The sequence below is a fragment of the Pantoea eucrina genome, assembly GCF_002095385.1.
Lineage (GTDB): Bacteria > Pseudomonadota > Gammaproteobacteria > Enterobacterales > Enterobacteriaceae > Pantoea > Pantoea eucrina.
The window spans coordinates 1-56,920 of record NZ_MIPP01000004.1 but is presented as its reverse complement, the minus strand read 5'-3'; the positions used below and the strand labels follow the sequence as shown (position 1 = coordinate 56,920).

At 57.7% G+C, this 56,920-nt stretch carries 51 protein-coding genes, 1 pseudogene and 1 riboswitch (1 of these 53 cut by a window edge); of the genes and pseudogenes, 31 read left to right on the top strand and 21 right to left on the bottom strand.

Going from position 1 to position 56,920, the window contains the following annotated elements; genetic code table 11:
- Both dnaG and rpsU read right to left on the bottom strand, forming a co-directional pair.
- Positions 1-859, bottom strand: partial view of a DNA primase gene (gene dnaG / locus HA43_RS03535; RefSeq protein ID WP_094110978.1) — the start only. The gene continues 887 nt to the left of window position 1, outside the view; 859 of the gene's 1,746 nt are visible here — the first part of the coding sequence; it begins with the start codon at positions 857-859; its stop codon lies off the left edge, out of view.
- Between the two features lie 120 nt (positions 860-979).
- Positions 980-1,195, bottom strand: a complete 216-nt coding sequence (gene rpsU, locus HA43_RS03530) for a 30S ribosomal protein S21 (RefSeq protein WP_001144069.1) — start codon at positions 1,193-1,195, stop codon at positions 980-982.
- 280 nt (positions 1,196-1,475) lie between these two features.
- Between rpsU and tsaD the strand changes: the two genes are divergently transcribed.
- Complete coding sequence (gene tsaD / locus HA43_RS03525) at positions 1,476-2,489, top strand: tRNA (adenosine(37)-N6)-threonylcarbamoyltransferase complex transferase subunit TsaD (protein WP_094111032.1); 1,014 nt, start codon at positions 1,476-1,478, stop codon at positions 2,487-2,489.
- 31 nt (positions 2,490-2,520) lie between these two features.
- Here tsaD and plsY read toward each other — a convergent pair whose 3' ends face one another.
- Entirely contained in the window at positions 2,521-3,123 is a 603-nt protein-coding gene (plsY, locus tag HA43_RS03520; RefSeq protein WP_039380238.1) for a glycerol-3-phosphate 1-O-acyltransferase PlsY, read from the bottom strand.
- 107 nt (positions 3,124-3,230) lie between these two features.
- On the opposite strand from plsY, the gene folB reads away from it, so the two are divergent.
- Positions 3,231-3,590: a bifunctional dihydroneopterin aldolase/7,8-dihydroneopterin epimerase gene (folB, locus tag HA43_RS03515; protein WP_039380236.1), complete on the top strand. Its 360-nt coding sequence runs from the start codon at positions 3,231-3,233 to the stop codon at positions 3,588-3,590.
- 190 nt (positions 3,591-3,780) lie between these two features.
- Positions 3,781-4,599, top strand: a complete 819-nt coding sequence (gene bacA / locus HA43_RS03510) for an undecaprenyl-diphosphate phosphatase (RefSeq protein ID WP_039380233.1) — start codon at positions 3,781-3,783, stop codon at positions 4,597-4,599.
- An 18-nt stretch (positions 4,600-4,617) separates the two neighbouring features.
- On the opposite strand, the gene HA43_RS03505 is transcribed toward bacA, so the two are convergent.
- Positions 4,618-5,850 (bottom strand): multifunctional CCA addition/repair protein, encoded by a 1,233-nt coding sequence (locus tag HA43_RS03505; RefSeq protein WP_094110977.1) that lies wholly within the window; start codon positions 5,848-5,850, stop codon positions 4,618-4,620.
- 137 nt (positions 5,851-5,987) lie between these two features.
- Positions 5,988-6,611, bottom strand: a complete 624-nt coding sequence (locus HA43_RS03500) for a TIGR04211 family SH3 domain-containing protein (RefSeq protein ID WP_094110976.1) — start codon at positions 6,609-6,611, stop codon at positions 5,988-5,990.
- A 204-nt stretch (positions 6,612-6,815) separates the two neighbouring features.
- Between HA43_RS03500 and HA43_RS03495 the strand changes: the two genes are divergently transcribed.
- From HA43_RS03495 to hldE, 3 genes are all read left to right on the top strand, one after another.
- A complete protein-coding gene (locus HA43_RS03495) occupies positions 6,816-8,126 on the top strand; it encodes a CYTH domain-containing protein (RefSeq protein WP_039380227.1) in 1,311 nt (436 codons plus the stop codon).
- Between the two features lie 30 nt (positions 8,127-8,156).
- On the top strand, positions 8,157-11,006 hold the full coding sequence (gene glnE / locus HA43_RS03490; RefSeq protein ID WP_094110975.1) for a bifunctional [glutamate--ammonia ligase]-adenylyl-L-tyrosine phosphorylase/[glutamate--ammonia-ligase] adenylyltransferase: 2,850 nt from the start codon (positions 8,157-8,159) through the stop codon (positions 11,004-11,006).
- Between the two features lie 81 nt (positions 11,007-11,087).
- Entirely contained in the window at positions 11,088-12,512 is a 1,425-nt protein-coding gene (gene hldE, locus HA43_RS03485; protein ID WP_039380223.1) for a bifunctional D-glycero-beta-D-manno-heptose-7-phosphate kinase/D-glycero-beta-D-manno-heptose 1-phosphate adenylyltransferase HldE, read from the top strand.
- A gap of 39 nt (positions 12,513-12,551) precedes the next feature.
- Here the strand turns inward: hldE and ubiK are convergent, their stop codons facing one another.
- Positions 12,552-12,839 carry a ubiquinone biosynthesis accessory factor UbiK gene (gene ubiK, locus HA43_RS03480; protein WP_280173558.1) on the bottom strand — a complete coding sequence of 96 codons (288 nt, stop codon included), beginning with the start codon at positions 12,837-12,839 and terminating at the stop codon, positions 12,552-12,554.
- Positions 12,840-13,027: 188 nt separating this feature from the next.
- Positions 13,028-13,177, top strand: a riboswitch (FMN riboswitch).
- Positions 13,178-13,285: 108 nt separating this feature from the next.
- Here ubiK and ribB point away from each other — a divergent pair.
- Positions 13,286-13,942: a 3,4-dihydroxy-2-butanone-4-phosphate synthase gene (ribB, locus tag HA43_RS03475; RefSeq protein WP_039380221.1), complete on the top strand. Its 657-nt coding sequence runs from the start codon at positions 13,286-13,288 to the stop codon at positions 13,940-13,942.
- A 39-nt stretch (positions 13,943-13,981) separates the two neighbouring features.
- Here the strand turns inward: ribB and zupT are convergent, their stop codons facing one another.
- Complete coding sequence (gene zupT, locus HA43_RS03470; RefSeq protein ID WP_039380219.1) at positions 13,982-14,749, bottom strand: zinc transporter ZupT; 768 nt, start codon at positions 14,747-14,749, stop codon at positions 13,982-13,984.
- Between the two features lie 196 nt (positions 14,750-14,945).
- Here zupT and ygiD point away from each other — a divergent pair, with 196 nt between their 5' ends.
- The gene (gene ygiD / locus HA43_RS03465; RefSeq protein WP_169713297.1) at positions 14,946-15,725 is read left to right on the top strand and encodes a 4,5-DOPA-extradiol-dioxygenase; all 780 of its coding nucleotides are present in this window, start codon (positions 14,946-14,948) and stop codon (positions 15,723-15,725) included.
- Positions 15,726-15,777: 52 nt separating this feature from the next.
- Here ygiD and HA43_RS19135 read toward each other — a convergent pair whose 3' ends face one another.
- From HA43_RS19135 to tolC, 3 genes and pseudogenes are all read right to left on the bottom strand, one after another.
- Positions 15,778-16,941 carry a glutathionylspermidine synthase family protein gene (locus tag HA43_RS19135; protein WP_169713299.1) on the bottom strand — a complete coding sequence of 388 codons (1,164 nt, stop codon included), beginning with the start codon at positions 16,939-16,941 and terminating at the stop codon, positions 15,778-15,780.
- A 24-nt stretch (positions 16,942-16,965) separates the two neighbouring features.
- Positions 16,966-17,622: pseudogene (locus HA43_RS19130) on the bottom strand (DUF1190 family protein); the annotation flags it as partial.
- A gap of 139 nt (positions 17,623-17,761) precedes the next feature.
- A complete protein-coding gene (gene tolC / locus HA43_RS03455; protein WP_039380213.1) occupies positions 17,762-19,231 on the bottom strand; it encodes an outer membrane channel protein TolC in 1,470 nt (489 codons plus the stop codon).
- 213 nt (positions 19,232-19,444) lie between these two features.
- Here tolC and nudF point away from each other — a divergent pair, with 213 nt between their 5' ends.
- From nudF to HA43_RS03425, 6 genes are read left to right on the top strand one after another with little or no spacing between them, the layout of a single operon-like run.
- Positions 19,445-20,080, top strand: a complete 636-nt coding sequence (gene nudF / locus HA43_RS03450) for an ADP-ribose diphosphatase (RefSeq protein WP_039380210.1) — start codon at positions 19,445-19,447, stop codon at positions 20,078-20,080.
- Positions 20,077-20,502 carry a DUF1249 family protein gene (locus HA43_RS03445; protein WP_039380208.1) on the top strand — a complete coding sequence of 142 codons (426 nt, stop codon included), beginning with the start codon at positions 20,077-20,079 and terminating at the stop codon, positions 20,500-20,502. Before nudF ends, HA43_RS03445 begins: the two co-directional genes overlap by 4 nt.
- A 42-nt stretch (positions 20,503-20,544) precedes the next feature.
- Positions 20,545-21,372: a 3',5'-cyclic-AMP phosphodiesterase gene (gene cpdA, locus HA43_RS03440; RefSeq protein ID WP_094110972.1), complete on the top strand. Its 828-nt coding sequence runs from the start codon at positions 20,545-20,547 to the stop codon at positions 21,370-21,372.
- A 3-nt stretch (positions 21,373-21,375) separates the two neighbouring features.
- Positions 21,376-21,957, top strand: coding sequence for an esterase YqiA (gene yqiA, locus HA43_RS03435; protein ID WP_039380202.1), 582 nt, complete (start codon positions 21,376-21,378; stop codon positions 21,955-21,957).
- A 45-nt stretch (positions 21,958-22,002) separates the two neighbouring features.
- On the top strand, positions 22,003-23,898 hold the full coding sequence (gene parE / locus HA43_RS03430; RefSeq protein WP_039380200.1) for a DNA topoisomerase IV subunit B: 1,896 nt from the start codon (positions 22,003-22,005) through the stop codon (positions 23,896-23,898).
- A 29-nt stretch (positions 23,899-23,927) separates the two neighbouring features.
- Positions 23,928-24,827, top strand: coding sequence for a LysR substrate-binding domain-containing protein (locus HA43_RS03425; protein WP_039385639.1), 900 nt, complete (start codon positions 23,928-23,930; stop codon positions 24,825-24,827).
- Between the two features lie 53 nt (positions 24,828-24,880).
- On the opposite strand, the gene HA43_RS03420 is transcribed toward HA43_RS03425, so the two are convergent.
- Together HA43_RS03420 and HA43_RS03415 are read right to left on the bottom strand one after the other, a co-directional pair.
- The gene (locus tag HA43_RS03420) at positions 24,881-25,189 is read right to left on the bottom strand and encodes a putative quinol monooxygenase (RefSeq protein WP_039380197.1); all 309 of its coding nucleotides are present in this window, start codon (positions 25,187-25,189) and stop codon (positions 24,881-24,883) included.
- A gap of 31 nt (positions 25,190-25,220) precedes the next feature.
- Positions 25,221-25,802, bottom strand: a complete 582-nt coding sequence (locus HA43_RS03415) for an NAD(P)H-dependent oxidoreductase (RefSeq protein WP_071669235.1) — start codon at positions 25,800-25,802, stop codon at positions 25,221-25,223.
- Between the two features lie 161 nt (positions 25,803-25,963).
- On the opposite strand from HA43_RS03415, the gene HA43_RS03410 reads away from it, so the two are divergent.
- From HA43_RS03410 to ftsP, 4 genes are all read left to right on the top strand, one after another.
- Positions 25,964-26,728, top strand: coding sequence for a transporter substrate-binding domain-containing protein (locus HA43_RS03410; protein ID WP_094110971.1), 765 nt, complete (start codon positions 25,964-25,966; stop codon positions 26,726-26,728).
- A 213-nt stretch (positions 26,729-26,941) separates the two neighbouring features.
- Positions 26,942-29,212, top strand: coding sequence for a DNA topoisomerase IV subunit A (parC, locus tag HA43_RS03405; protein ID WP_039380189.1), 2,271 nt, complete (start codon positions 26,942-26,944; stop codon positions 29,210-29,212).
- A 38-nt stretch (positions 29,213-29,250) separates the two neighbouring features.
- Entirely contained in the window at positions 29,251-29,988 is a 738-nt protein-coding gene (locus HA43_RS03400; protein ID WP_039380186.1) for a 1-acylglycerol-3-phosphate O-acyltransferase, read from the top strand.
- A 105-nt stretch (positions 29,989-30,093) separates the two neighbouring features.
- Positions 30,094-31,521: a cell division protein FtsP gene (gene ftsP, locus HA43_RS03395; protein WP_071669236.1), complete on the top strand. Its 1,428-nt coding sequence runs from the start codon at positions 30,094-30,096 to the stop codon at positions 31,519-31,521.
- Between the two features lie 46 nt (positions 31,522-31,567).
- Here the strand turns inward: ftsP and dkgA are convergent, their stop codons facing one another.
- On the bottom strand, positions 31,568-32,395 hold the full coding sequence (gene dkgA / locus HA43_RS03390) for a 2,5-didehydrogluconate reductase DkgA (RefSeq protein ID WP_039380182.1): 828 nt from the start codon (positions 32,393-32,395) through the stop codon (positions 31,568-31,570).
- A 193-nt stretch (positions 32,396-32,588) separates the two neighbouring features.
- Between dkgA and HA43_RS03385 the strand changes: the two genes are divergently transcribed.
- A complete protein-coding gene (locus HA43_RS03385) occupies positions 32,589-33,506 on the top strand; it encodes an AraC family transcriptional regulator (RefSeq protein ID WP_094110970.1) in 918 nt (305 codons plus the stop codon).
- Between the two features lie 3 nt (positions 33,507-33,509).
- On the opposite strand, the gene HA43_RS03380 is transcribed toward HA43_RS03385, so the two are convergent.
- Positions 33,510-34,172, bottom strand: coding sequence for a DedA family protein (locus tag HA43_RS03380; protein ID WP_039380178.1), 663 nt, complete (start codon positions 34,170-34,172; stop codon positions 33,510-33,512).
- Between the two features lie 97 nt (positions 34,173-34,269).
- Positions 34,270-35,460, bottom strand: coding sequence for a cystathionine beta-lyase (metC, locus tag HA43_RS03375; RefSeq protein ID WP_094110969.1), 1,191 nt, complete (start codon positions 35,458-35,460; stop codon positions 34,270-34,272).
- Positions 35,461-35,706: 246 nt separating this feature from the next.
- Between metC and exbB the strand changes: the two genes are divergently transcribed.
- From exbB to tcuC, 3 genes are all read left to right on the top strand, one after another.
- Entirely contained in the window at positions 35,707-36,435 is a 729-nt protein-coding gene (gene exbB / locus HA43_RS03370) for a tol-pal system-associated acyl-CoA thioesterase (protein ID WP_186368988.1), read from the top strand.
- 5 nt (positions 36,436-36,440) lie between these two features.
- Positions 36,441-36,863 (top strand): TonB system transport protein ExbD, encoded by a 423-nt coding sequence (gene exbD / locus HA43_RS03365; protein ID WP_039380171.1) that lies wholly within the window; start codon positions 36,441-36,443, stop codon positions 36,861-36,863.
- Positions 36,864-37,065: 202 nt separating this feature from the next.
- Positions 37,066-38,388, top strand: a complete 1,323-nt coding sequence (gene tcuC / locus HA43_RS03360) for an MFS transporter (protein ID WP_094110967.1) — start codon at positions 37,066-37,068, stop codon at positions 38,386-38,388.
- 40 nt (positions 38,389-38,428) lie between these two features.
- Here tcuC and HA43_RS03355 read toward each other — a convergent pair whose 3' ends face one another.
- From HA43_RS03355 to HA43_RS03335, 5 genes are read right to left on the bottom strand one after another with little or no spacing between them, the layout of a single operon-like run.
- Entirely contained in the window at positions 38,429-39,391 is a 963-nt protein-coding gene (locus HA43_RS03355; protein ID WP_094110966.1) for a Csu type fimbrial protein, read from the bottom strand.
- Positions 39,384-41,816 carry a fimbria/pilus outer membrane usher protein gene (locus HA43_RS03350; RefSeq protein ID WP_094110965.1) on the bottom strand — a complete coding sequence of 811 codons (2,433 nt, stop codon included), beginning with the start codon at positions 41,814-41,816 and terminating at the stop codon, positions 39,384-39,386. The genes HA43_RS03355 and HA43_RS03350 overlap by 8 nt, the downstream gene beginning before the upstream one ends.
- On the bottom strand, positions 41,816-42,505 hold the full coding sequence (locus HA43_RS03345; protein ID WP_071669240.1) for a fimbrial biogenesis chaperone: 690 nt from the start codon (positions 42,503-42,505) through the stop codon (positions 41,816-41,818). Before HA43_RS03345 ends, HA43_RS03350 begins: the two co-directional genes overlap by 1 nt.
- A 22-nt stretch (positions 42,506-42,527) precedes the next feature.
- Positions 42,528-43,004 (bottom strand): Csu type fimbrial protein, encoded by a 477-nt coding sequence (locus HA43_RS03340; protein WP_039385638.1) that lies wholly within the window; start codon positions 43,002-43,004, stop codon positions 42,528-42,530.
- A gap of 51 nt (positions 43,005-43,055) precedes the next feature.
- Positions 43,056-43,625, bottom strand: a complete 570-nt coding sequence (locus HA43_RS03335) for a spore coat protein U domain-containing protein (protein ID WP_039380159.1) — start codon at positions 43,623-43,625, stop codon at positions 43,056-43,058.
- A 403-nt stretch (positions 43,626-44,028) separates the two neighbouring features.
- Here HA43_RS03335 and HA43_RS03330 point away from each other — a divergent pair, with 403 nt between their 5' ends.
- The 3 genes from HA43_RS03330 to HA43_RS03320 all read left to right on the top strand — a co-directional run bounded on the left by HA43_RS03330 (position 44,029) and on the right by HA43_RS03320 (position 50,021).
- Positions 44,029-46,116: a putative bifunctional diguanylate cyclase/phosphodiesterase gene (locus HA43_RS03330; RefSeq protein ID WP_094110964.1), complete on the top strand. Its 2,088-nt coding sequence runs from the start codon at positions 44,029-44,031 to the stop codon at positions 46,114-46,116.
- Between the two features lie 180 nt (positions 46,117-46,296).
- The gene (locus HA43_RS03325) at positions 46,297-46,899 is read left to right on the top strand and encodes a hypothetical protein (RefSeq protein WP_094110963.1); all 603 of its coding nucleotides are present in this window, start codon (positions 46,297-46,299) and stop codon (positions 46,897-46,899) included.
- A 278-nt stretch (positions 46,900-47,177) separates the two neighbouring features.
- The gene (locus tag HA43_RS03320; RefSeq protein WP_094110962.1) at positions 47,178-50,021 is read left to right on the top strand and encodes a sensor domain-containing protein; all 2,844 of its coding nucleotides are present in this window, start codon (positions 47,178-47,180) and stop codon (positions 50,019-50,021) included.
- Between the two features lie 154 nt (positions 50,022-50,175).
- On the opposite strand, the gene ftnA is transcribed toward HA43_RS03320, so the two are convergent.
- A complete protein-coding gene (ftnA, locus tag HA43_RS03315; protein WP_039380152.1) occupies positions 50,176-50,682 on the bottom strand; it encodes a non-heme ferritin in 507 nt (168 codons plus the stop codon).
- A 429-nt stretch (positions 50,683-51,111) separates the two neighbouring features.
- On the opposite strand from ftnA, the gene prfC reads away from it, so the two are divergent.
- The 6 genes from prfC (at position 51,112) to deoC (ending at position 56,826) form a co-directional block, all read left to right on the top strand.
- Positions 51,112-52,701 (top strand): peptide chain release factor 3, encoded by a 1,590-nt coding sequence (gene prfC, locus HA43_RS03310; protein WP_094110961.1) that lies wholly within the window; start codon positions 51,112-51,114, stop codon positions 52,699-52,701.
- A gap of 256 nt (positions 52,702-52,957) precedes the next feature.
- A complete protein-coding gene (gene osmY / locus HA43_RS03305) occupies positions 52,958-53,545 on the top strand; it encodes a molecular chaperone OsmY (protein WP_039380146.1) in 588 nt (195 codons plus the stop codon).
- A gap of 96 nt (positions 53,546-53,641) precedes the next feature.
- Positions 53,642-53,803 (top strand): DUF1328 domain-containing protein, encoded by a 162-nt coding sequence (locus HA43_RS03300; RefSeq protein ID WP_065648197.1) that lies wholly within the window; start codon positions 53,642-53,644, stop codon positions 53,801-53,803.
- 171 nt (positions 53,804-53,974) lie between these two features.
- Positions 53,975-55,027 carry a patatin-like phospholipase family protein gene (locus tag HA43_RS03295; protein ID WP_039380144.1) on the top strand — a complete coding sequence of 351 codons (1,053 nt, stop codon included), beginning with the start codon at positions 53,975-53,977 and terminating at the stop codon, positions 55,025-55,027.
- Positions 55,024-55,827 (top strand): TatD family hydrolase, encoded by an 804-nt coding sequence (locus HA43_RS03290; protein ID WP_094110960.1) that lies wholly within the window; start codon positions 55,024-55,026, stop codon positions 55,825-55,827. The genes HA43_RS03295 and HA43_RS03290 overlap by 4 nt, the downstream gene beginning before the upstream one ends.
- Positions 55,828-56,046: 219 nt before the next feature.
- On the top strand, positions 56,047-56,826 hold the full coding sequence (gene deoC / locus HA43_RS03285) for a deoxyribose-phosphate aldolase (RefSeq protein WP_039380141.1): 780 nt from the start codon (positions 56,047-56,049) through the stop codon (positions 56,824-56,826).
- Positions 56,827-56,920 lie beyond the last annotated feature (94 nt).

Below are 56,920 nucleotides of genomic sequence, written 5' to 3'. Positions count from 1 at the left end.
TCCCCAGCGACGCCACGGCATAATCGATGCCGAACTGTGCCAGGGCGACCACATCCATATAGCCCTCCACCACCAGCAGGCGCGCCGGCTGAGGATGGTTTTTTTGTGCTTCATACAGGCCATAGAGCTGGCGGCCTTTATGGAAAATCGGTGTTTCCGGCGAGTTCAGATACTTAGGCGTATCATTACCCAACACGCGTCCGCCAAAGCCAATCACGCGACCACGCTTATCGCGGATCGGGAACATGACGCGATCGCGGAAGCGATCGTAGCTGCGGCCTTTATCATTGGTGACCAGCATGCCCGCTTCCATCAGCGACTCGCGGTCTTCCTGCTGCTCTCCGAAACGCTTCAGCACGTTATCCCAGCCGGCAGGCGCATAGCCAATCGCAAAGTGATCGATCACCTGCTGGCTGAGCCCGCGCGAGCCTAAATAGCGCTGGGCCGCCTCTGCTCCCGGACTGCGGAAGCTTTGCTGATAGAAACCATCCAGTTTCTCCAGCAGCTGGTAAAGACTCTGACGCTGATGACGCTCAATCGGGCTGGGGCCGCTGCCTGTTTCGTACGGCACTTCAAGGCCGTGCTGGGTGGCGAGTTCCTCAACGCTTTCGACAAATTCCAGACGATCGTGATTCATCAGGAAGTCGATAGCGTTGCCTTTGGCACCACAGCCAAAGCAGTAGTAAAACTGCTTTTCACCGCTGACGGTAAAAGAGGGGGTTTTTTCGTTATGGAATGGACAGCACGCGTGATAGTTCTTACCCTGCTTTTTCAGCTTAACGCGGGCATCGATAAGATCCACGATATCCGTGCGGGCAAGTAAATCATTGATAAAAACGCGTGGAATTCGTCCAGCCATAAGCCCCGATTTTTTTCAGCTCTTAAACGGCAACAAGCCGCGCTTCCTTTCGGAAAGCACGGCCTCTTACTTGACTCTGTCTGCGTTTAACACGCGGCGGAAGCGAACTTCCGAAAGAAATTAGTACAGACGAGTGCGGCGTGCGTTTTCGCGAGCCAGTTTCTTGGCGTGACGCTTAACTGCTGACGCTTTAGCGCGCTTACGCTCGGTCGTTGGTTTTTCATAAAACTCACGACGACGAACTTCAGCCAGAACGCCTGCTTTCTCGCAGGAACGCTTGAAGCGACGCAGTGCTACGTCGAATGGCTCGTTTTCACGTACTTTAATTACCGGCATGTAACTCTCACCTCGATAAAATTCGGTTTTTGCTGCTGACTGCGGCGTCAGCACATCTCAAAATGGTGCAGCATTTTACTCCAGCCGGGGCCGGCTTGTAAAGCACCATGGACAATTTAGAACCAACAGGAGCGTTTGCCTGTGCGGCTGCCGGTTTTTTCAGGCCGTGGAGTATAGCGCACTCTTTGTGCGGCAGAAAAACACTTTTTCCCGTCAAAGTAGTCCGGCGGCAAATTTGCCTGTGCTACACTGCGCGCCGCAAGAAGAGGGTGATAAAGCTATGCGAGTTCTGGGTATTGAAACGTCCTGCGATGAAACCGGCATCGCGATTTATGACGATGCGTCCGGTCTGCTGGCGAATCAGCTGTATAGCCAGGTGAAGCTGCATGCTGACTACGGCGGCGTTGTGCCGGAACTGGCATCGCGCGACCATGTACGTAAAACGGTGCCGCTGATACAGGCCGCGCTGAAAGAGGCAAACCTGCAGGCCAGCGATATCGATGCGGTCGCCTATACCGCCGGTCCGGGTCTGGTGGGTGCACTGCTGGTCGGCGCCACGATTGGCCGTGCGCTGGCGTTCGCCTGGAATGTGCCGGCGGTCCCGGTACATCATATGGAAGGCCATCTGCTGGCTCCGATGCTGGAGGAGAATCCGCCGGCGTTCCCGTTTGTCGCGCTGCTGGTCTCCGGCGGACATACGCAGCTTATCAGCGTCACCGGTATCGGCGAATATACGCTGCTGGGCGAGTCAATCGACGATGCGGCGGGTGAGGCGTTTGATAAAACGGCCAAGCTGCTGGGTCTGGACTATCCGGGCGGCCCCATGCTGTCGCGCATGGCGCAGCAGGGTGTTGCGAACCGCTTCCGCTTCCCGCGTCCGATGACCGATCGCCCGGGCCTCGATTTCAGCTTTTCAGGGCTGAAAACCTTTGCGGCAAATACTATTCGCGAGCATGACGGCGACGAACAGGCGCGGGCAGATATCGCCCGCGCATTTGAAGATGCGGTCGTGGATACGCTGATGATCAAGTGCAAACGCGCGCTGGAGCAAACCGGCTTTACGCGGCTGGTGATCGCCGGTGGCGTCAGCGCCAACCGCACGCTGCGCGCGCGAATGGCAGAGATGATGAGCGCACGCGGCGGCGAGGTGTTTTATGCCAGGCCTGAGTTCTGCACCGATAACGGCGCGATGATCGCCTATGCCGGCATGGTGCGTCTGAAGGGCGGCACACGGGGTGAGCTCGGCGTCAGCGTCCGTCCGCGCTGGCCGCTGGCGGAACTGCCCGCTATCTGAAAATAAAAAACCGGCGCGCAGCCGGTTTTTTTTATTCTTTCTTTTTTTTCCGTTTCCAGACGCGATTTTCCTGTCCGCGCCAGAGCCGCTGAATATTGTCATGATGCCGCAGCAGGATCAGGCAGGAGAGCATGGAAACCGGAAACGTAAACTGCGGCTTGAACCACCAGACGTAGAACGGGGCGATCAGCGCGCTGACAATGGCACCCAGCGAGGAGTAGCCGCTCAGCAGCACGGTCAGCAGCCACGTCCCGGTCATCAGGCCGGTAAGATCCCAGCCAATCGGCGCAATCGCGCCAAACGCTGTCGCCACGCCTTTGCCACCGCGAAAGCGGAAAAAGACCGGATAGATATGACCCAGGCAGGCAGCTATCGCGGTCAGGCCAAGATACATAGGCGTCACGTGCAGCATCCAGGCGATCCAGACCGGAACCATTCCTTTGGCCACATCAAATATCAGTACCGCCGCTGCTGACGCTTTGCCGCCGATGCGCAGGACGTTTGTGGCGCCAGGGTTACCGGAGCCTGAGATACGCGGATCGGGCAAGCCTGCGAGTTTACAGACCAGTATCGCACTGGAAATCGAGCCGCAAAGATACGCGAAAATAATCATACCAAGCGCGATAGCACTCATAGCGTCGTACCGTTCCTTTTGGGTCGTTTTGTTGCCGGTAAGCGTGGATAATACGCATAATCCGCCGGAAGTGGTATCCGGCCTGGCCAAAAACAGAGAGTGACATCATGGATATCGTATTTATAGAACAACTCACCGTGTTCACCACCATTGGCGTATACGACTGGGAACAGGGCATGCAGCAGAAGCTGGTGCTCGATGTCGAAATGGCCTGGGACAACCGGCGTGCCGCGGCCAGCGACGATGTCAGCGACTGTCTGAGTTATGCCGATGTCACCGACGCCATCCTCTCGCATCTGCAGGGAAACCGGTTTGCGCTGGTCGAGCGCGTCGCAGAAGAAATCTGCGATCTGTTGATGAATCGTTTCAAAACGCCCGGCGTGCGTATCCGGGTAGGTAAGCCGGGTGCAGTAGCCCAGGCGGCGAGCGTTGGCGTGCGTATTGAGCGCGGGACAATTCCTAAATAAACCCCCTGTGATTGCCATCACAATGAAACCAAATCAAATTATGGTGTGTCTTAGCTGAGGCCGTTGCGTTAAGCGAAACGAAGTGGCAGAAAACTCTAAGGTTTTCTTCAGATCAACGCCGGCATAATTTCAGGCGGTAGCAGTTTGCGACCGCCTTTTTACTGTTTAAAACGGATAGGGGAAAATTTTGATGGCAGATATGCATCAGCTATGGGTCGCTGCGATCCTCGGGGTCGTCGAGGGGCTGACCGAGTTTCTGCCGGTCTCATCCACGGGCCATATGATTATTGTCGGGCACCTGCTGGGATTTGAGGGCGATAAAGCAGAGACGTTTGAAGTGGTGATCCAGCTCGGATCGATTCTGGCAGTGGTCGTAATGTTCTGGCGACGTCTGTTTGGCCTGATCGGTATCCATTTTGGTCAGGAGCGTCATGAAGGCACCGGTACCGGTAAGCTGACGCTGATCCACATTCTGCTCGGGATGATCCCGGCGGTGGTGATCGGTTTACTGCTGCACGATCAGATCAAAACGCTGTTTAATCCGATCAACGTCATGTATGCCCTGGTGGTGGGCGGTGTGCTGCTGCTGGCGGCAGAGTTCCTGAAGCCAAAACAGCCAAAAGCGGTGGGCGTGGATGATATCACCTATCGTCAGGCGTTTATGATTGGCTGCTTCCAGTGCCTGGCGCTGTGGCCGGGCTTTTCCCGCTCGGGTGCGACGATTTCGGGCGGTATGCTGATGGGCGTCAGCCGCTACGCAGCGTCGGAATTCTCTTTCATTCTCGCCGTGCCGATGATGATGGGCGCGACCGTGCTGGATCTCTACAAAAGCATGGGCTTCCTGACGATGCAGGATTTCCCGATGTTCGCAGTGGGCTTTATTACCGCGTTTATCGTGGCGCTGCTGGCAATCAAAGTCTTCCTTGAGCTGATCAAGCGTATCTCGTTTGTATCGTTCGCCATCTATCGCTTTATCGTTGCAGCAGCGGTTTACGCCGTGTTTATGTAACAGCGGTTGCGCGGCGGGTTATGCCGGCCGCGCACCAATCAGCGTCTCTTCGATAGCCGCAATCCGGCGCCTGCCCAGCTCTTCCCGCACCTCTGCGCCTTTAAAGCCTGCTGCAATCACCTGCTGCACCGGTACCGCCTGCGCGAGCGCAAACGCCTGACGCAGATAGTTACCCTGCGGATAGGGCATACTCTCGAGCGTGGCGCGTCCGCGCGCGTCCGCCTCACTGGTCAGCGCCATCTTTTCCACCCGCTCCGGCTTACGCCAGGCGTCGATGCGATCAAACAGCGCCACCAGCGCCGCCGCTGACTGTCGCTCAATGGTGTGCACGATGTCATGGAACTCTGTCACGATCAGCGCCAGATCGCGTACGTGATTAGGGACGCGCAGCCGCTGGCACAGAGCGGCGACAAGCGGGACACCCGCCAGGCCATGACCGTGATGCGACGGCCACTTCTCCGGAGGAGTCAGCGCCTTGCCGACATCGTGAAACAGCGTAGCGAAGCGCACGTCAAGCTCATCAGAGAGCGCGGCCGCCAGCGTCAGCGTCATCAGCGTATGCACACCGGTATCGATCTCCGGGTGCCACTTCGGCGGGGCAGGAATGCCGTACAGATTATCGATCTCCGGAAAGAGCACCTGCAGTGCGCCACAGTCGCGCAGCGCCTGGAAATAGACCTGCGGATTGCGCGTCAGCAATGCATTTTCCGTCTCTTTCCAGACGCGCTCTGCCGTCAGATGCGCCAGCTCGCCGCTGGCAGCCATCTCTGCCATCAGCGCCTGCGTTTCAGCGGCAATGCGAAAGCCAAGGTGGGCATAGCGGGCGGCAAAGCGCGCCACGCGCAGCACGCGCAGCGGATCTTCGCTGAACGCTGCCGAAACGTGACGCAGCGTGCGGCTGGCAAGATCGCGCTGGCCGTGGCAGGGATCGATCAGGCTGCCATCTTCCGCCTGCGCGATGGCGTTAATGGTCAGATCGCGCCGCTGCAGATCCTGCTCCAGCGTGACGTCAGGCGCGAAGTGCGTGATAAAGCCGGTGTAGCCGCTGCCCTGTTTGCGCTCGGTGCGCGCCAGCGCATACTCTTCACGGCTGTGCGGATGTAAAAAGACCGGAAAATCGCGGCCTACCTGCTGATAGTTCTGCGCCAGCATCTCATCAGGCGTGGCGCCAACCACCACCCAGTCACGATCTTTTACCGGCAGCTGCAGTAAGGCATCACGCACCGCACCACCGACCAGAAAGGTTTTCACTCAACAACTCCAGAGGTATTCAGATAACTGCGCGTCAGGCGCCTGTTTCGTAATTGTTGCATACTTTGGTGGAAAAGCGGGCATGCGAAAGGGGGCATCTGGCGATCCCCCCGGACAAACGGCTGGCGTACGGCAGATTAATTCATCCAGCGATCTTTCTTTTTACGGCGCGGCACCATATGTGGCAGCAGCAGGCCCAGCAGCAGGCCAACGCCCAGTACGCCGCCCCCGTACATAAACCACTGCATAATGATGGTGCGCTGTTTGTCATCCAGCTGTACGTTGGCTGCGCTCACTTTTTTCTGCGCCACAATCAGCTCATTTTTGAGCTTCTGGTTTTCCTGTTTCAGACCATCAATCGTGCCGTCGCTGTTAGCGACTTTGTTCTGCATTTCTGACGTGCGCTGATTCCAGCTGTTGTCGATATTAGCCAGCTTGTCAGTCAGATCTTTAACCTGCTGCTCCAGCTGTGGCACGCGGGTGCGCAGGCTTGGGGTCGCGCTGAGCTGCGACAGCGGGATCCAGTTGGTTTTGCCTTCTGCATCGCGGATTTGCGCATACTGCGCATCGCTGTTGGTCTGCAGTACGGTAACTTCTTCCCCGGCGTTCAGCTTACCGACCAGGCGATACTGATCGCCCGGACCGCTGCGTACCCAGGTTGATAACTCATCGGAGATATAACGCTTTTCATCAGCAGCGTGAGCGGGGGTGATGGCGCTGAAAGCCAGCAAAGAAAGGGCGGCAAGTGTAATTTTTTTCATTCGATGTCGTATTTTCTTGATGGGCGTAAATTTACCGGCACAGTCTGGAGTTGCCTCGCATAAATCTGAATGAGAACTATCCTGGTCTCAATCCGGCGCGAAAAGGGGCGTAAAAGCACAAGAAAGCCGAGACAGCGTGCTTGTGGTGCATTACTCTCGCCAGATTAACCGTATAAGTGCCAGCAGCGTAGTAAATAAAAAATTATGACCACTGAAATCGAATTAAAGTTCATTGCCACCCCGCAGGCTGCCGCCACCCTGGCAGAGACACTGGCCGCCTGGCCGCATCAGCATGAAGCCGCCCGCGAGCTGACGAATATCTATTATGAAACGGACGACAACCAGCTGCGCCGCTGGGATATGGGGCTGCGCATCCGGGGTGTGGACAAGCGTTATGAGATGACGCTTAAGGCGGCGGGTCAGACGCTGGGCGGTCTGCATCAGCGCCCGGAGTACAACGTGGATATAACGGCGCCGCAGCTTGATATCGCCCGGCTGCCGGCAGAGATCTGGCCGCAGGGTACTGATATTGCCACCCTGCAGCAGCGGCTGCAGCCACTATTCAGCACGCATTTCCGGCGCGAAACCTGGACGGTAGAGGCAGGTAACAGCACGATTGAAATTGCCTTCGATCAGGGCAGCGTGGCGGCCGGCGAGCTTAGCGAACCGCTGTGTGAAGTTGAGCTGGAGCTTAAACAGGGCACGCCTGCCGATCTGCTCAGGCTCGCGCAGACGCTGGCAGCGGGCGGCGGACTCCGTCCCGGCAGCCTGAGCAAAGCCGCGCGTGGCTATCAGCTGGCGCAGGGCGACGCGCTGCGTCCGGTTCGGGCGCTGCCGCTGCTGAAAGTGACGCCAAAAGCGACAGTAGAGCAGGGGATGATCGCCGCGCTCAGCGCCGCGCTGGATCACTGGCAGTATCATGAAGAGGTCTGGCTGCGCGGTAATCCGGCTGCGCGACACGCCGTGCTGGAGGCGCTGGAAACGCTGCGTCAGGCGTTTTCGCTGTTTGGTGCGCTGGTGCCGCGTAAGGCTAACAGCGAGCTGCGCCAGAAGCTGACCCGTCTTGAGGAGCTGCTGCAGGATGATGCTATCAGTGCGGAAACCCTCTGTTTCTCTGCCACCTCAGTCGAGGCGCAGATGGCGCTGACGTGCTGGCTGGCAGAAGCGCAGTGGCAGCCGTGGATCGACAGCAAAAACCAGATCAAGCTGCAGGGCTCTTATAAACGCTTTTGCGACATCATGCTAAGCCGCGTGGCAGCGGATCTGCGGGAAACCTTTACGGATGTAAAACTGGTCAGCGAGTTTCAGGATAAGGCCACGCGTCTGCAGCGGCAGCTGCTGGCTGTCTGTCTGCTGGCGGCGGCGTATCCGGCTGAAGAGGTGTGTCAGTGGATGGCGGGATGGCAGGAGCTGCAGCTCGCCATCCGGGAAAAACAGCAGCACGGCCTGATTCAGCTCGCTACGATGGCCATGCGCCAGCCGCCATTCTGGCTGAGCAGCGGCGTCAGGCGTTAACAACACTATGTAAAAATTCAGGGAGAGAGGATGCAGTTACCGTTACCTTCGCTGATGCAGGCGCAGCTGGCCGGCATCGCAGAACGCCTGCAGCTGTCGCTGCCGGCGCTGACGTCTGAACAGGCTGGCGCGCTGGCCTTCAGTGACTTTATCGCAGATAACCTGCAGCAGCAGCCAGCATGGTGGCAGCAACTGCAGCAGCAGCCTCCTCAGCCTGATGAATGGCAGCACTATGCTCTGTGGCTGCAGCAGGCGCTGCAGCATGCGGATAGCGAGGCCGCGCTGATGCGTGAGCTGCGCCTGTTCCGCCGGCATATGCTGGTGCGTATCGCCTGGATGCAGGCGCTGCAGCACGCCACGACCGAACAGAGCCTGACGCAGCTTAGCGTACTGGCAGAAAGCCTGATCGCTGCCGCCCGCGCTCGCGTGTGGCAGGATTGCTGTCGCGATTTTGGCACGCCCTGCAACGAGGCGGGCGAGCCGCAGCCGCTGCTGATCCTCGGCATGGGCAAGCTGGGTGGCGGAGAACTCAACTTCTCCTCTGATATCGATCTGATCTTTGCCTGGCCGGAGAGCGGCGTCACGCGCGGCGGGCGACGCGAGCTGGACAACGCACAGTTTTTTACCCGCATGGGGCAGCGCCTGATAAAAGTGCTGGATCAGCCTGGCGTCGATGGTTTTGTTTACCGCGTGGATATGCGACTGCGTCCGTTCGGCGATAGCGGCCCGCTGGTGATGAGCTTTGCGGCGCTGGAAGATTACTATCAGGAGCAGGGGCGTGACTGGGAGCGCTACGCCATGGTCAAAGCGCGTCTGATGGGCGACGATCGCGGCGAGTGGAGCCAGCCGCTGCAGCAGATGCTGCGGCCGTTTGTCTATCGCCGCTATATCGATTTCAGCGTGATTCAGTCGCTGCGTAACATGAAAGGGATGATCGCGCGTGAAGTGCGCCGTCGCGGCCTGAAAGATAATATCAAGCTGGGTGCCGGCGGTATCCGCGAAATCGAATTTATTGTGCAGGTATTTCAGCTGATTCGTGGTGGACGTGAGCGCTCACTTCAGTCGCGCTCACTGCTGCCAGTGCTGCAGGCCATCGGTGAGCTGGAGCTGCTGCGTCCGCAGCAGGTCAGTCAGCTGCATGACGCCTACCTTTTTTTACGCCGGCTGGAGAATTTGCTGCAGAGCATCAATGATGAGCAGACGCAGACGCTGCCGCAGGATGCGCTCAACCGGGAGCGTATGGCGTGGGCGATGAACTGCGCCGACTGGGAAGCGCTGACGGCACAGCTAACGGCGCACATGGCCGCCGTACGCGCGGTGTTTGATGAGCTGATTGGCGACGATGCCCCGGACGTTGATGACCAGCCGGAACTGGCGGAATTTGCGGCACTCTGGCAGGACACGCTGGAGGAGCATGAACTGACGCCGGTGGTGCCGCAGCTGAATGAAACGCAGCGGCAGCGTTTTTTTTACGTGCTTAATGACTTCCGGCAGGATGCCAGCCGGCGCACAATCGGGCCGCGTGGCCGGCTGGCGCTCGACCAGCTGATGCCGCGCCTGCTGGGGGAGATCGCTTCGCGTGAGGATGCCGACAGCGTACTGGAGCGCCTGACGCCGCTGCTGCTGGGGGTACTGACGCGCAGCACCTATCTTGAGCTGCTGACTGAGTATCACGGCGCGCTGCGTCACCTGATCCGTCTCTGTGCCGCCTCACCAATGATTGCCAGCCAGCTGGCGCGCTATCCGCTGCTGCTGGATGAGCTGCTCGACCCCGCCACGCTGTATCAGCCCACTGCCACTGACGCCTACCGTGACGAACTGCGGCAATATCTGCTGCGTATTCCGGCAGAGGATGAAGAGCAGCAGCTGGAGGCGGTGCGCCAGTTCAAACAGGCGCAGCTCTTGCGTATTGCCGCAGCAGATATCGCCGGAACGCTGCCGGTAATGAAAGTAAGCGATCACTTAACCTGGCTGGCAGAGGCGATGATCGAGTCGGTGGTGCAGCAGGCCTGGCAGATGATGGTACAGCGCTATGGGCGGCCATCACATCTGACGCGTGACGATGAGCGCGGCTTTGCCGTGCTCGGCTATGGCAAGCTGGGGGGCTGGGAGCTTGGCTACAGCTCCGATCTCGATCTGGTGTTTCTGCATGATTGTCCGGAGAGTGCAGAGACTGACGGTGAACGCGTCATCGACGGAAGGCAGTTTTATCTGCGTCTGGCGCAGCGCATCATGCATCTCTTCAGCACCCGCACCGCCTCCGGTATTTTGTATGAGGTGGATGCCCGCCTGCGTCCTTCTGGCTCAGCAGGCATGCTGGTCAGCACCTTCGACGCCTTTGAAGAGTATCAGCGTAATGATGCCTGGACCTGGGAGCATCAGGCGCTGGTGCGTGCGCGTATTGTCTTTGGTGAGCCGGCGCTGATGGCGCGTTTTACGCAGATCCGCCACGCTATTCTCAGCCTGCCCCGTGCAACAGCACCGCTGCGGGCTGAGGTACGTGAAATGCGCGAAAAGATGCGTGCGCACCTGAGCAACAAACATAAAGGGCGCTGGGAGATAAAAACAGATGCAGGCGGTATTACCGATATTGAATTCATTGCCCAGTATCTGGTCTTAGCGTCAGCGGCGGATCGGCCGGCCCTGACGCGCTGGTCAGATAACGTGCGCATTTTTGCTCTGATGGCGGAGCACGATATTATGCCCGCGCAGGAAGCGCAGGCGCTGACGCATGCTTACGTCACGCTGCGTGATGCGCTGCATCATCTGGCCCTGCAGGCGTTGCCGGGTCACGTGGCACCGGATCGTTTTGCCCGCGAGCGCGGCATTGTCAACGCCAGCTGGCAGCGCTGGCTGGGCACGGTTGAGCCAGACAGTTGAGGCGTGCGGCGGCATCTTACCCTGCGGCGGGTATATGGTATTATCCGCGCAATATTTTGAGCGTAGTCTGGAGTCTCTGAAATGAAAGTAACACTGCCCGCGTTTGGCAAGGCCACCGTACTGGTTGTTGGCGATGTGATGTTAGACCGCTACTGGTATGGCCCGACCAGCCGCATTTCACCCGAGGCGCCGGTGCCGGTCGTCAAAGTGGATACCATTGAGGAGCGTCCGGGCGGCGCGGCCAACGTGGCAATGAACATTGCCGCGCTGGGTGCCGCATCGCGTCTGATTGGGCTGACCGGTGAGGATGATGCCGCGCAGGTACTGAGCCGCACGCTGGAGCAGGTTAACGTCAGCTGTGACTTTGTGGCGCTAAAAACGCATCCCACCATCACCAAGCTGCGCGTGCTGTCGCGCAACCAGCAGCTGATCCGGCTGGATTTTGAAGAGGGCTTTGATCAGGTCGATCCGCAGCCCATCCACGATCGTATGCGTCAGTCGCTGTCACAGGCTGGCGCGCTGGTGCTGTCAGACTACGCTAAAGGTGCCCTGAGCAGCGTCCAGACCATGATCGGGCTGGCCCGCGAAGCGGGTGTACCGGTACTGATCGACCCGAAGGGCACCGACTTTGAGCGCTATCGCGGTGCAACCCTGCTGACGCCAAACCTGTCTGAATTTGAAGCCGTTGCCGGCAAATGTAAAACCGAAGCGGACATCGTCAGCCGGGGAATGCAGCTGATCGCTGACTATGCGCTCTCAGCGCTGCTGGTGACCCGTTCTGAAAACGGCATGACGCTGCTGCAGCCGGGTAAAGCGCCCCTGCATATGCCGACGCAGGCGCAGGAAGTCTATGACGTGACCGGTGCCGGCGATACGGTTATTGGCGTCCTGGCCGCGGTCCTTGCGGCAGGTGACACGCTGGAAAACGCCTGTTTCCTTGCCAACGCGGCGGCAGGCGTCGTGGTGGGCAAGCTGGGAACCTCCACCGTCAGTACGGTGGAGCTGGAGAACGCTATTCATGCACGTCCCGAAAGCGGCTTTGGCGTGATGACGGAGAGCGAGCTGAAAACCGCCGTGGCTCAGGCGCGTCAGCGCGGCGAGAAAGTGGTGATGACCAACGGCGTGTTTGACATCCTGCATGCAGGACACGTCTCTTATCTCGCCAATGCCCGCAAGCTGGGCGATCGGCTGATTGTGGCGGTGAACAGCGACGCGTCAACCCGACGTCTTAAAGGCGAAACCCGGCCGGTTAATCCGCAGGAGAACCGGATGATCGTGCTGAGCGCACTCGAAGCGGTGGACTGGGTCGTACTGTTTGAAGAAGATACGCCGCAGCGTCTGATTGCCGATGTGCTGCCGGATTTGCTGGTGAAAGGCGGAGATTACAAGCCGGAAGAGATCGCAGGCAGCAAAGAAGTGTGGGCCAACGGCGGTGACGTACGCGTGCTTAACTTTGAAGATGGCATCTCCACCACCAACATTATTAAAACGATCCGCAGTCACTGAGCAGACAGCCGGGGGCAGCAGCCACCCGGCTGATAATATTTACTGTGGCGTATCGATTTTACCGGCCGGATCGGGCGTCACCACTGCTGGCGCCGGTGCCGCCGGGCTTTCACTCTCCAGTTTAGCCAGACGCTGCTCCAGGGCTGCCAGCTTTTCGCGGGTGCGCAGCAGGACCTGAGTCTGCACATCAAACTCTTCACGGTTAACCAGATCCATACGGGTCAGCTGCGCCTGCAGAACCTGCCGGATTTTCTTCTCCACGTCGTCGCCAAAGTCGCGGATGCCTTTCGGCATCGCTTCATGGACCTGGCGCGCCAGTTGTTCAATTTTTTTGTGTCGATCATGGTTATTTCCTGATTGCGGTGGCTGTGAGCAGCACGTTTTCCGACGGTACAAGAAGTAAGTGTAATGCCAGAACCAAAAAGGTTAAACCCGAAATCCGCAACGCATGATGTGCAAAAGCAATTGCACTTTTGTCGATTGCCCGTCCCGGTGAATAACGCTATAGTGATTTTGCTTATTCTCAGGGCGGGGCGAAATTCCCCACCGGCGGTAAATCAGCTTCTGCTGAAAGCCCGCGAGCGCTTTTGCTACCGTGCAAAAGGACAGCAGATCCGGTGTGATTCCGGGGCCGACGGTTAAAGTCCGGATGGGAGAGGGTAACGACATCAGCCGGGTTTATGCCCGCGTCACGTTTTTGCCATGTGTATTTTTCACGCACTCCTAAGCTCGCCCTGGTTCTGGTAACTCATAATATTTTAAGGTTAATTACCATGAATCAGACGCTTCTTTCTGAATTTGGCACGCCGGAACAGCGTGTAGAACGTGCACTTGACGCACTGCGTAACGGTCGCGGTGTGATGGTTCTTGACGATGAAGATCGCGAGAACGAAGGCGACATGATTTTTGCCGCCGAGACCATGACCACAGAGCAGATGGCGCTGACTATCCGCCACGGCAGCGGTATTGTCTGCCTCTGCATCAATGAGGCCCGCCGCCAGCAGCTCGATCTGCCGATGATGGTAGAGAACAACACCAGCTCTTACGGCACCGGATTTACCGTTACGATTGAAGCCGCAGCGGGGGTGACCACCGGCGTCTCTGCAGCTGACCGCATCACCACTATCCGCGCCGCGATTGCTGATAACGCTAAACCGGCTGACCTGCACCGTCCGGGACACGTTTTCCCGCTGCGCGCGCGCGAAGGTGGCGTACTGACGCGCGGCGGTCATACCGAGGCCACGCTCGATCTGGTCACGCTTGCGGGCTTCAGGCCAGCTGGCGTCCTGTGCGAGCTGACTAACGACGATGGCAGCATGGCGCGCGCCCCTGAAGCGATCGCGTTTGCGCAGCAGCATGATATGCCCGTGGTGACCATTGAAGATCTGGTGGCTTACCGCCGCCAGCGTGAGACCCGTCAGGCCAGCTAAAGCTGGCATACAAAAGCAGACCAGCCGGAGGGCGGGAAATCAGCCCGCGCCGGCGGTCTGCAGCAGCGTCAGACTCAGCCCCATCACCGTCATCCCACACAGCACGCCATAGCTCGGGTTATTGTGCGGATCGATTTCGCGCGCCAGCGGCATCAGTTCATCCACCGAAAGTGCGACCATAATCCCTGCGACGGCGGCCATAATGGCAGCAATCACTACCGGCGACAGCGCCGGACCGAGCAGCAGAAAGGCAATGACGCCGCCCAGAATTTCCGCCATACCAGAAATACAGGCCCAGAACAGCGCTTTGGCTTTGGAACCGGTCGCCGCGTACATCGGCCCGGCAACCGCCAGTCCTTCAGGAATATTGTGGATGGCCACGGCTAAAGCGATGCCCAGCCCCAGCTCCATATCGCTGCTGGCGGTAACAAAGGTGGCGACCCCTTCAGGAAAATTGTGCAGGCTGATGCCCAGCGTCAGCAGCACAGCGGTTCGCTTCAGGTTAACGGGACGACCCTGAGTGGCCATCAGATCCTGCGGATGCTGATGCGGCAGCAGGCGATCCATCGCGAAATAGCCGATCAGGCCGAGCATAAACATACCGTATCCCAGCATCGGTGACATTCCCGCAGTATGCAGCGCCGCTGGCAGCATCTCCATCAGCGAAATCAGTAGCATAATGCCGGCGGCGAAGCCGAGCGCAAAGGCGAGCAGACGGTTTGACGGCTTTTGACCGAGAATGCCAAACAGGGCGCCAATAAAGGTAGCACCACCGGCCAGAATAGTGAGCAGTAAAGGCACCGACATAGCAAGCTCCATGATGATAATGATTACCAGTTACATTATAATTAACCTTATAAAATATCGAGTTATTAAGCGTAAAGTTATGTCGTTCACGCTTATTCAAATTTGCTGACAGACATTATCACGCTTCTCCGCGTTTAAGTGGCCTGGCAAGCGCGTATTGTGACGCTTATGAAAGCAACAGCGATGAGGTGTGAAAATGTGTGATGGCCGTATGCCTGCTCTGTTTCTGGGTCATGGCAGCCCGATGAACGTGCTGGAAGAGAACCGTTATACCCGGGTATGGCAGCAGCTGGGCAGAGATCTGCCGCGCCCGCGCGCTATTCTCGCGATTTCCGCGCACTGGTACACGCGCGGAACACGGGTAACCGCCATGGAACAGCCACGCACTATTCACGATTTCGGCGGATTTCCGCAGGCGCTGTTTGACGTGCGCTACCCGGCACCCGGATCGCCTGCGCTGGCGCAGCGCGTAACGGAGCTGCTGCCGGCGGCAGAAAAAGATGAGAGCTGGGGGTTCGATCACGGCTCGTGGGGCCTGCTGGCCAAAATCTATCCTGAGGCGGATATTCCGCTGGTGCAGCTCAGCGTGGACAGTACCCGGCCCGCCGCATGGCATTTTGAGGCCGGACGTAAGCTGGCTGCGCTGCGCGATGAGGGGATCCTGCTGGTTGCGAGCGGCAACGTGGTACATAACCTGCGCAAGCTGCAGTGGCAGGGGAGTGCGCCGGCGTATCCATGGGCCGAAGCGTTTAACCAGTATGTGCGCGATAATCTGCCCAGCGACGCGCCGGCAGCCGATCATCCGCTGGTTAACTATCAGCAGCATCCGGGCGCGGCGCTTTCGCATCCGACCGCTGAACACTATCTGCCGCTGCTCTATATTCTGGGCGCACGCGCAGCGGGTGAGGCGGTCAGCGTGCCGGTTGAGGGCATGGAGATGGGCGCAATCAGTATGCTGTCAGCGCAGGTGGGATAACGGCCCGCGGCGTCGCAGGCCGGAAGGGGGCGCACCGGAATGCGCCACCAGGTTAGCCGATAAAAGTATGCGGATAGAAGCGCGACAGATCCTGGGTGATCAGCGCCCGATCTTCGCGTAAGCCAATCCCCGCCGGCTGATCGTCTATCAGCCAGCTGCCAATCAGCGTATAGCTGTCGCCAAATCGGGGCAGCGCGCAGAACTGCTGGATAATCATACCCTCTTCGCCATAGGGACCGTCAGCGCGCGCAATTTCATTGCCGTTTTCGATAATGCGAATGTTCGCACCCTCACGGGAGAAGAGCGGCTTCACCACATATTTATCCATCTGCGGCGCCTGGCTGTCATCTGCAAACCAGGCGGGCAGCAGATTGGGATGGCCCGGAAAGATCTCCCACAGCAGCGGCAGCAGGGCTTTATTGGAGAGGATGCTTTTCCAGGCGGGTTCCAGCCAGCGTACGCCGGCATCGGCCAGCTTGGTCGAGAACACCTCGCGCAGCATGAACTCCCAGGGGTAGAGCTTGAACAGGTTGCTGATGACGCGATCGTGCTGGTCGGTAAACTGGCCTTTTTCCCCTAGTCCAATCTCGTCGATATAGAGAAACTCGCCGGGAAGTCCCGCTTCTGTGGCGCAATCCTGCAGATACTGTACCGTCGCGCGATCCTCTTCCGTATCACGGCAGCAGGCAAAGTGCAGCCAGTTAAAGCCGTGCTGCTGCTGCAGAACCGCAAACCGCTCAATCAGCTTCTCCTGCAGGCTGTTAAACTGATCGCTGCCCGCCGGCAGGTTGCCCGCTTTGAGCTGATCTTCGAGCCAGATCCACTGAAAAAAAGCGGCCTCATAGAGTGACGTCGGCGTGTCGGCGTTGTTTTCCAGCAGCTTGATCTCACCGCTGCCATCCCACACCAGATCCAGACGGGAATAGAGCGAAGGCTGACGCTGAGCCCAGGATTCGCGGACAAACTCCCATGTGTGTTTCGGAATGCAGAAGCGGGTCAGCAGCGCATCGCTGTTAACCACTTTTTCCACCGCCTGCAGGCACATCTGATGCAGCTCTGCCGTAACGCTTTCCAGCGTCTCTACCTGTGCCAGCGTGAACTGATAATAGGCCTCTTCACACCAGTAGGGCTCACCATACATCGTGTGAAACTGAAAGCCATATTCAGTGGCTTTTGCGCGCCAGTCCGGGCGTTCGCTGATAGCAATACGTTGCATACGGCGCTTAGCTCCCAGCGAGCGACTGCTGGTGCCGCTGGCGCTGCTGCGCTGCATACTGTTTTGCTTCGCGACCGTCTCACCAAAGCCACCTCGGGTAATGGTCGAGGTCGTGGCCGGTTTAGGTGCCATGGCGGTTTTAGGCACGTTCATGGTACGGCCAGAGGTCGCTGAGCCATAGTTTTTACCGGCGGCGTCTACGAACTGTCCGTTAGCCGGGCTGGCAGGCGTTTTAGGGGAAAACAGCGGCTGCTGAGCAAAACCGGCGCCGCCGCCCATCATACGTCCCATCATGTAGCCAGCCATCAGCGGCATCCAGAAGCCGCCGCTGTGCTGTGCTTCGGCATTGTTTGCGGTGGTGCCCGCACCCGCCTGAGCCGGTGCCTGCTGGCACTGATTTTCGCCAAATTCCGCCACGCAATCTTCGCGTGAGGCATATTTAGGCGCGGTGCGCTCCGCCTCTTTCAGCGCATTGTTATAAGCGGCTTTACACTGACCGCTCTGATCCGGATTGGCTTTCGCACAGTCGTCAGCATTCTGATAGAGCGAAACTGTTTCGTCGCTCTGTTCGCAGCCTGCCAGCATAAATACTGCAGTGACCGCCAGCGCGACGGGCGTAAGATGACGTGCCTGCCAGCCTTTACGAAAAGCGGCATGACGGATATTTTTTGTCCGTTTCATAGTGATTATCCTGTACCCAGAGTTGCAGTCAGGATAGGTGATGCGAGGGGGGATTTAAAGCGTGAAGCCTGACAGGGCGCGGATCTTTACGTAGCTATACGTTCAAATGCGAAAGGGGCCGCAGGGGCCCCTTTTGCTGTCAGCGGCTGAATGGATTGCCGCTGTTGCGCGCTGCCGGCTGAACAGACGCCGCCGGAGCGGAAGCTGCCGCCTGCGGTGCGCTGTCGGCCTGTGCAGTCTGCTGGCTGTTTTCCGGCGCGACGACTTCAGGTGAGGTCGTCACCTCTTTGCCCAGCGCGCTGTTCAGCTGCTGCAGGTCCTGCTCATTGAGAGTACCCAGCGCATATTTGATATTCAGCTGGTTAATCAGATAGCTGTAGCGCGCGTTAGAGAGCTGCTGTTTAGCGTTAAACAGCGTAGTGGTCGCGTCCAGTACATCAACAATCGTACGGGTACCCACCTGATAGCCGGCTTCAGAGGCGTCGAGTGAGCTTTGCGCAGAGATCACTGCCTGTTTGTACGCATCAATGCTGCTGATTGACGCATTCACGTTGTTAAACGAGGAGCGTACGGTCTGCACCGCGCTGCGATGCGCGCCTTCCAGCTGTTCGCTGGCGGCGACAAAGTTGTACTGCGCCTGTTTCACCTGCGAGGTCACTGAACCACCGCTGTAGAGCGGTAATGAGAAGCTCAGGCCGACCTGATTTGAACCCGAGATCGAGTCGTTATTGGTGATGCTCTGATTCGCCCGGCTGCCGCTATATTTATTGTTAGACAGACCGGTCGATGCCGTCAGATCCAGCGTAGGCATATGGCCCGATTCAGCATAGCGGATCTGCTCACGAGCCAGATCCTGGCTCAGGCGCGCAGAGAGCAGGTTAAGGTTGCGACTCTCAGCCTGCTTTAACAGGCTGGCGACCGCATCAGGCCGTGCTGTTTTAAAGCGATCGATGCTCAGCGAGGCCAGGGAGAGGTAGTCCATCCCGGTGATCTGACGCAGCGATTCAACCGCATTATCCAGCGTGTTTCGGGCCGTCACTTCGTTCGCCAGCACGCTGTCATACTGGGCGCGGGCGTTCTGTACATCGGTAATCGCCACCAGGCCGACATTAAAGCGCTGCGTGGTTTGATCCAGCTCGCGATAAATGGACTGTTTCTGCGCTTCGGTATATGAGAGCGTATCAATCGCATTCAGCACGTTGAAGTAGGCGGTAGCGGTATTGAGGATCAGATCCTGCTGCGCGACCTGGTAGGTGACATCCTGAATGCCGGCAGTTTTTTCCTGCAGCGTCAGGCTGCGCCACTTTGACATATCAAAAATCGTCTGCGTTAATTGCAGCGAGGCGCTTTTGGTAGTGGTGTTCAGTCCGCTGTTATCACGATAGCCGTTGTTATAGGTGTAATCTGCACCCAGGCCCAGCTGCGGCAGCAACGGGCTGCGCGCTTCGTTGATCTTTTCAAACGCAGCGTCGCGATCGGCGGCAGAGGCACGCAGATCGGGATTGCTCAGGCGCGCCTGCTGATAAACCTGCAGCAGGTTTTCTGCCTGGCTGGCAAGGCTGAATCCGCCCAGGCTCAGTCCAATAAAAAATGGGAGCAGTTTTTTCATTTGCATTCCTTTTGTTGCAGCCTGTGACGCGAAAAGTGCTGCTGCTAAGCCAAAAAAATAATCGCCGATTTTACAGAGGCGCTGTCAGAGATAGGTTGGCTGAACGTGCCTTCTTTCCCTAATTTACGTAAATAATTCAGAAAGAACCACTCGGATGGAGCACAAGGGTTGGCTTTTCGATGCTCTATCCCAATCTGCATAAGGAACCAGACGATGGCGGGCGAAAAAAAATCCCCTGTGACTTTCACAAAAAACGATGTAGAAATTATTGCACGCGATACCCGTTATGACGGTTTTTTTTCCATCGTCAGCTATCGCTTTCGCCACCGCCTTTTTAATGGCGGAATGAGTGGTGAAGTGGTGCGTGAAGTTTTCGAGCGCGGACACGCCGCCGTGCTGCTACCCTATGATCCCCTGCGCGACGAAGTCGTCTTAATCGAACAGATCCGCATTCCAGCTCTTGATTCCAGCGCCACACCCTGGCTGCTGGAGATGGTGGCAGGTATCATTGAGCCCGGAGAAACGCCGGAAGAGGTCGTACGACGCGAAGCACAGGAAGAAGCGGGCCTGAATGTCGGGCGCGTGAAACCGGTTATCAGTTATTTAGCCAGCCCTGGCGGCACCTCTGAACGGTTGTCGGTGCTGGTGGGTGAAGTGGATGCCAGCCTGGCAGAAGGGAACCATGGGCTGGAGGAAGAGAATGAGGATATTCTCGTACATGTGGTGAGCCGCGAACAGGCTTATCGCTGGGTGGAAGAGGGGATTATTGATAACGCAGCTTCTGTCATTGCGCTGCAATGGCTGGCGTTGCACCATGAAACACTACGACGTGAGTGGAAGGTAAAATGAAACAGCGCTATACCCCTGATTTTCCCGAAATGATGCGCCTGTGCGAAACGAACTTCGCGCAGCTGCGTCGCCTGCTGCCGCGCAGTGATGAAGCAGGCGCCTCGGTGCTCTATCAGGTCAACGGCGCCCGTTATCAGCTGACGATTGAAGAATCAACGCGTTATACCACCCTGGTTGAAATCCGGCAGGTGGCGCCGGCGGTAAGCTACTGGAGTCTGCCCGCGATGTCAGTGCGGCTCTATCACGATGCGATGGTCGCTGAAGTGTGTTCCACACAGCAGATCTATCGCTTTAAAGCACGCTATGATTATCCTAATAAAAAATTGCATCAGCGTGATGAAAAACATCAGATTAACCAGTTTCTGGCTGACTGGCTGCGCTACTGCCTGGCGCACGGTGCTCTGGCCGTGCCTGTTTGCTAAACGCGTCTGACGCATTGATGGCGTGGAGATTAAGGAAACGCTTTGGATAGCCTGCTCACTTTTCCTGCGGCACCAGGATCCGCAATCCGGATCCTGCAGATCACTGATACCCATCTCTTCGCGGGGAAGCACCAATCTTTGCTGGGGGTTAACACCTGGGCGAGCTTCGATGCGGTGCTGGATGCTATCGCGGCACAGCAGCACGAATATGATCTGATTATCGCGACCGGCGATCTGGCGCAGGATCATACCGTGGAAGCGTACCAGCATTTTGTTGCCGGTATTGCCCGCCTGCAAAAGCCATGCGTCTGGCTACCCGGTAATCACGATTTCCAGCCAGCCATGGTGAATACCCTCGCCGAAGCAGGCATAGCGGCAGATAAACATGTTCTGCTGGGGGAGCAGTGGCAGCTACTGCTGCTCGATAGCCAGGTATCTGGCGTGCCACACGGCATGCTGAGCGACTATCAGCTGGAGTGGCTGGCAGCGTCACTTGCGCGGTTTCCTGAGCGGCACTCGCTCATCCTGCTACACCATCATCCGGTGCCTTCCGGCTGTACCTGGCTCGATCAGCATAGCCTGCGTAACCCGCACCAGCTGGAAGCGGTGTTACAGGCTTTTCCGCAGGCGCAGCATCTGGTGTGTGGCCACATTCATCAGGAGCTCGATCTTCACTGGCAGGGGCGCCGGGTTCTGGCCTCGCCTTCTACCTGCGTCCAGTTCAAACCGCACTGCACCAGTTTCACCATTGACACGCTGGCCCCCGGCTGGCGCTGGCTGACATTAGCGGCGGATGGCTCACTGGAGACGGAAGTGAATCGCCTGCAAAGCGATATGTTCCGGCCGGACCTTGACTCAGATGGGTACTGATTAATGGCCACGCTGCTCTATCTGCACGGATTTAATAGCTCGCCGCAGTCAGCCAAAGCGACGCAGCTGCAGGCGTGGTGCGCCGCAGCGCAGCCGCACATAAATGTTCTGGTGCCTCAGCTGCCCGCTTTTCCGGAGGAGGCCGCCAGCCTGCTGGAAGAGTTAGTGATGCAGCATACCGGCGAACCGCTGGGGCTGGTTGGCTCATCGCTGGGCGGCTATTTCGCGACCTGGCTGTCGCAATGTTTTATGCTGCCAGCAGTGGTGGTGAATCCGGCGGTACGCCCGTTTGAGCTGCTGACGGATTATCTGGGCGAGAACCGTAATCCCTACACCGGCCAGCAATATGTGTTAGAGTCACGCCATATTTACGATCTGAAAGTGATGCAGATTGACCCGCTTGATGCGCCCGATCTGCTCTGGCTATTGCAGCAGACCGGCGATGAGATCCTCGACTATCGCCAGGCACTGAATTACTACAGCGCATGCCGGCAGACGGTTGAAGCGGGCGGCAATCACGCCTTTATCGGATTTGAACGCCATTTTACGCAGATAGTAGATTTTCTGGGTTTATCCCTCTCCTAAGCTGCGTCATGGGCTCCTTTTTCTCTTGTTCATCAGACAAATACAATGAGCCAATCAAACTATAATGCTGACGCGATTGAGGTCCTGACCGGCCTTGAGCCTGTGCGTCGCCGTCCGGGGATGTATACCGATACCACCCGGCCAAACCATCTGGGTCAGGAAGTTATCGATAACAGCGTGGATGAAGCGCTGGCGGGCCATGCCAGCCGGGTCGAGGTGATCCTGCACGCCGATCAGTCACTGGAAGTGATCGACGACGGGCGCGGTATGCCGGTCGATATCCATCCGGAAGAGGGCGTACCGGCCGTTGAACTGATCCTGTGCCGGCTGCACGCAGGCGGTAAATTCTCCGGTAAAAACTATCAGTTTTCCGGTGGCCTGCACGGCGTGGGCATCTCGGTTGTCAACGCGCTCTCCACGCGGGTGGAAGTGACCGTACGGCGTAATGGTGAAGTGTATCGTATCGCTTTTGAGCATGGCGAAAAGGTTGAAGACCTGAAAGTGATAGGTACGGTCGCCAAACGTAACACGGGCACCAGCGTGCATTTCTGGCCTGACGTCAGCTTCTTCGACAGCCCGCGCTTCTCCGTATCGCGCCTGAAACACCTGCTTAAAGCGAAAGCGGTACTCTGTCCCGGCGTTGAGATTGTCTTTAAAGATAAGGTGAACAACAGCGAGCAGACCTGGCTCTATCAGGATGGTCTGACCGATTATCTGAGTGAGGCGGTCAATGGGCTGCCCACGCTGCCGGAAACGCCGTTTACGGGCAGCTTTGCCGGTGACGTGGAAGCGGTAGACTGGGCGCTGCTGTGGTTACCGGAAGGGGGCGAGCTGCTGACGGAAAGCTACGTTAACCTGATCCCGACCATGCAGGGCGGAACGCACGTAAACGGTCTGCGCCAGGGACTGCTGGATGCCATGCGCGAATTCTGCGAATACCGCAATATTTTACCGCGCGGCGTTAAGCTGTCAGCGGAAGATATCTGGGATCGCTGCGCCTATGTGTTATCGGTAAAAATGCAGGATCCGCAGTTTGCCGGTCAGACCAAAGAGCGTCTCTCCTCGCGCCAGTGCGCGGCCTTTGTGTCGGCGGTGGTGAAAGATGCGTTCAGCCTGTGGCTGAATCAGAACGTGCAGGCGGCAGAAATGCTGGCTGAGCTGGCGATCTCCAGCGCGCAGCGCCGTATGCGCGCGGCGAAAAAGGTGGTGCGTAAAAAACTCACCAGCGGGCCGGCGCTGCCGGGCAAGCTGGCAGACTGCACCGCCCAGGATCTGAATAAAACCGAGCTGTTCCTGGTTGAGGGTGACTCAGCGGGCGGCTCAGCCAAGCAGGCGCGCGATCGCGAATACCAGGCGATTATGCCGCTGAAGGGAAAGATCCTGAACACCTGGGAAGTATCTTCTGATGAGGTACTGGCGTCGCAGGAGGTGCATGACATTTCCGTAGCGATTGGTATCGACCCGGATAGCGAAGATCTGAGCCAGCTGCGCTACGGCAAAATCTGTATTCTGGCGGATGCGGACTCCGATGGCCTGCACATCGCCACGCTGCTGTGCGCGCTGTTTGTGAAGCACTTCCGTTCACTGGTGCAGCAGGGACACGTCTATGTTGCGATGCCGCCGCTCTATCGTATCGACCTCGGTAAAGAGGTCTATTATGCGCTGGATGAAGATGAAAAAGAGGGCGTGCTGGAGCAGCTGAAGCGGAAAAAAGGCAAGCCGAACGTACAGCGTTTTAAAGGGCTGGGTGAAATGAACCCGCTGCAGCTGCGCGAAACCACGCTCGATCCAAATACCCGGCGTCTGGTACAGCTGACCATTGCCGATGAGGATATTGAGCAGACTCTGCGCGTAATGGATATGCTGCTGGCGAAGAAACGCTCCGAAGATCGCCGCAACTGGCTACAGGAGAAAGGCGATCTCGCCGATCTCGACGTTTAATGACGGCGACGCGCGCTGAGGATAACACGGTGAAAATTACTCTCGAAGAGCTGCGCGCCTGGGTGGCGGTGGTCGACAGCGGTTCGATCACCGCCGCTGCAGAACAGCTGGAGCAGACCACCTCCGGTATCAGCCGCGCGCTCAGCCGGCTGGAGAGTAAGTTACAGACCACGCTGATGCACCGCACCACGCGCCGTCTGGCGCTGACCGATGAGGGCGCGATTTTTCTTGAGCACGCCCGCCAGATCCTCACCTCCGTTGAGCGGGCCGAAGAGCAGATAGCCCGCCGCCGTGAGACGCCTGCCGGGCGACTGCGCATTAACGCCAATACCCCCTTTATGCTGCACGTCATCGTGCCGCTGCTGGCGGAGTTCCGGCAACGCTATCCGCAAATTGAACTTGAACTCAACACCGACGACATCGTTATCGATCTGCTGGAACAGCAAACGGATATCGCTATTCGCATTGGCGAACTGCGCGACTCGACGCTGCGCGCCAGGGTGTTAGGCAGCAGCGCGACGCGACTGGTAGCCAGTCCGGACTATCTGGCAAAACATGGCATACCCGATAGCGTAGCCGCGCTGAGCCAGCACCAGCTGATCGGGTTCAGCCAGCTGGATACCCATAACATCTGGCCCGTCTGGCAGCAGGAGGGGGAGTTTCTGCGTATTAAACCCACCCTGACCGCCTCCAGCGGCGAAACGCTGCGCCAGCTGGCCCTGCAGGGGCTGGGTATTGTCAGGCTCTCTGATTTTGTCAGCCGGGAAGATCGCGAACAGGGGCGGCTGATGGATGTGCTGGCGAGCGAAACCCGGGAGCTACGTTTGCCGGTGCACGCCGTCTACTATCGCAACCAGACGCTGAGTTCGCGCGTCACCTGCTTTCTCGATTTCCTGCAGGAGAAAATCCAGCGTCAGCAGCTGATTTAAGCATTCGGGCGGCAGACGCTCCGGCATAGCCAGAGCGTTGCCTGAGGAGAGGGTCAGCTGGCCGGTTCCAGCACCAGGATTTTCACATCCACCACGTCGTCTTTGATGCGGGCGCGATGTGCATCCATATGCGGCATCTGCTGATGCTGCTCCAGCGCGCGCAGCGAGGCCCACTGCTCCAGCATAAAGATGGAGTCAGGTGAGTTTTGCTTCCATGGCACCTGCGCCTGATGGTCGAGCAGCGCATCATACTGATGGCAACCCTCTTCCTGCAGTACCGCCGGAATCAGCTCATTGATAGCATCCAGCACCGCCTGACGACGGCCCGGTTTAACACAAATTTCAGCGACGACTGTTAACATAGCGCTTCCTCTTTTACCGTTGTGCTTACAGTTAAGCAAAGATTGCGCTGAGATGAGTCCGATAACGCGCAATATCGCGCGGCACATCGGGCTGTTTAATAACGTCGTTGCAGATAAAGGTGGGCAGCGCCTCCATTCCGAGGAACTGGTTGGCCTTATGGAAGTGCAGATAAAGGCCATCCACGCCCACGCCTTCAAAGAACTGATCGGCTTCAGTAAAGGCTTCCAGCGGCGCGTTCCACGTCAGCGACAGCATATATTTTTTACCCTGAATCAGGCCGCCGGAACCATATTTTTTGCTGGCGTCGCTGCGTGAGCGGCCATCGCTGGCGTAAAGTTTGCCGTGACCTTCGGTAAAGATCTCATCGATATATTTCTTCACCGTCCACGGCTCGCCCATCCACCAGCCCGGCATCTGATAGATCACCACATCGCTGTCCAGATACTTCTGGATCTCCTCTGCGACGTCGTAGTTACTGTCGGCCAGCGTGACAGAGACCTGATGACCCAGATCGCGCAGCTGACTGGCCGCGACGTCGGTCAGCGTATGGTTAAGTTCGCCTTTTGAGTGAGCAAAGGTTTTGCCACCGTCAATGATCAGAATGTTGCTCATACTGTTTTGCACCTGAATGTTAGTTTGATACGGCACACTCTACGCGCGAAAGTTGCGGGGAAAAACGTGCCACGGATCACAATACTGTTGCTTATAAAGCAATAATGCTCCGGCGTGTGAAACACTCTGTGCGCAACCCGGAATTAAAATAAGAAGAGGCTATGAAAAAACAGATCACTATCGCGCTGCTGCTGGTAGCGGGCACGGCTCAGGCGCAGTCACGTCTCGATCTCATTCAGCAGCAGCAGACGCTGCGCGTCTGTACCACTGGCGACTATAAGCCCTACAGCTTTCTGCGCAGTGATGGAAAATATGAAGGGCTGGATATCAGCATGGCGGAGTCGCTGGCCGCCAGCCTGGGCGCCAGAGTCGCGTGGGTGCCGACCACCTGGAAAAAACTGAGCGCCGATTTTGTTGCCCGCCAGTGCGATATCGCGCTGGGCGGCGTATCGGTCACGCTGAAGCGTCAGAAAATCGCCTGGTTTGCGCGGCCGCTCGGCACAGATGGCAAAATCCCGCTGGTGCGCTGCGAGGACAAAGCGCGCTATCAGACCATTGCGCAGATAAACCGGCGTGAGGTGCGGGTCATCGAGCCTGCCGGAGGCACTAACGAAGCGTTCGTGCACAGCCATCTGCCGCAGGCTACGCTGCAGCTGGCAGAGAATACGACCATCTTTCAGCAGCTGGCGGATAAAAAAGCGGACGTGATGATCACCGACGCGTCTGAAGCGCAGTTTCAGCAGCAGCACTATCCGTCGCTATGCGCCATTAATCCGGATAAGCCGATGCAGTATGGTGAAAAAGCTTACATGCTGCCGCGCGATGATATGAGCTGGAAACTCTACGTGGATCAGTGGCTGCATCTGGCGACTGCCACGGGCGAATATGCGGCGATCCAGCAAGCGTGGCTGGGTAAAGTGCCCTGATGCGGTATGACGTCACACCGGGTTTTCTGCAGCAAAATCAGCGATTTTATCAAAGGGCAAAAGCGGCCGGATCCGCCTGCTGCGCTGTTGTTTTTTAACGCAAACCTTTCTGCCGCAGAGACACGGCTTCTCTGTGACTAACTCGCGTGAATAAGGTACTATCCTCGCCAAATGACCCGCCGGTGCGGGCCACGAAGTGAGGATGCAAACGTAATGAGCGAAATGACGCAGGATGGTGCAGAGCGTCTTGCCCTGCACAAGTTTACCGAAAAAGCGTACCTGGACTACTCCATGTATGTGATTATGGATCGCGCGCTGCCCTATATCGGTGACGGTCTGAAGCCGGTGCAGCGCCGTATCGTCTACGCCATGTCAGAGCTAGGCCTGAGCGCCAGCGCCAAATTTAAGAAGTCAGCGCGCACCGTCGGTGACGTGCTGGGCAAATATCATCCGCATGGCGACAGCGCCTGTTACGAAGCGATGGTATTAATGGCGCAGCCGTTCTCCTATCGTTATCCGCTGGTTGATGGTCAGGGTAACTGGGGCGCACCGGACGATCCCAAATCTTTTGCCGCGATGCGCTATACCGAATCGCGCCTCTCTAAATATGCGGAAGTGCTGCTCAGCGAGCTGGGCCAGGGCACGGTTGATTACACCCCGAATTTTGACGGCACGCTGCAGGAACCCAAAATGCTGCCGGCGCGGCTGCCCAACATTCTGCTTAACGGCACCACCGGTATCGCCGTCGGCATGGCAACGGATATCCCGCCGCACAATCTGCGCGAAGTGGCTGAAGCCGCGGTGCGGCTGATCGACAAACCCAAAACCACGCTGGATGAGCTGCTGGATATTGTGCAGGGTCCTGACTATCCGACGGAAGCAGAGATCATCACGCCGCGTGAAGAGATCCGCAAGATCTACCAGAGCGGGCGTGGATCGGTACGTCAGCGCGCCGTCTGGAAAAAAGAAGAGGGTGAGGCAGTGATCACTGCGCTGCCGCATCAGGTCTCCGGCGCGCGCGTGCTGGAGCAGATCGCCGCCCAGATGCGTAACAAAAAACTGCCGATGATTGAGGATCTGCGCGACGAATCCGATCACGAAAACCCGACGCGGCTGGTGATTGTGCCGCGTTCTAACCGCGTCGATCTCGATCAGGTCATGCACCATCTCTTCGCCACCACCGATCTGGAGAAGAGCTACCGCGTTAACCTGAACATGATTGGTCTGGATAACCGTCCGGCAGTGAAAAACCTGCTGGAGATCCTCTCTGAGTGGCTGGTCTACCGGCGCGATACGGTCACGCGCCGTCTGAATTACCGGCTGGAGCGCGTGCTGCGCCGCCTGCATATCCTTGAGGGGCTGCTGGTCGCGTTTCTGAACATTGATGATGTGATCCACATTATCCGCAGTGAAGATGAACCCAAAGCGGTCCTGATGTCGCGCTTTGCAATCAGCGAAACGCAGGCCGAAGCGATTCTGGAGCTGAAGCTGCGTCATCTTGCGAAACTCGAAGAGATGAAGATCCGCGGCGAGCAGGCCGAACTGGAGAAAGAGCGCGATCAGCTGCAGGCCACGCTGGCGTCTGAGCGGAAAATGAACAGCCTGCTGAAGAAAGAGCTGCAGGCTGACAGCCAGGCATACGGCGACGAGCGCCGCTCGCCGCTGCACGAGCGCGAAGAGGCGAAAGCGCTGAGTGAAAATGAGCTGGTGAGCGCTGAGCCGGTGACCATTGTGCTGTCGCAGATGGGCTGGGTGCGCAGCGCCAAAGGGCACGATATCGACCCTGCCGGCCTGAGCTATAAAGCGGGAGACAGCTATCGGGCGGCGGCGCGCGGCAAGAGCAATCAGCCGGTGGCATTTATTGACTCCACCGGCCGCAGCTATACGCTCGATCCCACCTCGCTGCCGTCGGCGCGCGGGCAGGGGGAACCGCTGACCGGCAAGCTGACGCTTCCGCCGGGCGCAGTGATGGAGCAGGTGCTGATGGAAGCGGACGATCAGAAGCTGCTGATGGCCTCTGATGCCGGCTATGGCTTTATCTGTACCTTTGCCGATCTGGTATCGCGCAACCGCGCCGGTAAAGCGCTGCTGACGCTGCCGGAGAATGCGCGCGTCATGACGCCGCTGGCGGTCAATTCCGGCGATGACATGCTGCTGGCAATCACCCAGGCGGGCAGAATGCTGATGTTCCCGGTGGCTGACCTGCCGCAAATGTCTAAAGGCAAAGGCAATAAAATTATCTCAATTCCTGCCGCAGATGCTGCCTCCGGTGCCGACCGGCTGCAGTGGCTACTGATTCTGACGCCGGGCAGCACTCTTACCCTCTATGTGGGTAAACGTAAGCTGATCCTGCGCGATGAAGATCTGCAGAAAGTGCGTGCCGATCGCGGCCGTCGCGGCAGCGTATCACGCGGCCTGCAGCGTATTGACAGCGTTGAAGTCAACGCGCCGGCACGCCCTAAGCGTGACGCAAGTGCAGAGTAATCGGGTTATCTGCGAAGGAGTACTTTTTTGAGGACGCTATGTTACTAATTTTACGCGCGATAATTATTATCATCTATTCCGTACTGGTCTGTGTCTTCGGCAGCATCTGGTGCCTGTTTTCGCCGCGCAACCCGCGCCATGTCGCGACGTTTGGCCATCTTTTTGGCCGGCTCTCCGGAGTGCTGGGCGTTAAAGTTGAGCTGCGTAAGCCTCCTGAGGCGGCGAATTACGGTAATGCTATCTATATTGCAAACCATCAGAACAACTATGACATGATCACGGCGGCGAAAATCGTACAGCCGACCACCGTTACCGTGGGCAAAAAGAGCCTGTTGTGGATCCCGTTTTTCGGGCAGCTCTACTGGCTGACAGGCAACCTGCTGATCGATCGCGACAACCGGGCGAAAGCGCACGGCACTATCGGAGAGATTGTCGGGCAATTTAAAAAGAAGCGTATCTCATTCTGGATGTTCCCGGAAGGCACGCGCAGCCGCGGACGTGGCCTGCTGCCGTTTAAGACCGGCGCGTTTCACGCTGCCGTCGCCGCTGGCGTACCCATTATCCCGATCGTCGTCTCCAATACGCATGGCAAAATTAATATGAATCGCTGGAAGAATGGCCTGGTGATTGTAGAGATGCTGCCACCGGTCGATACCGCACAGTTTGAGACCACCTCTGTGCGTAAGCTGGCGACCCACTGCCGTGAAATAATGTCTGCTAAGCTGGAAGAGTTAAACGCAGAAGTCGCTGAACGCGAAAAAAACGGTAAAATCTGAGCCCTATCCGGGGGTGGTGGATGCCACCCCAGTGCACCACAGCAAAATTAACAACAACAACATGGACACGGCGTTTTACGCCCCGCTCAAAAGGTCTGAAGTTTTATGTCTTGCAGCAGACGTCACTTTATTCAGCTTTCTGCCGGCGTTGCGCTGGCCTCCCCGGCACTGACTTTTTCAGCCCGCGCCGCTACTCCTGCTGGCGATGTCCCGCTGCCGGTCCCGCCGCTGATTGAATCCCGCCGCGGACAGCCGCTGTTTCTGACGCTGCAGCGCAGCCACTGGTCGTTTACGGGCAGCGGCAGCAAAGTTCCGGTCTGGGGCATTAATGGCCTCTATCTGGGGCCGACGGTGCGGGTTTACAGCGGTGATGACGTCAAGCTTATCTACAGCAACCGGCTTAATGAGCCGGTGGCGATGACGGTCAGCGGCCTGCAGGTGCCGGGCGCGCTGATGGGTGGGGCGCCGCGCATGATGTCAGCGGGTGCTGACTGGTCGCCGGTGCTGCCCATCCGGCAGGGGGCGGCGACGCTGTGGTATCACGCCAGCACGCCGAATCATATGGCACCGCACGTCTATAACGGCCTGGCGGGAATGTGGCTGATTGAAGATGAGGTCAGCAAATCGCTGCCGCTGCCTAAGCACTACGGCGTGGATGATTTTCCACTGGTGATTCAGGATAAGCGCCTCGATAACTTCGCCACCCCGGTCTATAACCCGCCATCAGAGGGCGGGTTTCTTGGTGATACGCTGCTGGTTAACGGCGTGCAGAATCCCTATGTGGATGTTTCCCGCGGCTGGGTGCGCCTGCGCCTGCTGAATGCCGCCAATGCGCGCCGCTTTGACCTGCGTTTTTCAGACGGTCGCCCTTTTACCGTTATTGCCAGCGATCAGGGGTTTCTGCCTTCGCCGGTCGCGGTGCAGACGCTCTCTCTGGCGCCAGGCGAACGGCGTGAGGTGCTGGTGGATATGTCGCAGGGGGATGAAGTGTCAATCACGGCGGGCACGGCGGCAGGGATTATGGATCGCCTGCGCGGCCTGTTTGAACCCTCATCCATTCTGACCAACACGCTGGTGCTGACGCTGCGCCCGACCGGGCTGCTGCCGCTGGTCACCGATAACCTGCCGATGCGACTGCTGGCCGATCAGATCCTCGACGGCGTGGCGGTGCGGACGCGCGAATTTCGTATTGGCGACAGCGTACCGGGCATTAACGGCGCGCTGTGGGATATGAACCGCATCGATACCACAACGCAGCAGGGAACGTTTGAGCGCTGGATTATTCACGCCGATCGCCCGCAGTCGCTGCATATTCAGGGCGTCATGTTCCTTATCAAAAGCGTCAACGGCGCGCAGTCGATGGGCGAAGATCGCGGCTGGAAAGATACCGTCTGGGTTGACGGCAGTGTGGAACTGCTGGTGAGTTTTCCGCAAAGCGCCAGCGATCACTTCCCGTTTGTCTATTACAGCCAGACGCTGGAACTGGCCGATCGCGGTACGGCAGGGCAGATGGTCGTTAATCCGCTTTCCTGAAAAAGAAAAAGGCCGCCGTGAGGGCGGCCGCAATCATTGTGCTTCTCTAGCCGTTAAACGTCTCCGGATCGGGACCCAGACGCTGGCCCTTATCCAGTTTAGTGATTTCGCTGATCTCACTTTTCTCCAGCCGGAAATCGAAGACGTTAAAGTTCTCCTCAATGCGTGCCGGCGTCACTGATTTCGGGATCACCACCAGGCCGCTGTCGAGATGCCAGCGGATCACAATCTGCGCCGCGCTCTTGCCATACTTTTTCGCCAGCGTGCGGATAATCGCCTGATCGAACACCCCTTCGCCGCCCTGCGCCAGCGGGCTCCAGGACTCAGTCTGGATCTGATGCAGTGCGTTCCAGGCGTGCAGCGTACGCTGCTGCAGCATCGGATGCAGCTCAATCTGATTCACGACGGGCGTCACGCCGGTTTCATCAATCAGGCGTTTCAGGTGGGCCTCATGGAAGTTGCAGACGCCGATGCTTTTGGTCAGGCCCTGCTGCTGCAGCTCAATCATCTTCTCCCATGCCGCAACGTAGTGATCTTTTTCCGGGCAGGGCCAGTGCATCAGGTAGAGATCAACGCTGTCGAGCTGCAGTTTCTCCAGGCTGGTCTCCATCGCCTGCTGCACATTTTGCTGGTCATCATTCCACAGCTTGGTGGTGACGAAGATATCGTCGCGCGCTACCGGCGTATCCTTCAGCGCCCTGCCAATCGCCTCTTCATTTTTATAGGCGGCAGCGGTATCGATAGAGCGATAACCCACTTCCAGCGCTTTCAGTACGGCGGTATGCGCCTCTTCCTGACTTGCCTGCCAGACACCGAGGCCAAGCTGCGGCATCATATTGCCGTCGCGCAGTTTGATAATAGGTTGATCTGCCATAGGGGCTCCTTTTTCATTGCGATCGCTGAATGGAAAAACTGTGTGCTTAAGTCTAGACAACAAACGTGCAGTGCGGATCGCTCTGCCAGAGCGGACTCTGACCCTTTTCTGCAAAAATCTTGCCTGATCCTCCAGGGGAGTAGAGCTTTGTGCAGCGTTGCGGCACACTGAATTTTTTATCCGGAAAGCCGCCATGTCCCATGACGCCCTGTGTCGCCAGCTTGCCCGCCGGGTCATCGCGCTAATGTGCGACCCGCAAAAACCGCACTGTGCAGTGAAAAATGTCCGGCTCATTTACGCCAGCGAAACGCTGCCGCGGACGCCGATGATGTATCAGCCCGGCATTGTGATCCTGTTTCAGGGACGCAAAACCGGCTATCTCGGCAGCACGGTCTTTCACTATGACGCCAGTAAATATCTGATGCTGACGGTGCCGCTGCCGGTTGAGTGCGAAACGGAAGCCACGCCCGATGCGCCGCTGGCGGGCATGTGTCTGAGCGTGGATACCGCTTCGCTGCAGGATCTGCTGCTGGATATCGGTGATGATGAGCAGTTTCAGCCCGCGGTGCAGACCTCGGGTATTCATTCTGCCTGGCTGAGCGAAGAGATGCTGTGTGCCGCAGAGCGGCTGCTGGATGTGATGAGCCATCCGCGCGATGCACGGGTGCTTGGCCCGCAGCTGGTACGGGAAATCCTTTATTATGTGCTCACCGGTCCGATTGGCGGGGCGCTGCTGTCGCTGGTTAACCGGCAGACGCAGTTCAGTCAGATTGCGCGCGCGCTGCGGCGGATAGAAACGCACTTTGCCGGCAGCCTGAGCGTTGAGACGCTGGCGGCCGAGGTCAACATGAGCGTATCCGCTTTTCACCACAACTTTAAGGCGGTAACGCAGACGTCCCCGCTGCAGTACCTCAAACGCTATCGTTTGCATCAGGCGCGGCTGATGATGCTGCAGGATGGCGTAAAGGCGAGTACAGCCGCGCTGCGGGTAGGGTATGAGAGTCCGTCACAGTTTTCCCGGGAGTTCAAACGGCTGTTTGGCACAACGCCGGGTGAAGAGGTCAGCCGCGCGCGTCAAACGGTGCAGACGCTGCCGTTTGACGCGGCGTGATAATTAAGAGGTTTTCTGACGGCGTTTTTTCCAGATCACCACAATGCTGCCGGCCAGCCCGGTAAACAGCAGCACCAGCGGCAGGATCATCAGAATAGCCATAACCTGATCTTCATGCCGCTTGATAAACGGCACCTGGCTGATGCCGTAGCCCATCGTAACGACAATGCCGACCCATAACACGCCGCTTAACCAGTTAAACAGCTGAAAACGGCTGTTACGCAGTCCGGAGATACCCGCCATGGTAGGCAGCAGCGTGCGCACAAACGCCAGGAAACGGCCCACCAGCAGCGCCATCAGGCCGTGGCGGTTAAACAGATGCCAGGCGCGCTGATGGTACTGCGCGGGCAGATGCATCAGCCAGCTTTTGACCAGCTTTGTATTGCCCAGCCAGCGCCCCTGCAGATAGCTCAGCCAGCAGCCGAGGCTGGCGGCAGTGGTCAGGATCACCATGGTCGGCACAAAGTCCATTACGCCTTTAGCAATCATGGCGCCCGCCAGCAGCAGCAGGCTGTCACCCGGCAGAAACGACGCCGGCAGCAAGCCATTTTCCAGAAACAGCGTCAGAAACATCACGCCGTAGACGATCCATACGACATCCGGATTGGCCAGCGCAGCAAAATCCTGATGCCAGAGCGCCTGGACAATCTCATGTAAAACACCCATCTGCTATCCCGTCGAGTTACAAGGCTTTTATAGTAGCCCTCCGCAGCCGCCGGCGCGTTGATCTGACACGGCGAGCCACGGATGGTTGAAGGTTGGTTTAATTCGTTAAGCGGTCAAAACCCGCCTGCAGATCGACCAGCAGGTCGCTGACGTGCTCCAGACCGATATGCAGACGTATCAGCGTGCCCGTAAAGTCGACGCCGCCTGCCGGGCGAATCGCCGCCAGCTCTTCGGGCTGGCTGGCCAGAATCAGCGACTCATAACCGCCCCACGAATAGGCCATGCTGAAATGATGGAAGCGATCGAGATAATTTGCCAGCTGCTGCGCATCCAGCCGCTCATGCAGCACAAATGAAAACAGGCCGCTGCTGCCGCTGAAGTCGCGCTGCCAGAAACGGTGTCCCGGGCTCTGCGCCAGCGCCGGATGATTGACCCGCGCCACTTCAGGCCGGCCAGTCAGCCACTCCGCCACCTGCAGCGCGCTCTCTTCGTGCTGGCGCAGGCGGGTGCCTAAGGTGCGCAGACCGCGGCTCGCCATATAGGCCGTATCCGCATCGACCATCTGCCCCATCAGGTAAGAGTTCTCACGCAGCTGCGGCCAGCAGCGGGCGTTGGCCACCGCGGTGCCAATCATGGCGTCGCTGTGACCAATGATATATTTGGTGCCGGCCTGGATAGAAATATCAATCCCGAACGACAGCGCGTTAAACAGCACGCCCGCCGCCCAGGTATTGTCCAGCATGATAATCGCCTCGGGCGCTTTGGCACGTACGGCGGCAACAATCGCCGGGATATCCTGCACTTCCATCGTCACCGACGCCGGCGACTCAAGAAACACCACGCGGGTATTGGGCTGCACCAGTTCACCGATCTCACTGCCAATACAGTGATTAAACCAGGTGGTGGTGACCTGCATTTTGGTGAGGATTTTGCTGCAGAAATCCTGCGTCGGTTCGTAGACCGCTCCGCTCATCAGCACGTGATCGCCCGCTTCAACAAACGCCAGAATGGCGTTGGCAACGGCGGCTGCGCCGCAGGGATAGAGTGCACAGCCTGCGCCACCTTCCAGTTCGGTCATCGCATCCTGCAGCGAAAAGTGCGTAAGCGTGCCGCGACGGCCATAAAAGAGTTCGCCTTCAGCCCGCCCGGCGGTGGCGCGCTGTTTATCCGCGACGGTATCAAAAACCAGGGATGAGGCGCGCTGTATTACGCTGTTCACCGCGCCCTGCGTATAACGTTTATTACGTCCTGCGCTCACCAGCGCGGTATCCAGTTTTTTCGTAGCCATCACTGCCTGTCCTGACCCATCTTACAAAGCATTCACGTTACCACGAATCAGGGGAGGGGTTGAGCCTGTTTACCGATTATCAGAGTGGCACCAGCCCGGCAGTGCAGGCACAGCAGCAGCGGGCGCTGCTTTGTAAATAGTAATGAGAACGACTATCACTTAGATCCTTTTTTTTGCTATGATCGTCTCTTCAGTCGTGAACTCTACAACAGAATCTGGAGATGCAGCGTGGTAGCCAGTGATTTAATGCAGACAGACCTCTCCGTCTGGGGGATGTACCAGCATGCCGACATCGTGGTTAAAATTGTCATGATTGGCCTGTTACTGGCATCCGTCGTGACCTGGGCCATCTTTTTTGGCAAATATGCTGAACTGAGCGCCGCGAAACGTCGCCTGAAAAAAGAGCAGCAGGCGCTGGGCGCAGCACGCTCGCTGGCTGACGCTTACCGTACGGCAGAGAGCTTTAAAGCCAGCAGTCACAGTGCTGTACTGCTGGCCGATGCGCGCGAGGAGCTGACGCTGTCAGCGGGCACAGACGATCTGGCGGGCATCAAGGATCGCACCAGTTTTCGCCTTGAGCGTCGGGTAGGGGCGTTCGGTCGTCATGCCGGGCGCGGCAATGGTTTTCTGGCAACCATCGGTTCCGTGGCGCCTTTTATCGGCCTGTTCGGTACCGTATGGGGCATTATGAATAGCTTTATCGGCATCGCTAAAACGCAGACTACCAATCTTGCCGTGGTCGCGCCTGGCATTGCTGAAGCGCTGCTGGCGACAGCAGTCGGCCTGGTTGCCGCTATTCCTGCCGTGGTTATTTACAACGTTTTTGCGCGCATGATTGCCAATTATAAAGCGTCGCTGGGTGACGTCGCAGCCCAGGTGCTGCTGCTGCAAAGCCGCGATCTCGATCTCGGCACGGCGCACGTCGCGGCGGAAACCAGCCGTCCGGCCGCTACGCATAAGCTGCGCGCAGGATAATCATTATGGCGATGCGTTTAAACGATGAGGCCGCTGGCGACAGCGAAATGCATGAGATTAACGTCACGCCGTTTATCGACGTTATGCTGGTGCTGCTGATTATCTTTATGGTGGCGGCACCGCTGGCAACGGTAGATGTACGCGTTAACCTGCCAGCGTCCACCAGCGCACCGCAGCCGCGTCCGGAGAAGCCGGTCTATCTCTCAATCAAAGCGGATAAGCAGATCTATATCGGCAATGATGCGGTGACGAAAGAGACGCTGGTAAACGCGCTGACTGCGCAGACCGCGGGAGATAAGCAGACCACTATCTTCTTCCAGGCCGATCAATCAGTGGACTATGCCACGCTGATGGCGGTGATGGACCAGCTGCGCGCAGCGGGCTATCTGAAGATTGGCCTGATGGGAATGGAAACGGCCGGCAAATAGCCGGACTGTTTTGCCGAAGAGAAAGCCGCTGATAACAGCGGCTTTTTTTATATCTGCTTTCTGCAGAGCGGCTGTCAGAACCGCCCCGCATTGTTAATTTCCTGTTACCTTTTGTCAGTCTTTGTAAAGCACAATGGTGATTCAGATCACATTCATTCCTGGCTGAGCAGGCTACAACGGGTAAAAAACCAGGAAGGACAGTATGAGCAGCCAGTTATCTCTGCAAAAACCTGCGCGCAGCGGGGCGAAAACCATCTTTAGCGTTACCAGCGGTAACTTTCTTGAGATGTATGATTTTATGGTCTTTGGCTACTACGCCACCGCCATCGCGAAAACCTTTTTTCCCGGCGACGATCCCTTTGCCTCTCTGATGCTGACGCTGATGACCTTCGGCGCCGGATTTCTTATGCGTCCGCTGGGCGCCATTGTGCTGGGTGCCTATATCGACCATCACGGCCGGCGCAAAGGCCTGCTGCTGACGCTGGGGCTGATGGCGATTGGCACACTGACCATTGCGCTGGTGCCGGGTTACGCCACGCTTGGCGCTGCGGCACCAATTTTGATCCTGCTCGGACGCCTGCTGCAGGGCTTCTCCGCGGGGGTAGAACTCGGCGGCGTCTCAGTCTATCTCGCAGAAGCTGCGCCCAAAGGACGTAAAGGGTTCTGGGTCAGCTGGCAGTCAGGCAGTCAGCAGGTGGCGGTGATTTTCGCTGCGCTGCTGGGACTGGGGCTGAATCATATACTGGCAAAAGAGGCCGTTACCGAATGGGGCTGGCGTATTCCGTTTGTGGTGGGCTGTATGATTGTGCCGTTTCTGTTCTGGATCCGCCGCATGCTGGAGGAGACAGAGGCGTTCAGCCAGCGTAAAACGCATCCTTCGATGCGCCAGATTGTGCGGTCAGTCGGACAGAACTGGGCGCTGGTGCTGGCGGGCATGCTGATGGTGGTCACCACCACCGTTATGTTCTACATGATCACCGCTTTCACGCCAACCTTTGGCAAAACGGTGCTGATGATGAGCGATAAGCAGAGCTTTCTGGTCACGCTGTTTGTCGGGATATCCAATCTCTTCTGGCTGCCGGTTATGGGGGCACTTTCCGATCGGGTCGGACGGCGGCCGCTGCTGATTATCTTTACCGTGCTAATGATCCTGACGGCCTGGCCGGTGCTGCACTGGCTCACCGGTTCCGCGAGCTTTGCGCATCTGGTCGAAGCGGAGCTGTGGCTCTCTTTTCTCTATGCCAGCTACAACGGTGCCATGGTGGTCTATCTGGCAGAGATTATGCCGGCAGAGGTGCGCGCATCCGGCTTTTCCCTGGCCTACAGCCTGGCGACCGCACTGTTTGGCGGCTTTACGCCAGCCATCTCCAGCTACCTTATTCATGCCACCGGCGATAAAGCGATGCCCGGCATCTGGCTCTCATTTGCTGCCGTCTGCGGACTGGCAGGCACACTGCTGATTGGCCGGATGGTGAGACAGTATCAGCAGCGCCACGCGGTAACGCCCGCCAGCGCCTCACTCTGATGCTTTTCCGGCCGCGCCCTGCGGCCGGCTCTCTCCCCCGCTAAAACGCCACGTCCACCACCACGTTATCCGTGTAGTTTCCGGCTGCCGGCGTCGCCTGCGTCGTCAGTATCCGGGCCGTGTAGGTAAAGTTGCGCGTTACCGTATCGGGATTAAGCGAGGTTGACGTTGTGCTGCTCCAGCGATCGCTGCCGGAGGGTCCCCAGCGCGAGGTCGTGGCTGCGTCTTTATAAATGTCATAGGCCAGCCGGCTGGCTCCATTTGCCATCTGCCGCGCGGTGCCGCTGAAATTATTGCCGTTGCTCAGCCCAACGCTATAGGTGCTCCCTTTAGAGCAGACCACGCTGATGGTCTGCTGAACGGCAGAGAAGCTACCCGCCAGCGGCGCGCTGCCAAAGTTGAGGTTCGGGGCGGTAATAGTGGTGCAGTCGTTGGTGACCACCAGCGTCACGGTCAGCGGCAGGGCGGTGCCGCTGCTGGTTTGCACGGTTCCCAGACATATTCCGGCCACGCCGGCGCTGGTACAGACGCTGTAGCTGACTGTCAGCGTCAGGGTGGTGGTGTATGTGCCTGCCGCAATCACCTGGCCCGGCACGGTGCGGAAATAGAGCGGGATAGTGAAGTTGAGGCTGTTGCCCAGCGCCAGCAGCGCCGAGGCGTTCCAGCGGTAGCTGTTGCCCTGACGCAGTTCGGTGGCGCAGGCGCTGTCGACACAAAGCTGGATCGGAACGTTATCGCTGCCGCCGGCGCTCGCTTTCAGCATGGCGCGGGTCCCGTTCAGGTAGCTGGCAGCGGTAAACGCATAGGCAATGTAGTCGTTGCCCAGCAGATTAAGCGTGGCGGAGCCGCAGTTGACATTCGTATTGGCGGACGTGGGGATAACCTGAGATTGCACAGAAAAAGTGGTCTGGCTGCCAAAGCTGGCCGGCGAAGCGGAGAGCGGGCAGAGCGCATAGCTGGCGCCGGGCAGCAGCAATGCCAGCATCAATAGTAACTTAATCATGTTGTAATCCTGCTGAGGGTGTCTGCGCCAGCGCACCGGCGCCGGGCTGCGGGAGAGGTAGCGCGCAGACCAGCGGGCCATAGGTCTTCAGCGCCTCTGGTTCGCCGCGCGCGACGCTGAACGTGGTTTCACACTGACGGCCATCGGGCGTGATAACCTGCAGCGTATTACGCGCCTGCAAATTCTCCAGCCAGACGATGCCATCCCAGCCCACATAGCTGCTCTCTTTACCTGCGCGCAGCACCTGACTGGCAAGCGGCAGCGGCTGACCGCGCGTGTCGTGCAAAATAACGCTGGCGGCGCGCAGCGGCTCAATCGGGAAGTCGAGCAGAAAACCGCTTTTACGCTTCACGGCAATGCGCTGCTCAACCCGGGACGCGGCGACACTGGCAGGCAGATCCAGCGTATCGATATCATATTTTGCGCCGTAGTAGCTGCTGACCGCCGGCACCAGCAGATAGCCCTGGCCGTCAGTTTTCCCCATCGTCTGGTTCTCATAGCGCACGGTCACGCCGGGATAGCGGGTTTTCACCAGCACAAAGGCGTCGTTGATATCATTAGCAGCAAAGAGGCGGTTATCCATCAGCACCAGCGCACCGGAGAGATCTGCCCATTGCGTTGTATTGTCATCATCGCCCCAGAATCCGGCTGACGTATCGATCCGGTTATTGCGATAGCGCAGGCTGCCCTGACGATAATCGCCGCTGTCTCCCCCCTGGCGTGCCCAGGAGGCGTCCCAGGCGATTCCCCCCTCAGTGGGCATTGCCCGCGAGGCATACAGCCGCTGGTTACTGCGCCCCTGGCGATCGCGCTCCACGCTGACAGAGGCGCTGCTCTGTTCACCAAACGGGATCACCAGTGAAATCGCTCCGTCCCAGCTACCGAGGTCGCGATCGCGGCTGGCTGAGATATAGAGACTGCTGTTGCCCCACAGGTTTTTGCTCCAGGTCAGGTTCCACAGACGCGTGCGCTCACCGTAGCCGCCGCTGATATCGAGATAAGCGAGTCCCAGACTGCCGTAGTCGCTGAGCGACAGGCTGGCCGTATATTGTGCGCTGCGACGCGCGAGTGAATAGCGGCTGTCGGCGCTTTCACTGCGGCTGCCGATCAGCGCCAGATTACTGAACGTGGTATCGCGCAGAATGTGCTGGGTGCCAAGGCTGAACCAGCTGTTGTTATATTGATATCCCCAGCTGTACTGCGTGCCGCTCTGGCCCTGCGCGTCGCTCTGCGCCACCGCCGCGTTGATAACGCCCAGGCTTCCCGCTTTCAGCAGGCCGCCCGCACCGCCCATGACAACGTCATCACTGCCTTCAGCGTGCGACTCCAGCGTCAGCCAGTCGCTGATACCGTAGCGATAGGAGCCACTGGCAGCGGCAGCGCCGTAGTCGGCACTCTTCACACCATAATTTTGCCGGACAGCGCCGGCAGAGAAGGCGTAATCAGACAGGCCACTTTTTAACAGGCTGGCCGACACGTAAAAGGGCAGCGTGGTGGTGACCTGACGCCCCAGCGCATCGGTGGTGGTGATCACCGCATCCCCGGCACCATTGACAAAGGGGATGTTGGTCAGCGACCACGGACCGGGCTGCACCGCCGTTTGCGCACTGCGATAGCCGTTAATAAACAGATCGACCGAGGAGGGCACCGCCGCCTGGCCGCTGAAGGCAGGCAGCGGATAAGTTACTAAATCGGGACGCACGCTGAAATCACGCGCTATCTGCACCCCGCCCAGCCGCACGCTGTTGCTCCAGCTCAGGGCGTCAGTGATAAGGTCGCCCACCCGCCAGCTGAGCGCGGCGTCTTCATTCTCATTGCTGAACCAGGTGTCGTAACGCAGATATCCCTCCTGCTGACCGCTGAGCGATCCATTCAGCTGCTGCGTATAGACGCCGTTAGAGGAGAACTGTCCTGCCGGGCCGAACAGCCGTAACTCATTCCACGAGGAGAGACGTGAGCCGGCCCGGTCGGTGTGGGTCAGATAAACGTCGTAATTCAGCAGCGCCCCGTTGCTGGCGCGCGCCGGAAAGCGGGGACGCTGCTCAGCCTGCCCGAGCCGCTGCGCCGGCAGCCAGGCCGGCGGCACCGTCAGCAGCAGCCGCTGCCGGGTTTCATCATAGGTGACATCCGCGCCAGGCAGCTGCCGAAGATCGACCCGCTCATCCGGCAGCTTTTCCGCCGCCACGCCCGCCTGCAGCAGATCGCTGCGGCGCAGCCAGAAATGATCCTGCTGATGTTCAACGGCAACAATATCGCCGCGCGCGCGCTGATTGATAATTAACTCCAGCATCAGCTGCTGCCCCTGTGCGCTGCTTTCCAGCGCGGGCGGAGGCGGCAGCGCAGACCAGCTCTCCGCACGCCCGTGCGCGGGCAGGATCATCAGTACGCTGCCCAGCAGCAGATAACGCGAGGGCGCAGGCGTCATTAGCGTGCGGCAGTACTGCGCCAGGCGCGGTTGTTGACATCGGCTGCCAGCTCTCCGCGCAGGGGCTGGCTGACCGGCCAGCGCTGGCTGCTGTGTGCCAGCACATAGCCAAACAGGCCGTTGCCCAGGGCGGCTCCGCCGGCGCGGACATTGCTCAGGCGCGCATGGCCGCTGCCGCTGTTGGTCAGCTCCAGCCAGCGCCTGCCGCCGCTGCTGACTTCGCGCCAGCTCAGCACCGCTTTCGCGCTGTCGCGCGTCAGACCGCTGCCGTAGACAAACAGCGGAACGGAATAGCGCATCTGAAAGTTAAGCCCGGCCTGATTATCACCGGGCTTACGCGGCGACGGGATCTCATCAAGTACCACGCGATAGGCGCTCTCCTGACCGGCAGGGGGCGGCGTCTGTTTGATCAGGCGTACCAGCTGTTTTTGCCCCGGCTCCAGCCGCACCATAGGCGGACTGGCGGCGACCTGCTGCTGCGTCTGATACTGCTCCTGGCCCTCGCGCTGCTGCCAGGCAAAAATGCGTACCTGCATAATGGTGCTGCTGCTGCCGCGGTTCTCCAGCCAGAGCTCGCTGGCTTTATCTTCAGAGGCTATGGCGGGGTCAATGGGCCAGATCATCAGCGAGTTGGCGGCCCGGACTGAGGGGATGATTAACAGCAAAAGCAGCGCGCACAGGTTTCTCATGGTTCATCCTTTTTTTTCAGCATCACCAGCTCAGGGTGACGGTCAGCGTGTCGGTATAGGTTCCGGCTTGCGCGGTGCCAGGCAGCGTCAGCTGACCATAAACAGGCAGCGTAATCGTATTTGCATTGCTATAGTTCAGCGCTATAGCGCTGTTAATGGGTATAGGCGCAGTCAGCGCAGCGTTACTGAAGAGCCGGTAGGCAACGGTATTGCTGCTGCTGGTGTGTTTGAGATTGCGGACAGAGGTGTAGTTAGCGCCGCCGTCAATACTCATGCTGACGGCGGTGCCTGGCGTGCATGCCAGGTTCAGCGTTGTGCTCTGCAGGTAGCTTGCGCTGAAGTTTCCCGTAGCCACGCCGGAATGCGAGCCAAAGTTGAGCGTACCAAACACGCCCGTATTGCTGCCCGACACCACGCAGCCCGCCACGATGGACGCAGCGACCTGAAAGTTTGCCACAGGCAGCGCATCTGCCGGCAGGCAGGCGAAGGCTGCTATCAGCCCCGCCGCCCGCCAGAGAGAGAGGGATAGCCTCACTGCGCGCGCCCGCGCTCAGTAATTCACCGCCACGTTTATGGTGTCGGTATAGGTACCCGCCGGGATAAGCGGGTTGAAGCCGCCGCCGACGACCCGACCATAGATGGCATAGTTGGTGCCCAGCGTCGGATCGGTGGTGCCGCTGGCGGCAATGTTGGTGTTGTTCGCTATCGCGGTGGTAAAGGCGGCGTCGCTGTAGAGGGTATAGGCGATGCCCCGCGTATTATCCGAGCCCAGAATGAGGTAGCGCGGCTGGCCGCTGACGGTGCCGTAAATCGTGCCCGGCGCGCCGTTGCTGCTGGTGACCTGTACATTAAAGGTCTGTCCGGTTGTGCAGCGCACATAGATACCGCTGCCGGCCGCGCCCACCAGCGTGGCATTCAGCGTATCAAAGGTAGCTGCGCTGCTGCCAAAGTTCAGGGTACCGAAATTGACGCCGGTGGTGGCTGACTGACCGTTGACCAGGCAACCGGTCGTCAGCGTGAGCGTGGCGTTGATCGCCCCGGTAGTGGTGGCTGCCAGGGCCGTTACGGACGTCAATCCTGTGTACAGGCCTGCGGTCATAAGAAAAAGCTTGAGTTTCATAATCATTCCTTACTGATTATCCGGAGTCGATGCTTTTCCACCTGGCCTGTTAATAAAAAACGAACCCGTAAAGTGCCGCTGGCAAAGAGAATTAAGGCGATATATGGCGCTTCCCCCAGATTAGCACTGAGGTTGCTTTATGATTTACATCAGTTTTATTTACTATAGTTCAGCCTGGTAGTACGTCTAATCTCTGACACGCTTTTTCTACTCATTATTTTTGCCCGCAGGCCGATAATAGAGTCATAACAGTGGCTGGCCTTGCTGCCAGCCTGCTGTCGTCTGGCGCGGGAAGAGGGCTGGATTTCTGCCTCGTTCAGGAAGGGCGATAGCGGTTCAAAAGCTGCAGGGATGCCGTTTACACGACTTTATAGCTGGAAACAGCGTTAATCCGGACTTCCCTATGCTGGTAACGTCATACGACTCATTCACGGTTATCGTTTCAATTATTGTCGCCATGCTCGCCTCCTTTACTGCGCTGGATATGGCAGGCCGGGTCGCCTCCTCGTCAGGTCGCGTCGCGCTCATCTGGCTGCTGGGGGGCGGTTTTGCCATGGGCGTAGGAATCTGGGCGATGCATTTTATCGGCATGCTCTCCATGAATCTCGATATGGAGATGAGCTATGATCCGGTGCTCACTGCAGCCTCCATGCTGGTTGCTATTCTCGCCTCGATTTTTGCCCTGCGGCTGGTCTGCGTGGGAGAGCTGCCGTGGCGGCGACTGGCTGGCGGCGCGCTGGTGCTGGGGTCGGGCGTAGTGGCTATGCACTATACCGGCATGGCGGCGCTGATGTTTATGCCGGGTATTATCTGGAACCGGGGCTGGATCGCCGTCTCGGTGCTGATTGCGCTGCTCGCATCAGGGGCTGCGCTCTGGCTGGCCTTTCACCTGCGCCACAGCTATGGCCGGGTAACGCTGCTGCGTTTTGGCGCCTCGGTTGTTATGGGGTGTGCCATTGCCGGCATGCACTACACCGGTATGGCGGCGGCCGGATTTCCGGCGAGCAGCCACGTCACACATCACGGGGTAAACAGCGACTGGCTGGCGATGATTGTCACCGTGGTGACGCTGGCGATACTCGGCATTACGCTGCTGGTCTCTATGCTGGATGCGCGTATGCAGGCGCGCACGTCAATTCTGGCGCGCTCGCTGGCAGAGGCGAACCGTGAACTGGCCCAGCTGGCGCTGCATGACAACCTGACCCGGCTGCCCAATCGCATTTTACTGGAGGATCGGCTCGATCAGGCGATCAACAAAGCCAATCGCGAGAAGTCGCAGTTTGCACTGATGTTTATGGATCTTGATGGTTTTAAAGCGGTTAACGATGCGTTCGGGCACCATATCGGCGATAAACTGCTGGTGAGCGTAACGGAACGTATGATGAGCCAGATGCAGGGGCACTATACGCTGGCGCGAATGGGCGGAGATGAGTTTGTGCTGCTGCTGGAGATTGACGATCCCAATGACGCCGCCTCGGTGGCCGATATGCTGGTGAAGGCCGTTGACCGGCCGTTTGCCATATCGCGTTATGAGCTGGTGGTCTCTTTAAGTATCGGGATTGCCGTCTATCCTGGCGACGGCAGAGATGAGCGCGAGCTGATGTTTAACGCTGATGCCGCGATGTACCACACCAAACACAATGGCCGCAACGGTTACACCTTCTTCCAGCCCTCAATGAATATTCTGGCGCAGTCGCAGCTGCAGCTTAACAACGATCTGTGGCAGGCGCTGGATAACCGTGAACTGCGGCTGTTTTACCAGCCGAAGTATTGTGCCCCCGGCGGGCCGATTCTCGGTTTTGAAGCGCTGCTGCGCTGGCAGCACCCGCAGCGCGGTCTGCTTACGCCTGATCTGTTTCTGCCTGGCGCAGAAAAAACCGGTTTAATCATAAATATAGGTAACTGGGTGATCAACGAAGCGTGCCGCCAGCTGCACTGCTGGCATCAGGAGGGGCATACCGCCTGGTCAGTTGCGGTGAACCTCTCTGCGCTGCAGTTTGAGCAGTCCGGGCTGATTACCACCGTGACGCAGGCGCTGAAAACGCATCAGATCCCGGCAGAGCAGCTGACGCTGGAGGTGACAGAGACCACGGCGATGCGCGATCCGGAAGAGAGCGTGCGTATCCTGACTGAACTCACCAGCATGGGGGTAAAGGCGTCGATTGATGACTTCGGAACCGGCTACTCCAGCCTGCTCTATCTGAAGCGGCTGCCCGCCAGTGAACTGAAGATCGACCGCGCGTTTGTGAATGAGCTGCAGGCAAATTCCGAGGACGCCACTATCGTCTCCGCTATTGTCGCGCTGGCGCAGTCGCTGGATCTGAAAGTGGTCGCGGAAGGGGTGGAGACGCCCGATCAGCAGGCTTTTCTGACCGGCCTTGGCTGCGACACGCTGCAGGGATACCTGCTCGGCAGGCCGCTGCCACCTGAGCGCGTAAATGAACTGCCCGATTTTGTCAGCAGCCAGTGCGATCTGGATAAAACCGCCTGAGCGCGCACCGCAACCTCTCTCCCGGAGAGCGATCGCTATCACAAACCGGCAACGCCGAAACGAAAAATTTGGCTTAAGTTACTAAGCGACTAATTAACAGGGATTTTTTCAGATATTGCCACATTGCATTACCGCCTGAAATTGCCACAATTAATTAACATTATTTGTCGGAGCACGTTCATGGCGTCCTGTTCTTCCAGCCTGCTGTTATCGATGTCGTTTGCTGCCGGCACCTTTTCAGCAGGCGCCTCCTTTAACCCGCAGCATCTGCGGCTCTCTCACGCCAGCGGCGGCGTGCCGAACAGCCTGCTGCCGCTGATTATCTGGCCGCGTGTGGTGCCGGATGACACGGAAGATAGCGCACGCTGGTTTGAAACGACCTTTACCGCCAGCGGCTGGCCTGCCGCATGGCGCGCGCCGGTATTCCCTTATACCCACTATCATCCGAATACGCATGAGGTGCTGGGCGTCGGGGCGGGCTGGGCTGAGATCCTGCTGGGCGGCGACAGCGGGCGTATGGTGGTGCTGCGTGAAGGTGATGCCGTGCTGATCCCGGCAGGCGTCGGGCATAAACAGGTTTACGCGTCAGACGATTTTTTCATGGTCGGCGCTTATCCGGAAGGAATGACGCCCGAAACAATACGCGATGAACCCTCGCGGCTGCGTGCAGCCAGAGAGCAAATTCAGCGCGTTCCTCTGCCCCCGCGCGACCCGCTTACCGGCGGCAAAGGGATGATGACCGACCTGTGGCTGCCGGTTATGCAGCAGCTGGCAGCCCGATAGGCCAGCGACAGCGTCTCGTCTCTCTGCCCATACCGGCTCTCTCCGGTATGCGGCTTTCCTGCATGCTCTTCCCCGACTGACCTGCCATAAATAGCAGGTAGCCACGAGGAATGATGTATTTCTCTGAACGTTTTCTCGCCACTGCCGATAACACTCCTGCCAGATTTTGTCTGAAATCGATTAGCGCTTGTCAGCGCTGCACTTTTGCGTTTAAGTCTGAAATAATTAAGAATCTTCTGAAAAGCCGATGCTGTATCAGGCCGGAACAGGCACAAAATATGAACAATAACTCTGATGTAATGTATCGGCTGCTGGTGCAGAGCGTCGTAGATTACGCCATTTACATGCTCAAACCTGACGGTACCGTTGCTAACTGGAATACCGGTGCGCAGCGCGCCAAAGGGTATACGCCAGATGAGATCGTTGGTAAAAATTTTGCGCTGTTTTATAGCGAAGAGGAGCGCAAAAACGGCGCGCCGCAGCGCGGTCTCTCTGTTGCTGCCGCAACCGGTAAGTTTGAAACCGAAGGCTGGCGCTATCGCAAAGATGGCAGCGCGTTCTGGGCTCACGTCGTGATTGACGCTATCCGGGATGAGCAGGGCGAGCTGCTGGGTTTTGCCAAAATCACCCGCGACTACACGCAGCAGCAGGCGCAGCAGCGCAGGCAGCGTGAACAGGAGCAGCGCTTTCGTTTACTGGTAGAGGGCGTAACCGACTATGCGATTTATATGCTGGATCTGGAGGGCAACGTTGAGAACTGGAATGCCGGGGCTCAGCGGACAAAAGGCTACGTGGCAGAGGAAATTGTCGGACAGCACTTCTCCCGCTTTTACAGCGCGCAGGATCGTCTGAACCATCTACCGGAAAAGAATCTTACGACCGCGTTTAAAACCGGACGTTTTGAAGATGAGGGGTGGCGCTATCGTAAAGATGGTTCCGCTTTCTGGGCGCACGTTATCATCGACGCAATTCGCGACGACGCCGGGAAACTGATTGGCTACGCAAAAATTACCCGCGACTGCACTGAACAGCAGGCGCTGCTGCGCCAGCAGCGCGAACATGAAAAAACGTTTCGGCTGCTGGTGGAGGGCGTCACCGATTACGCTATCTACATGCTGGACCTGAAGGGGCGAGTCGTTAACTGGAACGCCGGGGCGCAGCGCGCTAAAGGATATCGCGCAGATGAGATTGTGGGGCAGCACTTCTCACTCTTTTACAGCGCGCAGGAGCGCCAGCTCCATCTGCCGGATGCAAACCTCGGCATTGCGCTAAAAACCGGGCGGTTTGAAGATGAGGGATGGCGCTACCGGAAAGATGGATCGGCTTTCTGGGCGCACGTGGTAATTGACGCGATTCATGATGAGAGTGGACGCCTGATCGGATTTGCCAAAATCACGCGCGACGTGACGGAGCGGCGTGAACATGAGCAGCAGCTTCTGCGCGCGCGCGATCTGGCACAGGCGCAGAGCAGCAGAATGTCGGAGCTGTCGACCTTTCTCGACACCATCATCAGCAACATCCCCTCCTGCGTGATTGTGGAGGATGCTATCAGCCGCGAAATTCTGATGGTGAATGCCAAGGCTGAGCAGCTGTTTGGGCTGAGCCGATCGCTGCTCATGCATAAGCGTCCGCACGAGTGCATGTCTGCCGAACTGAGCGACTACTTTAATAGCCTGGCGGATATTGCGCTGCGCAGTGAAGGCATTCACGCCCGCGAGCAGCTGCTGCTGACTGCCAGCGGTGAGCGGGTTCTGCATACCCGCGCCACCACCATCACCGGCAAAGATATGCGGCAAAATTATGTCATGCTGATCGTGGAAGATGTGACTGACCAGCGCGAAGCGGATGCGCGTATTCACCATATGGCGCATCACGACAACCTGACCAGCCTGCCTAACCGCATTCTGTTCCGGCAAAAACTCAGCGAAGCGCTGCGTAACGACACGGCACAGAACCAGATCAGCGCCACGCTTTGTCTCGACCTCGATAATTTCAAAAACGTGAATGATGCGCTTGGCCACCAGATTGGTGACGATCTGCTGCGCGCGGTGGCTAAGCGGCTGCGCAGCGTGCTGCGTGAGCGTGATACGCTGGCCCGCATCGGCGGCGACGAATTTGCTATTGTGCTGCCCGATATCCACAACGCTGACGAAGCGGCCACGGTGGCGCAGCGCCTGATCGAGGCGATTCATCCGCCCATGAATGTCGAAGGGCATAATCTTACCGTGGGCCTGAGCGTGGGGATCGCCCTGACCACCCAGGCCGTCAACACGCCGGAACATATGCTGCGCTGCGCCGATATGGCGCTCTACGAGGCGAAGCGTAACGGCCGTAACCGCTATGAGCACTTTACGCCAGAGATGGATGACCAGGCGCGCAGCCGGCGCATCATTGAAAACGATCTGCGTGATGCGATTACCGGGCGGCAGCTCAGACTTTACTATCAGCCCATTACCAGTCAGAGCGGCATTATTGGTTATGAAGCGCTGATGCGCTGGCACCATCCGGTCAAAGGCTTGATCATGCCGGTGGATTTCATCCCGATTGCTGAAGAGACCGGGCTGATTCATATGCTGGGTGCCTATGCGCTGTATGAGGCGTGCCGCGAAGCGCAGAGCTGGAACACCGAACAGTCCGTTTCGGTGAATCTCTCACCGCTGCAGTTTAAAAACAGCTCGCTGGTGTCGGTGGTTGAGGGGGCGCTGAAGGAGTCAGGTCTGGCACCGCATCGGCTGGAGATGGAGATCACGGAGTCGGTGCTGCTGGACGATACGCTGGGCAATATCCGGACGCTGCAGAACCTTAAAGCGCTGGGCGTACAGATTGCGCTGGATGATTTTGGCACCGGCTACTCTTCGCTGAGCTATCTGCGCTCATTCCCGTTCGATAAGATCAAAATCGATAAGTCTTTTATCAACGATATGGGCGACAGCCGCGAAGCGCTGGCGATCATCCGGGCAATAACCGGCATGAGCCGCAGCCTGGATATTCAGATCACGGCGGAAGGCGTGGAGAACAGCGAACAGTTTGCGAAGCTGCGTGAAGAGGGCTGCACGCTGTTTCAGGGTTACCTGTTTGGCCGCCCGCAACCTTCAGAGCTGCGACTGAAAGCGCTGGAGTAAGATGGCGCCGTGAGTGGCGACGTGACAATGCAGGGCGCGCGTTTATGCACTCCTGGCCGTCTGCAGGCTCATCGCCCTCTGAGCGCACGCTTTCAGCATAAAAAAACGCCCGGCAAAACCGGGCGCTGCTGCTTGCTGTATGTCATCTTTTTTATTATTGACCGTGACCTTCCACGTTCATGCGGCCCAGGTCCTTGTCCACCAGGAACAGACCTTCACCTTTGTTACCCACCAGCGCCAGTTTATCGAGCACGGTTTTAAACAATTTCTCTTCTTCATGTTGCTCTGCCACATACCACTGCAGGAAATTAAAAGTAGAGTAGTCCTGCGATGTCAGCGCGGTGTGTACCAGTTCATTGATTTTCTGCGTGATCAGCTGCTCATGCTTCAGCGCTTCACTCAGCACGTCGCTCAGAGAGTTCCAGCTCACAGCCGGTGCCGCTATGCTGCCCAGTACCGGCATAGAACCCGCGTCGCTGACATAATCAAACAGGCGCTGCATATGCTCCATCTCTTCACGCGAATGCATTTTCAGGAAAGAGGCGGCCCCTTCAAATCCTTTATCGCTGCACCAGGCGCTCATCTGCAGATAGAGGTTGGCAGAGAAGAACTCCAGATTAAGCTGGTCGTTCAGGCGAGAGGTCATTTCAGCAGTTAACATAGCTGCGTCCTTATTAAGCAGTCAGAAAATTTACGGCGAATTATGCAGCAATATCCGCTTTTATGTGAAGGCTTTTTTATACAATATTTTAATTTATATCATTGAATACAAATGGAATTATTCAACATTCTGAATGCGACGAATTCTCATTGTTAACTGAGTGCCATTCGCCTGCCATAACCGGATGCGGACGGAGCCGTAAGCGGTTACCTGCGCGCTACAGTCATGATTTCCCCGCCTGCTGAAATATTGTATGCTATGCCGCCTCAACGCTGACCGGATAACCGGAGCACCGCCAGCGCAGCCGCGAACCGCTGCTGTGCAGTGACGCCACGGCGTTGCCACTGGCACTGTTACCCACCGGACAGGTTCCGGAACGATTTATCTGCCGCGCGTTACAGACGCGCCGCCCTGAAGAAGAACGCACTCATGTCTAATGCTCCCTTTTTAGAAGAAGTGGCGCGCCGCCGTACCTTTGCGATTATCTCGCATCCGGACGCCGGTAAAACCACAATCACCGAAAAAGTCCTGCTGTTCGGACAGGCTATCCAGACTGCCGGTACTGTTAAAGGCCGCGGCTCCAGCCAGCATGCTAAATCAGACTGGATGGAAATGGAGAAGCAGCGTGGTATTTCAATCACCACCTCGGTGATGCAGTTTCCCTATCGTGAAAGCCTGGTCAACCTGCTGGATACGCCGGGGCATGAAGACTTCTCGGAAGATACCTATCGCACGCTGACCGCCGTTGACTGCTGTCTGATGGTTATTGATGCCGCGAAAGGGGTTGAGGATCGTACCCGCAAGCTGATGGAAGTAACCCGCCTGCGCGATACGCCAATCATCACCTTTATGAACAAACTGGACCGCGACATCCGCGATCCGATGGAGCTGCTGGATGAGGTTGAGAGCGAGCTGAAGATCGCCTGCGCCCCCATTACCTGGCCAATCGGCTGCGGCAAGCTGTTTAATGGGGTTTACCACCTTTATAAAGATGAAACCTATCTCTATCAGAGCGGTAAAGGCCATACTATTCAGGACGTGCGCGTTGTAAAAGGATTGAATAATCCCGATCTCGACGCGGCGGTGGGCGAAGAGCTGGCACAGCAGCTGCGTGATGAGCTGGAGCTGGTGCAGGGCGCCTCACACGAATTTGAGCAGTCGCTGTTTCTCAACGGCGAGCTGACGCCGGTGTTCTTCGGCACTGCGCTGGGCAACTTTGGTGTCGATCATATGCTGGATGGCCTGGTCTCCTGGGCACCTGCGCCGATGCCGCGTAAAAGCGATACCCGTATTGTGGAAGCGCGTGAAGAGAAGTTCAGCGGTTTTGTCTTCAAGATTCAGGCGAATATGGATCCCAAACACCGCGACCGCGTGGCGTTCATGCGTGTGGTATCGGGTCGTTATGAAAAGGGTATGAAACTGCGTCAGGTGCGTACCGGCAAAGATGTGGTGATCTCCGATGCGCTGACCTTTATGGCAGGCGATCGTTCGCACGTTGAAGAGGCGTTCCCGGGCGATATCATCGGCCTGCATAACCACGGCACGATTCAGATTGGCGACACCTTTACCCAGGGTGAAGCGATGAAGTTCACCGGCATTCCGAACTTTGCGCCAGAGCTGTTCCGCCGCATCCGTCTGCGCGATCCGCTTAAGCAGAAGCAGCTGCTGAAAGGTCTGGTTCAGCTCTCTGAAGAGGGCGCCGTGCAGGTATTCCGCCCGGTGCATAACAACGATCTGATTGTTGGCGCCGTCGGCGTGCTGCAGTTTGATGTGGTTGTCGCCCGCCTTAAGAGCGAATACAACGTTGAAGCGATCTATGAAGCGATCAACGTCTCCACCGCCCGCTGGGTAGAGTGCAGCGACGCGAAGAAGTTTGACGACTTCCAGCGTAAAAATGAGGTCAATCTGGCGCTGGATGGGGGAGATAACCTCACCTATATCGCGCCTACGATGGTTAACCTGAATATTACGCAGGAGCGCTATCCTGACGTGGTTTTCCGCAAAACCCGCGAACACTGATCCCGCCTCGCTATCAGGACCAGTCATTACTGGTCCTGCTTTTTTGTTACAGACTCCTCTTAATTACGCTGTCATTCTGACTTTCTGGCGAGATATCAACCACAAAAGCCAGCAAAAGCTGTAATCCCTACTATGATTATTCTGTCGTACGAAAAAACAGGCCTGCGAGTTTGGTTACGTCCATCAAGGCAACGGCGCCGTTGGCTGTTGTGCATTCGCGCTTGCGGGTGAATTAACTGATAGAAGGATCATATCGATGAATAAGACTAAGATTGCCAAGACCCTGATTGCTGCACTGGCCGGTACGGCGCTGTTAAGCGGTGCAGCATTTGCTGCTGATACCAGCTCGACGGGTTCCAAAATCGATAGTTCTATGAAAAAAGTCGATGGTTTTATGGATGACAGCGGCATCACGGCCAAAGCCAAAGCGGCGCTGGTTGATGATGACGCGATTAAAAGCACGGATATCTCCGTCAAAACGCAGCAGGGTGTGGTGACATTAAGCGGTTTCGTTGCCTCGCAGGATCAGGCTGAAAAGGCTGTCGCTCTGGTGCAGAAAGTTGAAGGAGTGAAATCCGTCAGTGACAAACTACACGTCAGAGACAATAAAGAAGGCTCGCTGAAAGGTTATGCCGGTGATGCCGCCACAACCAGCGAAATTAAAGCTAAGCTGTTAGCAGACGACATTGTTCCATCGCGCAATGTGAAGGTGGAAACCACCGATGGCGTGGTTCAGCTGTCAGGAGAAGTTGCGAATCAGGCACAGTCTGACCGTGCTGAGAAGATCGCAAAAGCCATTGAAGGCGTGAAAAGCGTGAAGAATGACCTCAAGGTGAAATCTTAACGCAGCCGGAACGGCATCGCTCTGATGCTGTTCCGCAATAAAACAGTGAAGTGAAGAATAAGCAGTTCGATTTCTACTATGGTAAAGGAGAGGCTTATGTTTCGTTGGGGTATTATCTTTCTGGTCATTGCACTGATCGCGGCAGCCTTAGGATTCGGCGGTCTGGCAGGTACGGCAGCATGGGCAGCTAAAATTGTCTTTATTGTCGGTATTATTCTGTTCCTGGTTAGCCTGTTTACCGGGCGCAAAAAACTCTGACCAGACACATCAATTGCAGTAACCCGCTAGTGATGTAAAGCGGAGGCCAGTCATTGACGGCATTATCTGCCGTCGCAGCTGCCCGTGCAGTGGGTCAGGGAATGACAATGACTGGTTCTCCGGGATGCCGCTCTGGCCTCCCTCAGAGCAGCAACTACTGAGGGTACGCCATTGGGTATACGCATTCCGGTCTCACTCGGTTCCTTCGAACCGCTGGCGCTTCAGCCATTTAAATCCCGTAAAATTGCACTTGTCTGTGAAGGCGGCGGCCAGCGCGGAATATTCACCGCAGGCGTACTGGACGCATTCCAGCGGGCCGGATTTAACCCTTTTCATCTGATGCTGGGCACCTCCGCCGGCGCGCAAAATCTCTCCGCCTTTGTCTGCGCTCAGCCGGGCTATGCCCGACGTGTTATTACCCGCTATACCACCAGTAAGCAGTTTTTCGATCCGCTGCGCTTTGTACGCGGTGGACATCTTATCGATCTCGACTGGCTAATCGATATTACCCGCAGTGAATTTCCTCTGGCGTTCAGCAGCGCGCAGAAACTGTTTGCCGGTGGCAGCGAATTTTATATGTGCGCCTGCCGCAGTGACGATTATCAGGCACGCTATTTCAGGCCTGATGAGCTGACCTGGCATGACATCATCAAAGCGTCCAGCGCCATTCCTGGCTTTTATCGCAGCGGCGTGCTGATGGATGGCGTCAGCTATCTGGATGGCGGCATCAGCGACGCCATTCCGGTGCGTGAAGCCGCGCGACGCGGCGCGGATACCATTGTGGTGATCCGGACCACGCCTTCGCAGATGTTCTATACGCCGCAATGGTTCCAGCGGATGGAGCGCTGGCTGGGTGACAGTGCGCTGCAGCCGATGATCAACATCCTGCATCATCATGAAGCGAGCTATCGCGAGATCCAGCAGTTTATTGAACAGCCGCCGGGTAATCTGCGCATTGTGGAGATTTGCCCGCCGCGTCCTCTGGCCAGCATGGCGCTCGGCAGCCGCGTGGCCGCGCTAAACCACGATTATCATCTTGGCCGGCGCAGCGGACGCTATTTTCTGGCTACGCTGGGGCAGTGGTTGAGTGATGCAGAGCCGGCACGCCGATCGCTGCCGATTGCACCGCCCGCCGCCGCTGCAAACGCGCCGGACGCGCGGCCGTTACACACGCCGCCGCTGGCGGGGAACGATGCTGCCTGGGATGAAGGATCGCTGGCATGAAATTTATCGACACGCACTGCCATTTTGATTTCCCGCCGTTTGTTGATGATGCGGTCGCAAGCATTGCCCGCGCCGCCGCCGCCGGCGTAGAGCGCATTATTGTGCCATCGACAGAAGCGAGTCGTTTTGCACGCGTTATGCAGCTGGCAAAAGATCACACGGCGCTCTATGCGGCGCTGGGCCTGCATCCGATCAATATTGCCCGTCATCAGGACGATCATCTGGATCTGCTCGCGCAGTATCTGGCACAGGCAGACAGCAACTGCGTAGCGATCGGTGAGATCGGACTGGATCTCTATATGAACGATCCCGATTTCGACAAGCAGACGCGACTGCTGAACGCGCAGTTCATTCTGGCAAAACGTTTTGATCTGCCGGTGATCCTGCACTCCCGCCGCACCCACGATCAGCTGGCGATGCTGCTGCGACGCTATAATCTGCCGCGGTGTGGCGTCGTGCACGGCTTTGCCGGCAGCCAGCAGCAGGCAGAGCGCTTTATCCAGCTCGGCTATGCCATCGGCGTGGGAGGCACCATTACCTGGGAGCGCGCCAGCAAAACCCGCCATACCATTGCCAGCCTGCCGCTGGCGTCGCTGCTGCTGGAGACTGACGCACCGGATATGCCGCTGCAGGGTTTTCAGGGAGAGCCCAACCGGCCTGAGCGGGCGCGCAATGTGTTTGAGGTATTGTGCACGCTGCGTCCTGAACCGGCTGACGTGATTGCCGATGCGCTGTGGCAGAACAGCCTGCGTATATTTGCATTTTCTTCCCGATCGCCGTCCGGCGATCTATCAGAGTGATACCATTCAGCGCGCGATTTTGTGATAATAATTACATCTGCGTTGCGATCTGTTTAGCCATGCATTCACGTCAAAAAGAGATCTTAAGCAGATTTTCTATGTAATTTCGAGCTGCTATCTCTTTTTATGTGATCTGATTCGCAATGGCAGTTCCCGACAATTGTTAAAATAATCACATTATCCGGCAGCTCGCTGCTGGCCTGACATCCGGAGCCTGTTATGACTGACCTTAATGCTGCTGCGCAGCGCGCGCTGCAACTGATGGATCTCACTACCCTGAATGACGATGACACTGATGAAAAAGTCATTGCGCTGTGTCATCAGGCCAAATCCCCTGCGGGCAACACTGCCGCTATCTGCATCTATCCGCGCTTTATCCCGATCGCCCGTAAAACGCTGCGCGAACAGGGTACGCCTGAGGTGCGCATTGCGACCGTGACCAATTTTCCGCATGGTAATGCGGATATTGAGATCGCTCTGGCGGAAACGCGCGCCGCTATCGCTTACGGCGCTGACGAAGTGGATGTGGTATTTCCCTATCGCGCTCTGATGGCTGGCGATCGTGATACCGGCTTTGCGCTGGTTAAAGCGTGCAAAGAGGCGTGTGCGGCAGCGGACGTGCTGCTGAAAGTGATTATCGAAACCGGCGAGCTGAAAGAAGAGGCGCTGATCCGTACGGCATCAGAAATTGCGATTGATGCCGGCGCTGATTTTATTAAAACCTCAACCGGTAAAGTGCCGGTGAACGCCACGCCGGAAGTTGCCGCCATCATGCTGCAGGTTATTCGCGATAAAGGCGTGCAGCAGCAGGTGGGTTTTAAACCAGCCGGCGGCGTGCGCACCGCAGAAGATGCCGCTCTTTACCTGAAGCTGGCTGACGACACCCTCGGTGAGGGCTGGGCCGACGCCCGTCATTTCCGCTTTGGTGCCTCCAGCCTGCTGGCAAACCTGCTCAGCACGCTGGGCCACGCAACCAGCGGCAGCAAAACGGGTTACTGATAGCGGCCTGGGTTAAATCCCGTTGCGGGATACGGAATCGAATATTGCCGTAGGGGCCGCATTAATGCGGCCCGGGTTGAATCCCGGCACTGCG

Excerpts from the sequence above, each read along its gene's own strand:
- tolC (WP_039380213.1), bottom strand. The coding sequence starts at position 19,231 with ATGAAAAAACTGCTCCCATTTTTTATTGGACTGAGCCTGGGCGGATTC.
- tcuC (WP_094110967.1), top strand. The coding sequence starts at position 37,066 with ATGAGCAGCCAGTTATCTCTGCAAAAACCTGCGCGCAGCGGGGCGAAA.
- HA43_RS03300 (WP_065648197.1), top strand. The coding sequence starts at position 53,642 with ATGTTTCGTTGGGGTATTATCTTTCTGGTCATTGCACTGATCGCGGCA.
- HA43_RS03325 (WP_094110963.1), top strand. The coding sequence starts at position 46,297 with ATGGCGTCCTGTTCTTCCAGCCTGCTGTTATCGATGTCGTTTGCTGCC.
- yqiA (WP_039380202.1), top strand. The coding sequence starts at position 21,376 with ATGGCCACGCTGCTCTATCTGCACGGATTTAATAGCTCGCCGCAGTCA.
- HA43_RS03500 (WP_094110976.1), bottom strand. The coding sequence starts at position 6,611 with ATGAAAAAAATTACACTTGCCGCCCTTTCTTTGCTGGCTTTCAGCGCC.
- plsY (WP_039380238.1), bottom strand. The coding sequence starts at position 3,123 with ATGAGTGCTATCGCGCTTGGTATGATTATTTTCGCGTATCTTTGCGGC.
- HA43_RS03380 (WP_039380178.1), bottom strand. The coding sequence starts at position 34,172 with ATGGGTGTTTTACATGAGATTGTCCAGGCGCTCTGGCATCAGGATTTT.
- HA43_RS03345 (WP_071669240.1), bottom strand. The coding sequence starts at position 42,505 with ATGAGAAACCTGTGCGCGCTGCTTTTGCTGTTAATCATCCCCTCAGTC.
- HA43_RS03415 (WP_071669235.1), bottom strand. The coding sequence starts at position 25,802 with ATGAGCAACATTCTGATCATTGACGGTGGCAAAACCTTTGCTCACTCA.
- ftsP (WP_071669236.1), top strand. The coding sequence starts at position 30,094 with ATGTCTTGCAGCAGACGTCACTTTATTCAGCTTTCTGCCGGCGTTGCG.
- folB (WP_039380236.1), top strand. The coding sequence starts at position 3,231 with ATGGATATCGTATTTATAGAACAACTCACCGTGTTCACCACCATTGGC.
- HA43_RS03495 (WP_039380227.1), top strand. The coding sequence starts at position 6,816 with ATGACCACTGAAATCGAATTAAAGTTCATTGCCACCCCGCAGGCTGCC.
- HA43_RS03330 (WP_094110964.1), top strand. The coding sequence starts at position 44,029 with ATGCTGGTAACGTCATACGACTCATTCACGGTTATCGTTTCAATTATT.
- HA43_RS03410 (WP_094110971.1), top strand. The coding sequence starts at position 25,964 with ATGAAAAAACAGATCACTATCGCGCTGCTGCTGGTAGCGGGCACGGCT.
- HA43_RS03385 (WP_094110970.1), top strand. The coding sequence starts at position 32,589 with ATGTCCCATGACGCCCTGTGTCGCCAGCTTGCCCGCCGGGTCATCGCG.
- glnE (WP_094110975.1), top strand. The coding sequence starts at position 8,157 with ATGCAGTTACCGTTACCTTCGCTGATGCAGGCGCAGCTGGCCGGCATC.
- nudF (WP_039380210.1), top strand. The coding sequence starts at position 19,445 with ATGGCGGGCGAAAAAAAATCCCCTGTGACTTTCACAAAAAACGATGTA.
- zupT (WP_039380219.1), bottom strand. The coding sequence starts at position 14,749 with ATGTCGGTGCCTTTACTGCTCACTATTCTGGCCGGTGGTGCTACCTTT.
- ygiD (WP_169713297.1), top strand. The coding sequence starts at position 14,946 with ATGTGTGATGGCCGTATGCCTGCTCTGTTTCTGGGTCATGGCAGCCCG.
- HA43_RS03290 (WP_094110960.1), top strand. The coding sequence starts at position 55,024 with ATGAAATTTATCGACACGCACTGCCATTTTGATTTCCCGCCGTTTGTT.
- deoC (WP_039380141.1), top strand. The coding sequence starts at position 56,047 with ATGACTGACCTTAATGCTGCTGCGCAGCGCGCGCTGCAACTGATGGAT.
- HA43_RS03350 (WP_094110965.1), bottom strand. The coding sequence starts at position 41,816 with ATGACGCCTGCGCCCTCGCGTTATCTGCTGCTGGGCAGCGTACTGATG.
- prfC (WP_094110961.1), top strand. The coding sequence starts at position 51,112 with ATGTCTAATGCTCCCTTTTTAGAAGAAGTGGCGCGCCGCCGTACCTTT.
- dkgA (WP_039380182.1), bottom strand. The coding sequence starts at position 32,395 with ATGGCAGATCAACCTATTATCAAACTGCGCGACGGCAATATGATGCCG.
- ftnA (WP_039380152.1), bottom strand. The coding sequence starts at position 50,682 with ATGTTAACTGCTGAAATGACCTCTCGCCTGAACGACCAGCTTAATCTG.
- HA43_RS03445 (WP_039380208.1), top strand. The coding sequence starts at position 20,077 with ATGAAACAGCGCTATACCCCTGATTTTCCCGAAATGATGCGCCTGTGC.
- HA43_RS03335 (WP_039380159.1), bottom strand. The coding sequence starts at position 43,625 with ATGAAACTCAAGCTTTTTCTTATGACCGCAGGCCTGTACACAGGATTG.
- HA43_RS03320 (WP_094110962.1), top strand. The coding sequence starts at position 47,178 with ATGAACAATAACTCTGATGTAATGTATCGGCTGCTGGTGCAGAGCGTC.
- HA43_RS03400 (WP_039380186.1), top strand. The coding sequence starts at position 29,251 with ATGTTACTAATTTTACGCGCGATAATTATTATCATCTATTCCGTACTG.
- ribB (WP_039380221.1), top strand. The coding sequence starts at position 13,286 with ATGAATCAGACGCTTCTTTCTGAATTTGGCACGCCGGAACAGCGTGTA.
- exbD (WP_039380171.1), top strand. The coding sequence starts at position 36,441 with ATGGCGATGCGTTTAAACGATGAGGCCGCTGGCGACAGCGAAATGCAT.
- HA43_RS03355 (WP_094110966.1), bottom strand. The coding sequence starts at position 39,391 with ATGATTAAGTTACTATTGATGCTGGCATTGCTGCTGCCCGGCGCCAGC.
- tsaD (WP_094111032.1), top strand. The coding sequence starts at position 1,476 with ATGCGAGTTCTGGGTATTGAAACGTCCTGCGATGAAACCGGCATCGCG.
- HA43_RS03420 (WP_039380197.1), bottom strand. The coding sequence starts at position 25,189 with ATGTTAACAGTCGTCGCTGAAATTTGTGTTAAACCGGGCCGTCGTCAG.
- HA43_RS19135 (WP_169713299.1), bottom strand. The coding sequence starts at position 16,941 with ATGCAACGTATTGCTATCAGCGAACGCCCGGACTGGCGCGCAAAAGCC.
- parE (WP_039380200.1), top strand. The coding sequence starts at position 22,003 with ATGAGCCAATCAAACTATAATGCTGACGCGATTGAGGTCCTGACCGGC.
- bacA (WP_039380233.1), top strand. The coding sequence starts at position 3,781 with ATGGCAGATATGCATCAGCTATGGGTCGCTGCGATCCTCGGGGTCGTC.
- hldE (WP_039380223.1), top strand. The coding sequence starts at position 11,088 with ATGAAAGTAACACTGCCCGCGTTTGGCAAGGCCACCGTACTGGTTGTT.
- rpsU (WP_001144069.1), bottom strand. The coding sequence starts at position 1,195 with ATGCCGGTAATTAAAGTACGTGAAAACGAGCCATTCGACGTAGCACTG.
- parC (WP_039380189.1), top strand. The coding sequence starts at position 26,942 with ATGAGCGAAATGACGCAGGATGGTGCAGAGCGTCTTGCCCTGCACAAG.
- metC (WP_094110969.1), bottom strand. The coding sequence starts at position 35,460 with ATGGCTACGAAAAAACTGGATACCGCGCTGGTGAGCGCAGGACGTAAT.
- osmY (WP_039380146.1), top strand. The coding sequence starts at position 52,958 with ATGAATAAGACTAAGATTGCCAAGACCCTGATTGCTGCACTGGCCGGT.
- exbB (WP_186368988.1), top strand. The coding sequence starts at position 35,707 with ATGCAGACAGACCTCTCCGTCTGGGGGATGTACCAGCATGCCGACATC.